Source organism: Stutzerimonas sp. NM35 (genome assembly GCF_054604355.1).
This window is the reverse complement of the sequence record NZ_CM137728.1, coordinates 2,514,283-2,570,187: the sequence shown is the minus strand read 5'-3', so window position 1 is coordinate 2,570,187 and position 55,905 is coordinate 2,514,283. Positions and strand designations below refer to the sequence as shown.

General features: G+C 61.7%; 54 protein-coding genes and 1 tRNA gene (2 of these 55 cut by a window edge). 29 read left to right on the top strand and 26 right to left on the bottom strand.

Going from position 1 to position 55,905, the window contains the following annotated elements; translation table 11 throughout:
- From ACYCFC_RS11955 to ACYCFC_RS11900, 12 genes are all read right to left on the bottom strand, one after another.
- Positions 1–829: the 5' portion of an ABC transporter ATP-binding protein gene (locus ACYCFC_RS11955; RefSeq protein WP_459651724.1), read on the bottom strand. The gene continues 722 nt to the left of window position 1, outside the view; the window shows 829 of its 1,551 coding nt (coding positions 1–829); its start codon is at positions 827–829; its stop codon lies off the left edge, out of view.
- Positions 830–1,064: 235 nt separating this feature from the next.
- Complete coding sequence (locus ACYCFC_RS11950) at positions 1,065–1,535, bottom strand: nucleoside deaminase (protein WP_181077205.1); 471 nt, start codon at positions 1,533–1,535, stop codon at positions 1,065–1,067.
- 150 nt (positions 1,536–1,685) lie between these two features.
- Complete coding sequence (locus tag ACYCFC_RS11945) at positions 1,686–2,468, bottom strand: ABC transporter permease (RefSeq protein WP_459651723.1); 783 nt, start codon at positions 2,466–2,468, stop codon at positions 1,686–1,688.
- Positions 2,455–3,258, bottom strand: a complete 804-nt coding sequence (locus tag ACYCFC_RS11940) for an ABC transporter ATP-binding protein (protein ID WP_058074230.1) — start codon at positions 3,256–3,258, stop codon at positions 2,455–2,457. The genes ACYCFC_RS11945 and ACYCFC_RS11940 overlap by 14 nt, the downstream gene beginning before the upstream one ends.
- Before the next feature lie 5 nt (positions 3,259–3,263).
- Positions 3,264–4,241: an ABC transporter substrate-binding protein gene (locus tag ACYCFC_RS11935; RefSeq protein WP_312920027.1), complete on the bottom strand. Its 978-nt coding sequence runs from the start codon at positions 4,239–4,241 to the stop codon at positions 3,264–3,266.
- Positions 4,242–4,289: 48 nt separating this feature from the next.
- Positions 4,290–5,039, bottom strand: a complete 750-nt coding sequence (locus ACYCFC_RS11930; protein ID WP_459651722.1) for an alpha/beta fold hydrolase — start codon at positions 5,037–5,039, stop codon at positions 4,290–4,292.
- Positions 5,032–5,988, bottom strand: a complete 957-nt coding sequence (locus tag ACYCFC_RS11925) for an isopenicillin N synthase family dioxygenase (protein ID WP_459651721.1) — start codon at positions 5,986–5,988, stop codon at positions 5,032–5,034. The genes ACYCFC_RS11930 and ACYCFC_RS11925 overlap by 8 nt, the downstream gene beginning before the upstream one ends.
- A 113-nt stretch (positions 5,989–6,101) precedes the next feature.
- On the bottom strand, positions 6,102–7,031 hold the full coding sequence (locus tag ACYCFC_RS11920; protein WP_058074206.1) for a LysR family transcriptional regulator: 930 nt from the start codon (positions 7,029–7,031) through the stop codon (positions 6,102–6,104).
- Between the two features lie 43 nt (positions 7,032–7,074).
- On the bottom strand, positions 7,075–7,746 hold the full coding sequence (locus ACYCFC_RS11915) for a TetR family transcriptional regulator C-terminal domain-containing protein (RefSeq protein ID WP_459651720.1): 672 nt from the start codon (positions 7,744–7,746) through the stop codon (positions 7,075–7,077).
- Between the two features lie 463 nt (positions 7,747–8,209).
- Positions 8,210–9,025, bottom strand: a complete 816-nt coding sequence (locus ACYCFC_RS11910) for an outer membrane protein OmpK (protein ID WP_313313874.1) — start codon at positions 9,023–9,025, stop codon at positions 8,210–8,212.
- A gap of 262 nt (positions 9,026–9,287) precedes the next feature.
- Positions 9,288–10,643: an 8-oxoguanine deaminase gene (locus ACYCFC_RS11905; RefSeq protein WP_459651719.1), complete on the bottom strand. Its 1,356-nt coding sequence runs from the start codon at positions 10,641–10,643 to the stop codon at positions 9,288–9,290.
- Between the two features lie 318 nt (positions 10,644–10,961).
- Positions 10,962–11,801 carry a bifunctional allantoicase/(S)-ureidoglycine aminohydrolase gene (locus ACYCFC_RS11900; RefSeq protein ID WP_459651718.1) on the bottom strand — a complete coding sequence of 280 codons (840 nt, stop codon included), beginning with the start codon at positions 11,799–11,801 and terminating at the stop codon, positions 10,962–10,964.
- A 233-nt stretch (positions 11,802–12,034) separates the two neighbouring features.
- On the opposite strand from ACYCFC_RS11900, the gene ACYCFC_RS11895 reads away from it, so the two are divergent.
- Both ACYCFC_RS11895 and ACYCFC_RS11890 read left to right on the top strand, forming a co-directional pair.
- Positions 12,035–12,976: a class I SAM-dependent methyltransferase gene (locus tag ACYCFC_RS11895; protein ID WP_181085043.1), complete on the top strand. Its 942-nt coding sequence runs from the start codon at positions 12,035–12,037 to the stop codon at positions 12,974–12,976.
- An 81-nt stretch (positions 12,977–13,057) separates the two neighbouring features.
- A complete protein-coding gene (locus ACYCFC_RS11890; protein WP_181085045.1) occupies positions 13,058–13,489 on the top strand; it encodes a VOC family protein in 432 nt (143 codons plus the stop codon).
- A 47-nt stretch (positions 13,490–13,536) separates the two neighbouring features.
- Here the strand turns inward: ACYCFC_RS11890 and ACYCFC_RS11885 are convergent, their stop codons facing one another.
- On the bottom strand, positions 13,537–14,409 hold the full coding sequence (locus ACYCFC_RS11885; RefSeq protein ID WP_219852677.1) for a DUF6279 family lipoprotein: 873 nt from the start codon (positions 14,407–14,409) through the stop codon (positions 13,537–13,539).
- Between the two features lie 221 nt (positions 14,410–14,630).
- Between ACYCFC_RS11885 and ACYCFC_RS11880 the strand changes: the two genes are divergently transcribed.
- A complete protein-coding gene (locus ACYCFC_RS11880; RefSeq protein WP_181085047.1) occupies positions 14,631–14,822 on the top strand; it encodes a hypothetical protein in 192 nt (63 codons plus the stop codon).
- 31 nt (positions 14,823–14,853) lie between these two features.
- On the opposite strand, the gene ACYCFC_RS11875 is transcribed toward ACYCFC_RS11880, so the two are convergent.
- From ACYCFC_RS11875 to ACYCFC_RS11860, 4 genes are all read right to left on the bottom strand, one after another.
- Positions 14,854–15,384, bottom strand: coding sequence for a hypothetical protein (locus tag ACYCFC_RS11875; protein WP_181085049.1), 531 nt, complete (start codon positions 15,382–15,384; stop codon positions 14,854–14,856).
- Positions 15,385–15,461: 77 nt separating this feature from the next.
- The gene (locus tag ACYCFC_RS11870) at positions 15,462–16,220 is read right to left on the bottom strand and encodes a type 2 periplasmic-binding domain-containing protein (protein WP_181085051.1); all 759 of its coding nucleotides are present in this window, start codon (positions 16,218–16,220) and stop codon (positions 15,462–15,464) included.
- A 169-nt stretch (positions 16,221–16,389) separates the two neighbouring features.
- Positions 16,390–17,112 (bottom strand): RNA pseudouridine synthase, encoded by a 723-nt coding sequence (locus tag ACYCFC_RS11865; protein WP_181085053.1) that lies wholly within the window; start codon positions 17,110–17,112, stop codon positions 16,390–16,392.
- A gap of 96 nt (positions 17,113–17,208) precedes the next feature.
- Positions 17,209–17,388: a hypothetical protein gene (locus tag ACYCFC_RS11860; protein ID WP_181085055.1), complete on the bottom strand. Its 180-nt coding sequence runs from the start codon at positions 17,386–17,388 to the stop codon at positions 17,209–17,211.
- A 220-nt stretch (positions 17,389–17,608) separates the two neighbouring features.
- On the opposite strand from ACYCFC_RS11860, the gene ACYCFC_RS11855 reads away from it, so the two are divergent.
- The 13 genes from ACYCFC_RS11855 (at position 17,609) to ACYCFC_RS11795 (ending at position 33,830) form a co-directional block, all read left to right on the top strand.
- Positions 17,609–18,757: a PQQ-dependent sugar dehydrogenase gene (locus ACYCFC_RS11855; protein WP_459651717.1), complete on the top strand. Its 1,149-nt coding sequence runs from the start codon at positions 17,609–17,611 to the stop codon at positions 18,755–18,757.
- 208 nt (positions 18,758–18,965) lie between these two features.
- Positions 18,966–19,802 carry a CvfB family protein gene (locus ACYCFC_RS11850; RefSeq protein WP_181085059.1) on the top strand — a complete coding sequence of 279 codons (837 nt, stop codon included), beginning with the start codon at positions 18,966–18,968 and terminating at the stop codon, positions 19,800–19,802.
- A gap of 474 nt (positions 19,803–20,276) precedes the next feature.
- A complete protein-coding gene (locus ACYCFC_RS11845; RefSeq protein ID WP_181085061.1) occupies positions 20,277–21,434 on the top strand; it encodes an outer membrane beta-barrel protein in 1,158 nt (385 codons plus the stop codon).
- A 43-nt stretch (positions 21,435–21,477) separates the two neighbouring features.
- Positions 21,478–22,011, top strand: a complete 534-nt coding sequence (locus tag ACYCFC_RS11840; protein ID WP_459653987.1) for a polysaccharide biosynthesis/export family protein — start codon at positions 21,478–21,480, stop codon at positions 22,009–22,011.
- A 2-nt stretch (positions 22,012–22,013) separates the two neighbouring features.
- On the top strand, positions 22,014–24,206 hold the full coding sequence (locus ACYCFC_RS11835) for a GumC family protein (protein WP_181085065.1): 2,193 nt from the start codon (positions 22,014–22,016) through the stop codon (positions 24,204–24,206).
- Between the two features lie 141 nt (positions 24,207–24,347).
- Complete coding sequence (locus ACYCFC_RS11830; protein ID WP_181085067.1) at positions 24,348–25,694, top strand: UDP-glucose dehydrogenase family protein; 1,347 nt, start codon at positions 24,348–24,350, stop codon at positions 25,692–25,694.
- Positions 25,695–25,709: 15 nt separating this feature from the next.
- Positions 25,710–27,083, top strand: a complete 1,374-nt coding sequence (locus ACYCFC_RS11825; protein WP_459651716.1) for a lipopolysaccharide biosynthesis protein — start codon at positions 25,710–25,712, stop codon at positions 27,081–27,083.
- 41 nt (positions 27,084–27,124) lie between these two features.
- A complete protein-coding gene (locus tag ACYCFC_RS11820) occupies positions 27,125–28,285 on the top strand; it encodes a glycosyltransferase (protein WP_459651715.1) in 1,161 nt (386 codons plus the stop codon).
- A gap of 50 nt (positions 28,286–28,335) precedes the next feature.
- Positions 28,336–29,460: a GDP-mannose 4,6-dehydratase gene (gene gmd / locus ACYCFC_RS11815; RefSeq protein WP_181085074.1), complete on the top strand. Its 1,125-nt coding sequence runs from the start codon at positions 28,336–28,338 to the stop codon at positions 29,458–29,460.
- A 2-nt stretch (positions 29,461–29,462) separates the two neighbouring features.
- The gene (gene fcl, locus ACYCFC_RS11810) at positions 29,463–30,431 is read left to right on the top strand and encodes a GDP-L-fucose synthase (RefSeq protein WP_181085076.1); all 969 of its coding nucleotides are present in this window, start codon (positions 29,463–29,465) and stop codon (positions 30,429–30,431) included.
- A gap of 363 nt (positions 30,432–30,794) precedes the next feature.
- Complete coding sequence (locus ACYCFC_RS11805) at positions 30,795–32,069, top strand: hypothetical protein (protein WP_459651714.1); 1,275 nt, start codon at positions 30,795–30,797, stop codon at positions 32,067–32,069.
- Positions 32,041–32,805 (top strand): glycosyltransferase, encoded by a 765-nt coding sequence (locus tag ACYCFC_RS11800; protein ID WP_459651713.1) that lies wholly within the window; start codon positions 32,041–32,043, stop codon positions 32,803–32,805. Before ACYCFC_RS11805 ends, ACYCFC_RS11800 begins: the two co-directional genes overlap by 29 nt.
- A gap of 47 nt (positions 32,806–32,852) precedes the next feature.
- Complete coding sequence (locus tag ACYCFC_RS11795; protein WP_181085080.1) at positions 32,853–33,830, top strand: phosphoribosyltransferase family protein; 978 nt, start codon at positions 32,853–32,855, stop codon at positions 33,828–33,830.
- A gap of 44 nt (positions 33,831–33,874) precedes the next feature.
- On the opposite strand, the gene ACYCFC_RS11790 is transcribed toward ACYCFC_RS11795, so the two are convergent.
- Positions 33,875–35,164 carry a glycoside hydrolase family 5 protein gene (locus ACYCFC_RS11790; RefSeq protein WP_459651712.1) on the bottom strand — a complete coding sequence of 430 codons (1,290 nt, stop codon included), beginning with the start codon at positions 35,162–35,164 and terminating at the stop codon, positions 33,875–33,877.
- A gap of 25 nt (positions 35,165–35,189) precedes the next feature.
- Between ACYCFC_RS11790 and ACYCFC_RS11785 the strand changes: the two genes are divergently transcribed.
- Complete coding sequence (locus ACYCFC_RS11785; RefSeq protein ID WP_459651711.1) at positions 35,190–35,888, top strand: WecB/TagA/CpsF family glycosyltransferase; 699 nt, start codon at positions 35,190–35,192, stop codon at positions 35,886–35,888.
- A gap of 29 nt (positions 35,889–35,917) precedes the next feature.
- Here ACYCFC_RS11785 and ACYCFC_RS11780 read toward each other — a convergent pair whose 3' ends face one another.
- Entirely contained in the window at positions 35,918–36,484 is a 567-nt protein-coding gene (locus ACYCFC_RS11780) for a DUF488 domain-containing protein (RefSeq protein ID WP_459653986.1), read from the bottom strand.
- The gene (locus ACYCFC_RS11775; protein WP_459651710.1) at positions 36,484–36,696 is read right to left on the bottom strand and encodes a hypervirulence associated TUDOR domain-containing protein; all 213 of its coding nucleotides are present in this window, start codon (positions 36,694–36,696) and stop codon (positions 36,484–36,486) included. Before ACYCFC_RS11775 ends, ACYCFC_RS11780 begins: the two co-directional genes overlap by 1 nt.
- A gap of 527 nt (positions 36,697–37,223) precedes the next feature.
- Between ACYCFC_RS11775 and ACYCFC_RS11770 the strand changes: the two genes are divergently transcribed.
- The 6 genes from ACYCFC_RS11770 (at position 37,224) to ACYCFC_RS11745 (ending at position 43,533) form a co-directional block, all read left to right on the top strand.
- A complete protein-coding gene (locus ACYCFC_RS11770) occupies positions 37,224–39,353 on the top strand; it encodes a glycoside hydrolase family 5 protein (protein WP_459651709.1) in 2,130 nt (709 codons plus the stop codon).
- 432 nt (positions 39,354–39,785) lie between these two features.
- Positions 39,786–40,526 (top strand): hypothetical protein, encoded by a 741-nt coding sequence (locus ACYCFC_RS11765; RefSeq protein ID WP_459651708.1) that lies wholly within the window; start codon positions 39,786–39,788, stop codon positions 40,524–40,526.
- Positions 40,523–40,963, top strand: a complete 441-nt coding sequence (locus tag ACYCFC_RS11760) for a phage holin family protein (RefSeq protein ID WP_459651707.1) — start codon at positions 40,523–40,525, stop codon at positions 40,961–40,963. Before ACYCFC_RS11765 ends, ACYCFC_RS11760 begins: the two co-directional genes overlap by 4 nt.
- Positions 40,960–41,724: a DUF3618 domain-containing protein gene (locus ACYCFC_RS11755; protein ID WP_459651706.1), complete on the top strand. Its 765-nt coding sequence runs from the start codon at positions 40,960–40,962 to the stop codon at positions 41,722–41,724. Before ACYCFC_RS11760 ends, ACYCFC_RS11755 begins: the two co-directional genes overlap by 4 nt.
- A 69-nt stretch (positions 41,725–41,793) precedes the next feature.
- Positions 41,794–41,869: transfer RNA gene (locus tag ACYCFC_RS11750), tRNA-Thr, on the top strand.
- Between the two features lie 188 nt (positions 41,870–42,057).
- Positions 42,058–43,533, top strand: a complete 1,476-nt coding sequence (locus tag ACYCFC_RS11745) for a sensor domain-containing diguanylate cyclase (RefSeq protein WP_459653985.1) — start codon at positions 42,058–42,060, stop codon at positions 43,531–43,533.
- A gap of 114 nt (positions 43,534–43,647) precedes the next feature.
- On the opposite strand, the gene ACYCFC_RS11740 is transcribed toward ACYCFC_RS11745, so the two are convergent.
- Both ACYCFC_RS11740 and ACYCFC_RS11735 read right to left on the bottom strand, forming a co-directional pair.
- Positions 43,648–44,922: a polysaccharide pyruvyl transferase family protein gene (locus ACYCFC_RS11740; RefSeq protein ID WP_459651705.1), complete on the bottom strand. Its 1,275-nt coding sequence runs from the start codon at positions 44,920–44,922 to the stop codon at positions 43,648–43,650.
- On the bottom strand, positions 44,919–46,196 hold the full coding sequence (locus ACYCFC_RS11735; protein WP_459651704.1) for a lipopolysaccharide biosynthesis protein: 1,278 nt from the start codon (positions 46,194–46,196) through the stop codon (positions 44,919–44,921). Before ACYCFC_RS11735 ends, ACYCFC_RS11740 begins: the two co-directional genes overlap by 4 nt.
- Before the next feature lie 200 nt (positions 46,197–46,396).
- Here ACYCFC_RS11735 and ACYCFC_RS11730 point away from each other — a divergent pair, with 200 nt between their 5' ends.
- Both ACYCFC_RS11730 and ACYCFC_RS11725 read left to right on the top strand, forming a co-directional pair.
- On the top strand, positions 46,397–47,299 hold the full coding sequence (locus ACYCFC_RS11730; RefSeq protein WP_181083601.1) for a YihY/virulence factor BrkB family protein: 903 nt from the start codon (positions 46,397–46,399) through the stop codon (positions 47,297–47,299).
- Between the two features lie 62 nt (positions 47,300–47,361).
- Complete coding sequence (locus ACYCFC_RS11725; protein ID WP_181083600.1) at positions 47,362–47,553, top strand: CsbD family protein; 192 nt, start codon at positions 47,362–47,364, stop codon at positions 47,551–47,553.
- A gap of 114 nt (positions 47,554–47,667) precedes the next feature.
- Here ACYCFC_RS11725 and fdxA read toward each other — a convergent pair whose 3' ends face one another.
- Both fdxA and mutS read right to left on the bottom strand, forming a co-directional pair.
- The gene (gene fdxA, locus ACYCFC_RS11720; RefSeq protein WP_181083598.1) at positions 47,668–47,991 is read right to left on the bottom strand and encodes a ferredoxin FdxA; all 324 of its coding nucleotides are present in this window, start codon (positions 47,989–47,991) and stop codon (positions 47,668–47,670) included.
- Between the two features lie 130 nt (positions 47,992–48,121).
- Positions 48,122–50,701, bottom strand: coding sequence for a DNA mismatch repair protein MutS (gene mutS / locus ACYCFC_RS11715; RefSeq protein WP_459651703.1), 2,580 nt, complete (start codon positions 50,699–50,701; stop codon positions 48,122–48,124).
- Positions 50,702–50,990: 289 nt separating this feature from the next.
- On the opposite strand from mutS, the gene ACYCFC_RS11710 reads away from it, so the two are divergent.
- The 4 genes from ACYCFC_RS11710 to recX all read left to right on the top strand — a co-directional run bounded on the left by ACYCFC_RS11710 (position 50,991) and on the right by recX (position 53,394).
- Entirely contained in the window at positions 50,991–51,158 is a 168-nt protein-coding gene (locus ACYCFC_RS11710; protein WP_158601297.1) for a hypothetical protein, read from the top strand.
- A gap of 135 nt (positions 51,159–51,293) precedes the next feature.
- On the top strand, positions 51,294–51,794 hold the full coding sequence (locus ACYCFC_RS11705; protein WP_313102109.1) for a CinA family protein: 501 nt from the start codon (positions 51,294–51,296) through the stop codon (positions 51,792–51,794).
- An 84-nt stretch (positions 51,795–51,878) separates the two neighbouring features.
- Positions 51,879–52,922, top strand: coding sequence for a recombinase RecA (gene recA / locus ACYCFC_RS11700; protein ID WP_181083591.1), 1,044 nt, complete (start codon positions 51,879–51,881; stop codon positions 52,920–52,922).
- A 4-nt stretch (positions 52,923–52,926) separates the two neighbouring features.
- Positions 52,927–53,394 carry a recombination regulator RecX gene (gene recX, locus ACYCFC_RS11695; protein WP_459651702.1) on the top strand — a complete coding sequence of 156 codons (468 nt, stop codon included), beginning with the start codon at positions 52,927–52,929 and terminating at the stop codon, positions 53,392–53,394.
- Positions 53,395–53,570: 176 nt separating this feature from the next.
- Here the strand turns inward: recX and ACYCFC_RS11690 are convergent, their stop codons facing one another.
- Positions 53,571–54,662, bottom strand: coding sequence for an LOG family protein (locus ACYCFC_RS11690; protein WP_459651701.1), 1,092 nt, complete (start codon positions 54,660–54,662; stop codon positions 53,571–53,573).
- A gap of 129 nt (positions 54,663–54,791) precedes the next feature.
- Positions 54,792–55,905, bottom strand: partial view of an MBL fold metallo-hydrolase RNA specificity domain-containing protein gene (locus tag ACYCFC_RS11685; RefSeq protein ID WP_459651700.1) — the 3' portion only. 296 nt of this gene lie beyond the right edge of the window; the window shows 1,114 of its 1,410 coding nt (coding positions 297–1,410); the start codon falls outside the window, past its right edge — the gene reads right to left on this strand; its stop codon occupies positions 54,792–54,794.

Sequence of the window (55,905 nt, the reverse complement as noted above, 5' to 3'; positions counted from 1 at the left end):
TGAGCGAAACGCCAAAGGGATCGGCATTTCGCCAGGACAATCCCTCCACCTGTAGAAAGGCCGCGCGGCCTTCGGCCTTGCGGTACTTCGCTTCCAGACCCTCGGCGTCGCCCACCATCAACCGCGCCAGATCCAGGTCGCTGCACTGGCTCGGCACGCAGGTACCGGAAACCTTGCCCGCGCGCAGCACCGTGGCCTTCTGGCAGAGGGCGCGCACTTCGTTCAGCTTGTGGCTGATGAACAGCACACTGCAGCCCTCGGCGGCCAGACGCCGCAGCACCACGAACAGCTCATCGGCTTCCTGCGGAGTTAGCACCGAGGTCGGCTCGTCCAGGATCAGCAGGCGGATGTCCTGCATCAGGCAGCGCACGATCTCCACGCGCTGGCGCTCGCCGATGGACAGGCTGTGCACCAGGCGCTGCGGCTCCAGTGGCATGCCGTAGCGCTGAGAAACCTCACGAATTCTCGGCTCCAGTTGCTTTGGCGTACCGGCGCCCGCGCCTAGCGCCAGGGCAATGTTCTCTGCTACCGAGAGTGTTTCGAACAGCGAGAAATGCTGGAACACCATGCCGATGCCGCGTTCGCGCGCCTGCGCCGGATCGCGCATGACCAGCGGCTGCCCTTCCCAGACGATGCGACCGGCATCGGGCTGAACCACGCCGAAAATGATCTTCATCAGCGTGCTCTTGCCGGCGCCGTTCTCGCCGAGCAGTGCGTGAATCTCGCCAGGGGCGATGGCCAGGTCGATGCCATCGTTGGCGACGGTTCCGGGGTAGCGCTTGGTAATGCCACGCAGCGAAAGCCGCGTGGGAAGGGTAGTTGTGGACATGGTCATCGCTCATCGGGACGTTGCCAGGGAGGTAGCAAAAATCTGGCCATAAGGTCAGGAATTCGCTCGCAGCGCCCGCCAGGTGAGCTTGCGGCGCGGGGGCTTGCGCTACTCGGCGCGCCGCTGTGCTGTTTAGTGGTGCATGGGCCGCCGGACGGTTAAGGCTGCGCACTCCTAAGGTGCTCGTAGTGTCGTCGCAATGATTCGTGCGCTAGTGAGGACTGCTACTTGCGAGCTACCAAATGCCTTCATGCAGTGCGGCGGCTTCCTCTTCCAGCAGCGGGCCGAGCACCTCGACCTTGCGCTGGCCGGCTTCGAAGACGATGCGGCAGGGCAGGTCGAGTGTGGGGTTCTCCGGATGGTTGCCGGTGATGGCTTTCAGGCTGCGTTCGGAGAGGCCGTAGACGACCCGCCCCAGGCCCGTCCAATAGGCGGCGCCGGCGCACATGGCGCAGGGTTCGGCGGAGGTGTACATGGTGCAGCCGGCGAGAAATTCCGGGCTGTAATGCGTCGAGGCGCGGGTCATCAGCACCCGTTCGGCGTGGCCGGTCATGTCGTGGTCGGGCATGTAGGCGTTGCCCTGTTCCAGCAGCACTTCGCCGTCCGGCCCGACGAGGATCGCGCCGAAGGGGTGGGTGCCGTTTTCCAGCGCGCGGCGGGCCACATCGAAGCTCTTGCGCAGCAGGGTGAGGTCTTGTTCGTTCATGGGCGTCTCATCGTTGGCAATGTCTAGGTGAACCGTTTTTGTAGCGCGGTCTGCAATCGCGCTTTTGCAGGGGCGAATTCATTCGCCCAAGGGTGGCCATGCGGGCGAACAAGTTCGCCCCTACAGGAGCAGCGCCGGTCCGCATTACGCTCATGACTGCTGTCCCTTGGGCAGGCTCCAGGAAAAGAACACCTTCTGCAGCAGGCCGATCAGGTGGAACAGCACCAGGCTGATCACCACCAGCATCATCAGTGCGGCGAAGGCCTGGGGCACCTGAAACATCGAGGTAGAGAAGTTGATGAAGTAGCCCAGACCCTTCTCCGCGGCGACGAACTCGGCCACCACCGCGCCGATCACCGCCAGGGTGATGGAGATGCGCAGCGCCGAGAACAGGTGTGGGATGGCGTAGGGCAGGCGGATATTGCGGTATTCGCGGGCCTTCGAAGCGCCCAGCGAGCGCGACAGCTCCACCAGCTCCTCGGGCGTTGCCAGCAGTCCGGTGACGCAGGACACCACGATCGGGAAGAAGGCGATGAGGAAAGTGATGAACACCCGCGGCAGGTCGCCGGCGCCCATCACCACGACGATGATCGGCGCCACCGCGACGATCGGCGTGGACTGCACGATCACCAGCAGCGGGTACAGCGTGCGCGACATCAGCCGGGACGACGCCAGGGCGACGGCCAGCGGAATGCCGATCAGGATCGACAGGCCGTAGCCCATCAGCGTCACCCGCAGGGTGGCGAACAGGTGTTCCGACCAGGCGGCCAGGCCGACCTTCTGCGTCGCGGCGAGGATGGCGCTGGGCGAGGGCAGCACGAAGCTGGGCAGCTTCAGCAGGCGGCAGGCCGCTTCCCATACCAGCAGCAGGACGAACAGGGCGAGCCAGGGCGCCAGGCGGTCGGCCTGGGCGCGTAGCTTAATGGTCGGCATGGCGCGAGAAGACCTTGCGGCGGATATGGTTGGCGAGCTCATTGAAGCGGGGCTCCGTCAGGGTTTGCATGGACCGCGGGCGCGGCAGGTCGACGTCGATGATTTCCTGTACGCGGCCGGGGCGTGCCGACATCACCAGGATGCGGTCGGCCAAGAGCAGCGCTTCGGGAATCGAGTGGGTGATGAACAGCACCGTCTTCGGGCGCTGGGTCCAGATGTTCAGCAGCTCCAGGCTCAGCTCGTCGCGGGTCAGGGCATCGAGGGCCGAGAACGGCTCGTCCATCAGCAGGACCTCCGGGTCGTGCAGCAGCGCCCGGGCGATCGCCGCGCGCTGCTGCATGCCGCCGGACAGCTCGTCTGGGCGCTTGCCGCCGAATTCCTTGAGTCCCACCAGCTCCAGCAGCTCCTCGGCGCGGATGATTTCCTGCGCGGTGACCCGACCGTACTTGTGGCGCATGGGGAAGGTCAGGTTGTCGCGGATGTTCAGCCAGGGCAGCAGCGTCGGCTTCTGGAATACGATGCCGATCTCGTCGCGCGGGCCGTCCACCGGGCTGCCGTAGATGCTGACCTGGCCGTGGGTCGGCCGCACCAGCCCGGCGAGGATGCGCAGCAGCGTGGACTTGCCACAGCCCGACGGGCCGAGCACGGCGATGAACTCGTGGCGGCCGATGTCGAAGCTGGCGTTGTCCAGCGCCACCACCTCGCTGCCGTCGGAGGAGGTGAAGACCTGGCTGACCCGGTCGAAGCTGATGTTGGGACGCGGTGCGGCGTTCGGGGCTGCTGCGCTCATCAGCATTACTCGCTCAGGCTGGAATCGATGGCGCTGGCCGGGTCGAGGCTGTCGAGGGCCATGCCCTGCGCCTTGGCGACCCACTCCCAGGTGGTGGCCAGGCGCTTGGCATCGAAGCCGGCACCTTCGGCTTCGCTGATTTCGTTGACCATCAGCGGCACCGAGGCGGCGAACTGCTCCTCGGCCTGCTGCTGGTCGACTTCGGCGACCATTTTCTTCAGCGCCGCGGCGGCCGCGGCCGGATCGGCGATGGCGTTGGCCTGGGCCTGCCGGTAGGCCTTGACGAATTTCTTCGCCACGTCGGGATTGCTCTGCACGAAGCGCTGCGAGGCCACCAGCGACAGGCCGTAGCCCTCGAAGCCGTACTCGGACCAGGCAATGGTCTTCAGCGTCTTGTCCGTCTCGCCAAGTGCGCGCACGAAGCCGGGCGCCACGGTCAGCCAGTTGATGGTGGCGTCGACCTTGCCGGTGGCGAGCATCGGTGCCAGCGCGCCGGGGTCGAGCTTGAGCAGCTTGACGCTGCTCGGGTCGATGCCGTTGCGCTCCAGCAACAGCGGCCAGACCACGTTGGAGGCGGAGAAGGTCGGGGTGGCGACCGTCTTGCCGACGATGTCCTTGAACGAATCGATGCCCGAGCCTTCGGTGGTGAAGAAGGCGTCCGGCTGCTTGTTGTAGATCGGCGCGACCGCCACCACCGGCACCTCGCCCTGAGCCTTGGCCTGCAGCAGCGAGGCCAGGCCGGCGGAGCCGAAGTCGGCGCTGTTGGTGGCCAGCTTGGTCACCACGTCGCTGCCGCCGCGGGCGCTGGCGATCTCCACCTCGATGCCCTCGGCGGCGAACAGCCCCTGCTCGACGCCGAGGTAGATCGCCGCCTTGTCGCCGGCTGGCAGCCAGTCGTTGAGCCAGCGCACCTTGTCGGCGGCCAAGGCGGATTGGCTGAACAGGGCCAGCAGGGCGCTGGCGATCAGGGTTTTCTTGAACATGGGAAATCTCCTTGAGGTTGGCCGGTAAGGGCCATGCAATAAACGCAGTCAGAGAACGGGGTTTGGGTGGCGGGCAAAGAAATCCAGCAGCGCGGCGAGTAGCGCTTCCGGGGCGGCCAGTTGCGGCGCGTGGCCGCAATCGATCGGCACGCGCTCGGCGCCGGGCACCAGCTGCTGCATGCGCTGCTGCACCCGCGGCAGCACCGAGCGGTCCCGCGTCGCCTCGATGTACAGGCGCGGCAAACGACCGAAGCGCCCGGCCGTCCAGTGCGTGGCGATATCGCGGCCGCCATCGGGTTGCACCGTCAGGCGGCGCGCCGCATCGACCGCGGCCCGTGCCGGTGCATCGTGGAAGAACACCGCGCAGGCAGCGTCGCTGGGTACGCGGCTGCCACTGGGCACGGCTTCGAGATAGGGGCCGATCCCGCTGACTTCAGGAAAGTCGCGGCTCATTTCGGCGCACAACTCGGCGAAGCCCATGCCGCTGGACAGCATCATCCCGGCGACATAGCTGACCCCGGCGATGCGCTCGGCATGGCGCTCGGCCACCGCGGTGGCGGTAACCCCGCCGCCGGAATGCGCCACCAGTTGAATCGGACCGGGCAGTTTTTCGATCAGCGCGCCGACGTGCTCGACGTAGCGTTCCAGCGAGACCTCGGCGAGCGGCGTGGCGTCGCTGCCATTGCCCGGCAGATCGACCGCGTGGGGACGGTGCCCGGCGTTGCGCAGGCCGTCCTGCAGCGAATCCCAGACCCAGCTGCCGGCCCAGGCGCCATGGATGAGGACGATGTCAGCCATAGGTCCTCCGGTACATCTCGCGCAGGTGCTCTTCCACGGTCACGGCGGGATAGCGTGGCGTCTCGCCCGGCCCCAGGCAGACGGGCAGGCACTCGATGGTCAGGTCCAGGTTGCCGGTGTAGAAGAAGGGCACCGAGTAGCGTTCGCGCCCGGAGCGGTTGATCACCCGGTGGCGGTTGGAGTGGTAGCGGTCGTTCGTCCAGCGGCTGATCAGGTCGCCCAGATTGACCACATAGGTGCCTTCGATGGGCGGCGCGTCGATCCACTCGCCGCTGTCGATGGCCTGCACCTGCAACCCGCCGGCATCATCCTGGAGCAGCAGTGTCAGGGCGCCGAAGTCGGTGTGCGCGCCGCAACCTTTCTCGCCGGGTGCGGACTGTGGTGGCTGGGGCGGGTAGTGCAGCAGGCGCAGGGTGGCGGCGGCATCCACGAGCAATGGATCGAAGTGATCACCGGGCAGCTCCAGCGACAGCGCCAGCGCGCCCATCAGCTGCTCGCAGACTTCATTGACGGCCCGGAAGTAGCGCTCCATGACGGGGCGGAACTCGGGTAGCTCCGCCGGCCACTGGTTCGGCCCCTGGTTGAACTTGCCGGCCAGCACGCGTGGATCGTCCTCGGCGACCTCGTTGCCGATGTAGAAGCCTTCCTTCAGATCGGGCGGACTACCGGCTTCCAGCGTCTGGCCACGCAGCGGCTCGTAGCCCCGGTTGCAACCCGACAGCGCCTTGTCCAGCGCCAGCTTCGCCGCACTGGGCAGGGCGAAGAAGCGTTCGGCTTGCTGCTGCACGGCGGCGATCAGTTCGGCGTCGATGCCATGGTTGTGGATATAGAAGAATCCGCAGCGCTGACAGGCGTCGCGAAGCTGTTGCGCAATCTTCTGGTGGGCGGCGGGATCGTCGTGGCGTAGGCCGCCGACGTCGATCAATGGCAGGCTGGGGGCGGGGCGCATCGGGGTCCTCCTATGGGGTGCGAACCCATCCTAGTGAGGCGCTTGCTGCGCTCGATAGCGCTGATTTTGTGCCGGGCCGATGCCGAAACGGCATCAGCCCAAAAGGGTGCGCCTCATGCGTCGTACAGGTGCGTTTCGGCGCTCACGCGCTGCGCCAGTTCGTCTTCCACCAGGCGAATGAAGGCATCCAGCGCAGCAGGCAACGAGCGGCCGCTGCGCACGTAGACGCCCAGCTCGGAAACCACGAATTGCGCGGCTTTCAGCGGCACCAGCTGCAGCTGTCCGGCAGCCAGCTCCTCTTCGATGCCGAGACGGGTCTGGAATGCCAGCCCCATGCCACGCATCGCCAGGCGCTTGGCCAGGTCCACCGATGCACTTTCCAGGAGCACGGTCAGCGGCTTTTTCGGGTTGAGTAAAAAAGGCTGCAGATGGCGGCGGATCGACAATTCCGGCCCCGGCAGGATCAACGGATAGCGTGCGCATTCGGCGAAGCTGACGCTCGCCTGCGCCGCCAGCGGGTGCTCCGGCGGCATGATTGCGCCCAGGAGGAAGCGCCCAACGGCGTACTGGCGCAAAGACTCGCTGCGTTCCACGGCATAACCCAGCGCGACGTCCGCATCGCCGCCGGCCACCGCGCGCGCGGCCTCTGCGGAGCCAGCCGAGCGCACCGTGACCTGCAGCATCGGATAGCGAGTCAGCAGCTGTTGCAGCACCGTCGGCAGGAAGCTGTTGTTCAGACCTTCCACCGAGACGATGGACAGCTCGCCGCGGCGCAGTCCCTTGAGTGCATCCAGTTCGCTGACCATGCGGTGCTCGTCCTGCAGAACGGTGATCACATGCAGCGAGAAGATTTCTCCCGCCGCGGTCAGCCGCAGCCCGCCGGGTAGGCGCTCGAATAAAGGTGAGCCGATCTCCTCTTCCAGCTGCAACAGCTGGCGGTTGACCGCCGAGGACGCGACGTGCAGCCGCCGCGCCGCTTCGCGGATGGAGCCGCAGCGGCGGATCATGTCGAAATACTTCAGCGCCCGGGCGTGAATATGCATGGCGATGTCCTGGCCGTGGAACAGGCTTTTGGGTGGTAGAAACTCAGCCTGCTGTAGCCGGAAGCGCCAGCCCGCAGCCCTTGAGGATGATCCGCACGAGGTTATCGGTGGCCAGGGCGAAGTCGTTCTTAGTCATGCGCTTGCCGTTGATGCGCAGGATCTGGTCGGAGAAGTCGGCGTAGTGCTGGGTGCCGGCCCAGATCAGGAAGATCAGGTGCATCGGATCGACCGGGTCCATCTTGCCGGCCGCGATCCAGGCCTCGAACACCGCCGCGCGGCCGCGGAACCAGTTGCGGTAGTCCTGGTTGAAGTGCTCGGAAAGGCATTCGCAGCCGCTGATGACTTCCATGGCGAAAATCTTCGAGGCCTGCGGTTGGCGGCGGGAGAATTCCATCTTGATGCGGATGTAGTCGGCCAGTGCGGCGGCCGGGTCGTCATCGACGGTGAGGTCGTCGAAGGCGGTGTCCCAGAGTTCGAGGATGTGCCGCATCACTTCCACATACAGCCCCAGCTTGCTGTTGAAGTAGTAGTGCAGGTTGGCCTTGGGCAGGCCTGCACGCAGCGCGATGGCGTTCATGCTGGTGCCCTTGAAGCCGTAGCGGGCGAACTCTTCGGCCGCCGCGGCGAGGATCGTTTCCTCATTCTGCTGGCGGATGCGGCCGACGGGTTTGCCCGTGGCGGTGTACAGCGGTTGGGGTGATGCGTGCTTGTTCATGGTTCCGATCCGAAGACGGTGATGTCCGATCATCAGGCGTTAGCGCCTGCCTTGTTGCTACCTACTGCAAGAAGCTGACCAGTCGCTTAGCTCTTGCTCGCCGGGTAATGCTGCGACAGGTTGGGAAGTTTTGGCGATTCACCCTGCATGCGCTGCGGCGGTGGCTGAGTCATTCGCAACGGCTCACCTGTTCACCTCGGCGAGCAGAAGCGGTCAGCGCCGACCAGGTTGTCCGAAGGCGCGGAGCGTGCAGTCGCTGCCTGAGCGCATGCCCGATCACATGCCGTCGCATTGCGATGACCACCTGGCGGCTGGTTGGCAAGCGTCTGGCAACTGGATATTGCCTTGTGTCTCAGGCTGTTCAAGGCGGCTGGTATTGGGCTACCGAGAAGAGTGCCCGTGTTGCCAGAAGATGGCGCTCCAGCGATTCAGCGCCGCCTGTGGAGTCGGGCGGCGTGGTCGATCAGAAGTGCGCTTTGACGATGGCGCTGAAGGTGTTCTGGTCGGTCGGACCTACGAAGTTTTCGCTGACGAAGCCGCCGTCTTCGATACCGTACTTGTTCGACCAGTAGTCGTATTCGATACCCACATAGAGCTTGCCGGGGGTGTAGTCCAGCGCCTTACCCAGGTCGTACTTGATCTGCGGGTTGAAGTGAAAGTTCTTCTTCAGCTCGGTGTTGCCGTTCTTCTTGTCGTTGACCACCCAGTCGATGTAGCCATCGAACAGGATGTCCGACTTGCCGACGGGAATGGTCATGGCCCAGGTCGGCGTGACCTGCCACTGGCCGGAGGGCTTGCCGGTGGTGCCGTCGGGCTTGCGGTAATAGACATTGACGTTGAAGCGGTCGAAGCCCGGGACGGTCAGATCGACGGCCGGGCCAAGCAGGTAATTCTGGTTAGGCGTGCCATCGTCCTGGCTTTCGCCGCGCTCATAGGTGAAGGCCAGCAGCACGTCCTTGATCGGCCCGAAGGACAGGTCGGCGCCGCTGATCTTGCCCAGCGACAGGCGCGGACTGAATTCGCCGTAATAGGTGTGGCCGTCGTTGCCGGACAGGCCGTTGTACCACTTGTTGTCGACGAACAGGAACATGTCCCCCCAGGTCCAGCCGCTGGCATGTTCGAAGGTAATGGTCTGCTGTATTTCGCCAGCATCGACCTTGAAGTCCTTGCCGTAGAGGTAGGTCAGGCTGTTGTTCTGCCAAAGCATGGGGGCAGCCATGGACTGGCCGGCGAACAGCAGGCCGGCGGTGAGGCCGGCCAGGGTGAGGCTTGCTTTCATCGATCTCTCCTTGAGGGTATATCCGTTGGCTTAAGTTGGCCGAACGGTCAGGCATTGATGCCTAAGCAAGCGGTGGGCCAGCTTTTAAGGAGGGTTGAGTGAAGATATAAGCCTATGAATTCATTGGTATTTTATGGAGGGATTGGCGTGTATCGAGCGAATGCGAGCCGTACGCAAACTGACCGATCGATCAGGCTGCCTCAACCTGGCGCACCGCTAAGGTGTGCTGCACGCCAGTGTGGCAGCCGCATCGGTCCGATGCTCAGCCGGCGATCAACTGCGCAGCCGCCTGACGATGATCGGCGATCAGGCCGGCGACATCCAGGCCTTCGATCTGCCCGTCGACCACCTGCCAGCGACCGCCGACCATTACCCGGTCGGCCCGGTCGGCGCCGCAGAGCAGCAGCGCCGACAGCGGGTCGTGGCTGCCGGAGAAGCGCAATTCGTCCAGCTTGAACAGCGCCAGATCGGCCTGCTTGCCGACCGCCAGCGTGCCGAGGTCATCACGGCCCAGCAAGCGCGCCGAACCCTGAGTGGCCCAGCCCAGCGCGAGTTCCGGAGTGATTTTTTCGGCGCCGTAGCGCAGGCGCTGCAGGTACAGCGCCTGACGTGCTTCGAGAATCATGTTGGAGGCGTCGTTGGAAGCCGAGCCGTCGACGCCCAGGCCGATGGGCGCGCCAGCGGCTTCCAGTTCCAGGGTCGGGCAGATACCCGAGGCCAGGCGCATATTGGAGCTCGGGCAGTGGCAGATCCCCGTACCGGCCTGGCCGAGGCGGGCGATTTCATCGGGGTTGAAATGGATGCCGTGAGCGAGCCAGGTGCGGTCGGACAGCCAGCCGACGCTGTCCAGATAATCCACGGTGCGCAGGCCGAAGCGTTGGAGGCAGAAATCCTCCTCGTCGAGGGTTTCCGCCAGATGGGTATGTAGGCGCACGTCCAGGCGCTCGGCCATGGCGGCGCTGGCGCGCATGATCTCCGGCGTCACCGAGAAGGGCGAGCAGGGTGCCAGGGCGATCTGGATCTGCGCGCCGGCGCCGCGCTCGTGGTAGCGACCGATCAGCCGCTCGCTGTCGGCCAGGATCACTTCGGCTTCCTGCACCGTCTGCTGCGGCGGCAACCCGCCATCGGCCTCGCCAAGGCTCATGGAGCCGCGGGTAAGCATAGCGCGCATGCCCAGTTCGCGTACGGCCTGGACCTGCACGTCGATGGCTTCTTCCAGCCCTTGCGGGAACAGGTAATGATGATCAGCGGCGGTGGTGCAGCCAGACAGCAGCAGCTCGGCCAGCGCGACCTTGCTCGCCAGTTCGAGCTTTTCCGGCGTCAGCCGTGCCCAGACCGGATACAGCGTCTTCAACCAGGGAAACAGTGGCTGGTTGACCACCGGGCCCCAGGCGCGGGTAAGGGTCTGGTAGAAATGATGATGGGTGTTGATCAGCCCCGGCAGCACCACGTGCTCGCGGGCGTCGAAGGTGCTGTCGACGGGCGAGGCGGGCGCCTGACCGGCAGCGAGCAGCTCGGTAATCACGCCGTTTTCGATAACCAGACCGCCGGAAGCGTCCTGATCATTGGCAGTGAAGGTGGCGAGGGGAGTTTTAATCCAAGTGCGGGTAGCAGCCATTGCCGGCTCCTCCTGAAGGACCCGTTGAAAACTGGCTGCGTTGCCTTCGCTGCGTTGAAAACAGGCTCAAAATGCTCATTTACAACTTGTAAACTGCGCTTTTTCGCCTGTTTTCGCCTTGCGCTGGCTGCCTCGCCTACGTTTTCAGAAGTGCCCTGAAAATGATGGGTTCAGAAAAGCCAGCTCAGTTATGCCCTGTCTGCTGATCCAGGGGCGTTCTCGCGGGGGGCAACATACGATTTCGGCGCGGCGCTGTCACCCCTGAAGAAGGCGTATGTGGTTTCAGCCGCCTCGGAGTGGGGCGGCTGAAGCGGTTCGTTACGAGCGGTGGTTGTACTTGCCCAGATCCATATGACGATTCACATCCTTGTACAGCAAGTAACGGAACTTGCCAGGGCCACCGGAATAGCAGGCCTGCGGGCAGAAAGCGCGCAGCCACATGTAGTCGCCGGCTTCCACTTCAACCCAATCCTGGTTCAGGCGATACACCGCCTTGCCTTCCAACACATATAGGCCGTGTTCCATCACGTGGGTTTCGGCGAAGGGAATCACGCCGCCCGGCTCGAAGGTCACGATGTTGACATGCATGTCGTGGCGCATGTCGCTCATGTCGACGAAGCGGGTGGTGACCCAGGCGCCGTTGGTGCCCGGCATCGGAATCGGCTCGATGTCCTGCTCGTTGGTGACGAAGGCTTCCGGATGCGCCAGCCCTTCGACGGCCTGGTAGTACTTGCGGATCCAGTGGAAGCGGGCGACCTGGCCGCTGTTATTGCGCACCTTCCACTCCGAAGCTGGAGGGATGAAGGCATAGCTGCCGGGGCGCAGTTCATGGGTGCTGCCGTTGAGGGTCAAGGTGAACTCGCCTTCAACGACGAACAGCACCGCCTCGGCATTCCTGTCCTGCTCGGGCTTGTCGCTGCCGCCGCCGTCAGCCAGTTCCACGATGTACTGGGAGAAGGTCTCGGAGAAGCCGGACAGCGGACGGGAAAGTACCCACATGCGCATCTTGTCCCAGAACGGCAGATGGCTGGTGACGATGTCACGCATCACGCCTTTGGGAATGACGGCATAGGCCTCGGTGAACATTGCGCGGTCGGTCAGCAGTTCGGTCTGCGCCGGATGCCCGCCCGTGGGGGCATAGTACTTGGTGTTTGCCATATAACTCCCGTCATCGGTTGTTGTTGCCGATCGTCAGTGCGCCAGAGCGTGAGATCGGCTGACTGGCGGGGTTTGCGAGCGGCTGGTAGAGGAGCTGCCTGTGCATTGTATACATGATTGTAGGTTGTATCTAGAGATTGTATCCAATTTGCAGGCGGCGATTGCCTGACAAACATACACACCTCTCGAATCGCGTTTAGAATCACGCGCTTTCCACCTCGCGATGACTTTTCATGCAGCCGGACGCCCTCGCTACACTGCAGCAACACCTGATCACTGCCCTGGCGCAGCCACCTGTCGAGACGCGCCGGCTGTTCCATGGCCGTGGCCGTTGCTGGCCGGGGCTTGAGCATGTGACGGTGGACTGGCTGCAGGGGGTGCTGCTGGTGTCGCTGTTCCGTGCGCCGGCGGATACCGAACTGGATGCGTTGCGGGAGATTCTGCTGGCGCTCGGCCAGAGCGTCGAGTGGCTGGCGAGCGGGGCACACAGCCTGCTGCTGCAGCATCGCTATCTTCCGGACAGTCGCATGGAGCAGCTGCTGGGCGAGCCTGTCGAAGAATGGCTGATCAGCGAAAACGGCCTGCGTTACAAGCTCGATCTGGGCATCAAGCAGAACAACGGACTGTTCCTCGACATGCGTTATGGCCGGCGTTGGGTGCAGGAACAGGCGCGGGGTTTGCGCGTGCTCAACCTGTTCGCCTACACCTGCGGCTTTTCCGTGGCGGCGATTGCCGGCGGCGCCGAGCATGTGGTCAATCTCGACATGGCGCGCGCGGCGCTCAGTCGCGGGCGAGATAATCACCGGCTCAACGAGCATGACCTGGGCAAGGTCAGCTTTCTCGGCCACGAGCTGTTCAAATCCTGGGGCAAGATCCGCAAGAGTGGGCCCTACGATCTGGTGATCGTCGATCCGCCGTCGTTCCAGAAGGGCAGCTTCGCCCTGGACCGTGATTACCAGAAGATCCTGCGCCGCCTGCCCGAGCTGCTGACGCCAACCGGCAGGGTGCTGGCCTGCATCAACGACCCGGATACCGGGCCGGATTTCCTGATCGAGGGTATCGCCGCCGAGGCGCCCGGCCTGGTGTTCGTGCAGCGCTTGGAAAACCCGCCGGAATTTCCCGATATCAGTTCCGACAGTGGGCTGAAGGCGCTGGTGTTCGAGCGAGTGTGCTGAGGGGGTGAGGAAACCTGAACAGGCCGTTGCGGGTCGGAATCTGCATGCGCCGCATTTGGCTGCCTGTCAGAAGGAGTTCCCATGTCCCTGTATAGCAAGAACACCGCCGCCAACCTGATCCCCTGCCTGTGTTACCGCGACCTTCCCGCTGCGCTGGAGTGGCTGTGCGGAGTGTTCGATTTCGAGCGGCGGCGTGTGGTAGAGGATGAACAGGCTGGCATCCTTCATGCTCAGCTGGGCTTTGGCAGCAGCCTGTTGATGCTGGGGCCGGTGAGCGATACCCAGGAGGATCGCCTGTTCAGTCAGCCGGACGAAGTGGGCGGGGTTTCGACGCAGGGCATCTACGTCATCGTGACCAGCGCCGACGCCCTTTACACCAAGGCCAAGGCCGCCGGAGCGCAGATCGTCCGTGAGCTGAAGGATGAGGATTATGGTGGCCGCGGTTTCAGTTGCCGTGACCCGGAAGGGCATCTGTGGAGCTTTGGTACTTATGATCCCTGGGCCGAGTCGTAGCAGGCTGTTGAAAAACTACCTGCTAGAGTCGCCGGCGGCAGGCCTGCTCAGGCATCAGGCAGGCAGTCCAGTGAGCCCAGATCCTGGCGCAGGCGCTGCAAGCGTTTGTCGAGATGGCGCCGTTGCTCCGTATCGGACAGCGCATAGAGGTCACTGATCAGGCTGATGGTTGCGCTTTCGTTGCGGGCCAGGGTTGCGCGATAGGCGTCCGTCCCCATTGACTCGCGTTCCTGCAGCAGGCGGGCGATGCGTTGCTCGAAGCCCGCTTCATGGCGCTCGGCCAGAGTCTCCAGCAGGGCGGCTTGCCAGCGCTGCCGGTTTTCCAGCCAGAGACGGTTCTGCTCATCCAGGGTATGCGCCCAGGCCAGAATGCGCTGGTGCTGTGCGGCATCGAGCTTGCCGGTCCACTGTTCGATACGCTTGCCCATGCGCTCTGCACGCTCGCGGATCTGTTGCGGAAGTGGCGCGGCCAGGTATTTCTCCTGATGTTCTTGATGGTTCTCGGCGAGGGCCTTGGCGAGCTGGTTCACCTGACGATCATCCAGCTCGCGCAGCAATTGCACGGTCGTTGGTGTGATTTCCACGGCCACGGATTGAATGGCTTGCCTTATGTCCTGATAGTGGCTGCGGATGGCGCGTTCATCGAGTTCGCCCTGGCGTATCTGTCGCTGCATGCGCTGAAGGGCGTCGAGGTCGTCCGGCAGCTGCGTACGGCAGTGCCAGGCGATGTGTTCGCGCAACTGTTCGCGCAGGCGGCTCTGCTGGTTGCGGTTCATGTCCAGGTAGTCATCCAGCGACCAGGAAACCAGCAGGTCCAGGTTGCGATAGGCAAGGTTGATGCGGCTGCAGCCGACCAGCGTCACCACCATCGCCAGCAGCAACAGTAGTGCCTTGGAGCCAGGTGTCGGGCGAATCCGCATCGCGGTTCCTCGTCTTGTTGAAATGCTGCGCTCCTGAATAGAGCCGCAAGGCGCTCCGGCAGTTCGGTCACAAGAGTCTTGTGAAGCACGGTCTGCGCAGCTTTTTTAACAGCCTGTAAACAGTAACGGCTCGTTTGTGCGAGAAGAACGTTGCTTGGCGTGGTCACTAAGTCATGGGCCGCGATGGAGCGGATCGCCATTTCAATCGAGGGGCAGTCGTTATGCAGACCAGTATCAGACACCTGAGTGGAGACGAAATACCCCAAAGCTGGCGCCCGACCTGGGTCACCTGCTGGGTGGTGGAGATGGATGGCACGACCATCGCCGGTCCCTACGCCACGCGGGAGGAAGCGCAGGCCGTGGTGGATGGCGAGCAGGAGCCGAAGATTTCCCAGACCCCGGCGCCTCGTTAGCGGGTTTGAAAACACTTGCCGCACTTGGGGGTTACTGACAATGGCTGGGGCAGGGTACGACCCACTCAGCCTGGGGCGGCGGCTCGATGAGCTGTGAGACCAGCTCCAGGGCCTTTTCGAAAGAAGGGTAGCCGCTCTGCGCAACATCCAGCCCGGCATAGGCGCGGCGATAGGATTCGGCCTTTTCAGGCTGCTGTTCATCGACCAGATAGGGTTGCTGGTAGATCTTGTAGAGCAGCGCCACCGCATGCGGATGGCCCTTGTCGCCGGCCCGCTCCAGCAATCGCAGCACCTCTGCCTGTTGTGGCCCCTGGCGAATCAGCAACAGCGCCTGGTAGAACTCGGTTTCGCCACGCTTGTCGAGACGGGCGCTGCGATCGAGCAATGCGTGGGCGAGTTCGTAGCCGTCTTCATCGGCCTGGGAGATGAGGATCTTGGCCTGCAACAGGTCATTCTGGTACAGCAGCCGCTCGGCGCGGCAGGCGCTGCCCGGTTGATCGCATGAATGCGAGGCACAGCCACCCAGGACCATAAGCAGTCCGATCACCAGTGCGTTTTTCATCAAATGTCTTTTCTCTTGTCGTTGCGGGTGCGTCCTGGGCCTCTGGCCTGCGTGTTGGCTTTCCGTTCAGACATGTCTCATGGCGCAATCATGGACTGAAGCCCGTAGCGGCTCAGAATGATCTGCCAGTGCGGATTGCCCGGCAGGGTAGCGAGAAAGCCATCGAGATAGCCGGTTACCGCCTCACCCAGGTTATTCGTGATCAACAGGTGTCGGGTGAATTGATACAGGGGCTTTTCAGAAATGTACAGATCGCCGAGTTTTTCGCTCTGACGGTAGTAGAGCAGCGTGGAGTGCGCGACAAGTAGAATATGGATGCGCCCTGAAAGCAGTTTCTGCAGATTTTGAAGATCGGTCTGTACATCCTGGCGACGGATCGCGCCGCTGGCGATTTCCTTCTCGATCCCTTCATAGTGATAGCCGAGTACGCCGCCGAGGATGAGTCCGTTGAGTGACTGCGGGCGTTCATATTCGAACGCCGTATCGGGCAGCGAGACGAAGCTCTGCTGATCGACCAGGAGGGCTTGCGTCCATTGGCCGTTGGCTGTCAGTTCGGCGCTGAAGAAGCGTGGTGTGGCCCAGAGCAGAAGGCCGGGCGAGCCGCGAGCAAGGTGCATATCCAGGCGTTTGCGCGGCAGTTCAACCAGCTTGAAGCGGAAGCGCCCGGCATTGGCCGGATCACTGTTGAGCAGCTCGACGAAATCCTGGGAAAGCCCCTGCGAGGCTTCGAGCTTGAATGGTGGTGAAAGATGATAAGTCCATACTTCGACAGACTGCTGGGCGAAACAGGTCAGTGGCAGCAGGCTGAATACGAGCACCAGAAGGAGTCTCGGCATGGCGCACCTTTCTCGGGATGGCGAGGTGGTCGGAATCCGGTCCGGTCACTCCCGGTCGCATGGCGACAGCCCAAGCATAGTTTGGCCTTGGGCTTGGCGCGAGTTACGGGCTTGAGTAAGCGAAGCGAGCCGTAGGGCCGCATTCATTCGCCAGCATGAAGCCGGTGACTCAGAAGCGCTCGTGTTCACCCAGGAAGCGCCATTCGCCCAGCGCCAGCTTGGCCATCGACAGGCGACCGATGCGGATACGTTTGCCGCTCAGCATGCGCAGGCCGATGGATTCGCAGAGCTGTCGCAGATCGCCGGCCTGCGGTGCCTTGAGGACGATGCGCAGGCGGGTTTCGTTCTGCCAGCTGGCCTTGGCCCTGGGCAGGACCCTGCCGCGATGGCCGATGCCCTTGGCCAGCAGTTCAAGCCCGCCAGCCTCGGCTTCGCCCGCCACTTCCACGATGAATTCCTGTTCGAGCCGGTCGCGCGGGTCGCTCAGCTTGCGAATGACCTCGCGTTGCTGGCTGAACACCACCAGGCCGCTGATCTCCGGCTCCAGCGGCACCAGTGCGGTCTGGCGGGCGAGGTGGCGTGCGCGCGGCGTCAGGCGTGCATCGTCGCCGCTCCAATGGGTAGCCTGGGCGAGTTGCGCCTGGATGCTCGACGGGTCTGCGGCGACCGGCTGGCCGGCAGGCTTGTGCAGCAGCAGCGTGACCGGCGGCACTTCGGCAGGGGTGGCGCCGGGCAGCAATTCGATACGCTGCTGCACGACCTTGAAGTAGGGCATTTCGATGATCTGCCCATCGACGCTGACCCAGCCGCCCTCGATATACAACTCGGCCTCACGCCGGGAACAGCCGAGCTGCTCGGCGAGGCGTTTGGACAGGCGTGTCGGCTCGGTCATGGAAAGCTCGGATGGCGCAGGAGGGGAAACCTGGCGAGCCACTGCGGTACGGCAATGACAGCGGAAGCTCGCTGTTTCGGTAGGGTGGCGCAGGTATTACTTCTTGCTGATGGTGATCTGGCGTGACGGGCCTTGAGTCTGGCCGCTGACGCCATTGGGGATCTTCTGGACTTCGCCGCCGGCCTTGAGAAAGGCGGCCATTTGAGCGGCCAGGGACTGGCTGGTTTCGCTGGCAGGTTCTGGCTTGCGTTTGGCGGAGGTGGTCTTGGTGGCCATCGTCATTAGGTTCCTTTAGTCAGTCGAACCGGGCATTGTACAGATTTTTCAGATTTTTGTTTGACTTTCCGATGTGGGGGTTGCAGGCATGGCCTGTTTCTACAAAGCTCGTGGGACGGACCATGCCTTCGGCCAACGGCAAGACGAAACATTTGCTGAAGCGTTTTGCCGGGGCCATGGTCTTCTTTGCAGGCTCGTACATTCGCTTTGGAGGTTTCCCATGCCACACCCTGCCATCCGCGCTCTGTCCTGTGGTTTTGCGCTTGCCTGTTCGTCCCTGGTACTGGCCGAGGTCGAATATCACGGCAGCGAACTGGGTCGGATCAGCGTGGAGGAGGTCGCTCATGGCCTGAAATACCCCTGGGCCGTGGCTTTCCTGCCCGATGACGGCGCCATGCTGGTGACCGAGCGCCCCGGCAGTTTGCGACTGGTCGATGCCGAGGGCCGGCTCTCCGATCCCCTCGACGGTGTGCCGCAGGTGTATGCCCAGGGCCAGGGTGGATTGCTCGACGTGCAGCTTTCGCCAGATTTCCACAAGGACCGCCTGGTCTATCTCAGTTATGCGCAGCAGGGCGATGACGGCAAGGCCGGGACGGCAGTGGGGCGTGGCCGGCTGGCGGACGACCGGCGCTCGCTGGAAGGTTTCACGGTGATTTTCGAGCAGCGCCCGAAACTCTCCAGCGGCCTGCATTTCGGCTCGCGACTGGTATTCGACGGCGAGGGCCGGCTGTTTGTCGCGCTGGGTGAAAACAACCAGCGGCCCACCGCGCAGGACCTGGACAAGCACCAGGGCAAACTGGTGCGGATCGAACCCGACGGCCAGGTGCCGCAGGACAACCCTTTCGTGAACACCGAGGGCGCGCTCCCGGAAATCTGGTCCTACGGCCACCGCAATCAGCAGGGCGCGGCGCTCAACCCCTGGAGCGGCGAGGTCTGGACCCACGAACATGGCCCGCGCGGTGGTGACGAAATCAATATTCCCCAGCCGGGACGCAACTACGGCTGGCCGCTGGCGACCCATGGCATCGACTACAGCGGGAGTCCCATTTCCGAGGCGCTGGGCGAATCCGCTCCCGACACCGAGCCGCCGCATCATGTCTGGCGCCAGTCGCCGGCCATCAGCGGCATGGCCTTCTATGACGCCGAGCGTTTCGCGCCGTGGCAGCAGAACCTGTTCGTCGGCGCCTTGCTGGACCGCTCGCTGATTCGCCTGCAACTCGATGGCGACCGTGTCGTTCATGACGAGCGTCTGCTCAAGGACTTGAACGAGCGCATCCGCGATGTACGGCTCGGGCCGGATGGTTATCTGTATCTGCTGACGGATTCATCGAAGGGCAGGTTGCTGCGGGTTGGCCTGGCAGACCGCTGAAAAAAAACGTAGGCGAGGCAGGCAAGACAAGGCAAAAACAGGCGAGGACGCGGAGTTTAGTGGTCTAAATGAGCAGTCCGAGCCTGTTTTTAACGCAGTATTGCCAACGCAGGTAGTTTTTCAGCGGTCTGGCAGACCGTTGAACCTGGCAGCCGATGCAGTGCCGGCCTGCTAGAATCGCCGGCCTCGACTCACAGGATTTTTCACCATGGCCGCAATCGGGCGCTACAACAGCCTGCAAATCGTCAAGCACACCGGGTTCGGCCTTTATCTGGACGGCGGTCCGGATGGCGAGATCCTGTTGCCCAATCGCTACATCCCGAAGGATACGCCCACCGAGGTCGATGACTGGCTCAACGTTTTCATCTACCTCGACAGCGACGACAAGCTCATCGCCACCACCGAAAAGCCAAAAGTCCAGGTGGGCGAATTCGCCAGCCTCAAGGTGGTGCAGATCAACCGGGTCGGGTTGTTCCTCGACTGGGGCCTGCCCAAGGACCTGTTGCTGCCGCATTCCGAGGAAAAGCGACCGCTGAACGAGGGTGATTACTGTGTCGTCTACGTCTACCTCGACAAGCACACCCGGCGTATCACCGCCACGGCGCGTCTGGATCGCTACCTCGACAAGACGCCGCCGCGTTATCGCGCCGGCGAGGCGGTGGACTTGCTGGTGGTGGAGCGGACCGATCTGGGCCACAAGGCGATCATCAACGGCCAGCACTGGGGCCTGATCCACAAGAACGAGGCGTTCAAGTTCCTGCGTGGCGGCATGCGTGAAAAGGGCTACATCCGGGAAGTGCGCGCCGATGGCAAGATCAGCCTGAGCCTGCAACCGCTGGGCAGCGAAGCCGGCGATGCCCTGCAGGCGCTGATTCTGCAGAAACTGCAGGAAAACCAGGGCAGCCTGGCTGTTGGCGACAAGACCCCCGCCGATGAAATCGCGCAGCAGTTCGGTGTCAGCAAGGGCAACTTCAAGAAGGCCATCGGCGGGCTCTACAAGCAGGGCCGCATCCTGATTCACCCGGACCGCATCGAGCGCGTCTGATCCCGGACGGCGGTGGGCAGTCGGCCCGGCGCCCCTCGCTGGCCAAGGCCGAACAAGTTCGGCCCTACGAGTCGGCAGTCGAAACGGGACACCTGGCCGTAGGGCCGAATTCATTCGGCCTTGACGGACGGCAGGGCCGTTTATCGGTTACGCCAGCGGAACGTCGGCTTACGCTTCGGAACGTCGGATTACGCCTTCGGCTAATCCGACCTACATCCGAACGGGTGACATCGAAGTCATGTAGGTCGGGTCACGCTTTACCGACCCGACGTGCGGCTTTATTCCAAAGCCTAATCCTCTCCACGAAACTGCTTCTGACTGCCGCTGCTTCCCTCCCCGGATCATCCCTCTGATCGATTGTGCAACTGTCGCGGATATTTGCGGTCTGTTGCGTGTCTATGACTCCTCACAAGCCAAGCGTCGCGGTTGGGGTCGAGGCATGAACAACAATTCATCTCCGAGAAGGGATTCGTTATGAGGAACATCACGCTTGCGGGTGCATCGCTATTCTGCCTCGCGACCACTCAAGGCTGGGCGGCGAGCGATCCGAGGGATATTCGCATTGGTGGTTTCGAGTTCACGCCCACGCTGATCGTGCGCGAGAGCTACGACGACAACTATCGGGGTTTGTCGGATAACGAACAGGCTTCCTGGGTCACGGGCATCAACCCGACCTTCCTGCTCGCAACGGGCAACCGCAACAGCGAATACGAGCTGGAGTATTCCTTCAACAGCGACATCTTTCATTCCGATTCTGAAGCCAGCAACACCGACCACCATCTGAGCCTCAGAAGCGCCATGGAATTTACCTCCAGGCATCGTCTGAACTGGGGCCTGGCCTATCACCGTGTGGAAGAGACCGCCGATACCGAGGTCGATACCGAGAACGACAAATACAGCAGCGCCGTCGCCCGTGCCTCGTATGTCTACGGCGCACGCACCGCTCGTAACCAGCTGGAATTCGGTACCCGCTATGAAGAGCGGCGCTACCACAACAGTGGCAACCTGAATGCTTCGGAAGAGCGTGACAGCCTGATGTTCAACTCCATCTGGTTCCACCGCCTCGGCGCTACTACCCGCTCGCTGCTGGAAGTCCGCCACACCGATCATGACTACAAGCAATCCACCGCATTACGCGACAGCACCAACCTGGCGCTGCTCGGCGGCGCCACCTGGGAAGCGGGTGCCAAGACGTCCGGCACAGTCAAGCTGGGTGTCGAGCGCAAGGATTTCGACAGCGACCAGCGTGAAGACTTCACCAGCCCCATGTGGGAAATCGGCGTCACCTGGGAACCGCGCAGCTACTCCGCCTTCAAGCTCAACAGCCGCCGCGCCTTCGACGAGGGCGACGATGGCGCCAGCACCATCAACGACTGGACCACCGTGGCGACCTGGGAGCACGAGTGGACCTCACGCATCTCCAGCGAGCTGCTGTATCGCTTCTCCGACCGCGAATACAAGGGGCTCGACCGGGACGACGAACGAACCTCCTACGGCGCCGGCGTGACCTGGTCGCCGGACCGCTGGATCGACGTGACCCTGTCGTATCTCAGAACGGAAAACGATTCCAGCATGAGCTGGGAGACCTACGACAGAAACGTCTACCTGCTGAGTTTCGACATGAGCCTTTGAGGCCGGTCAGGAGGTTGCATCAGTGTCCAAGGAGAAACAGAGCATGACCATCCAGAACCTTTTCAAATACCTGTCGCTATTGGTGCTGCTGACATTCAGCGCCGTGGCCAGCGCTGCGCAATACCAACTGGGCTCGGGCGACGTGATCCGCGTCAGCGTCCACGGTGAGCCGGATCTCTCGTTCGACGAGATACGCCTGACCGACGCCGGCACCTTCACCTTTCCCTTCATTGGCGAGGTGGACGCCAACGGCAAGACGCCCGGCCAGGTACGCAACCTGCTGATCGAAACGCTCAAGGACGGTTATCTGATCGATCCACGGGTTTCGGTATCGGTGGTCAATTACCGCGAGTTCTACATCTCCGGCGAGGTCAAGTCGCCCGGTGGCTATCCCTATCAGCCGGGCCTCACGCTGGACCGGGCCATCGCCCTGGCGGGCGGCCTGACCGAGCGCGCCTCGACCAAGCGCATGAGCATCGTGCGCGGCTCCGAAAACGGACGCAACGCGGAAAAAGCCACGATGGACACCCTGGTTCGCCCCGGCGATACGATCAACATCGATGAAGGATTCTTCTGATCATGAACAGCCCCGTTCGCCCGGACCGACCCTGGCAGCGCCCAGTCGGCACTGTCGATAGCGACTTCATCGACCTGAAAAAAATCTGGCATGCAATCTGGTCGCGCAAGTGGGGCATTGCCCTGCTGATCGGCATCGTCGCCGTGCTGACGATCCTGCTGGTGATGCGCATGACGCCCATCTACAAGGCGGTCGCCTCGGTGCTGATCGAGACCAAGGGTGCGCCTGTGGTGTCGTTCCAGCCGGTGATCGAATCGCCGGAACTCAGCGAATATCTTCAGACCCAGCTCAGCCTGATGCAGAGCCGGGGCGTCGCCGAGCGCGTGGTGCGCGACCTGAGCCTGACCGAACACCCCGAGTTCGATTTGCGCCAGCAGCCCGGCCCGCTGATCGATTTCGGTGCGCTGGCCGCCATGCTGACCGGCGAAGAGCGCGAGCCGGTCACCGAAGCCCAGGTCATGGACTACGCCACCCAGCGCTTCATGGAGCGCACCTCGGTCTGGGTCGAGGGCAAGAGCCAGCTGGTCTATCTGTCGGTCTCCATGGCCGATAACCTCACCGCCGCGCAGGCTGCCAACCAGTTGGCACAGGCCTATATCGAGGCCCAGCTGGAGGCCAAGGTCGACATGTCGATGACGGCAGCCGGCTGGATGAACGACCGCCTGGTGTCCCTGCGCGAAAAACTGCAGGCCTCCGAGGATCAGCTGCAGGCCTATCTGGACGCCGAAGGGTTGGTGGATCTGGATGGCATCGGCACCATCAGTGCCAACGAGCTGTCGCTCACGGGTGATCGCATGATCGACGCCCGTCGTCAGCGCGCCGAAGCCGAGAGCCAGTATCGTCAGGTCGAGTCCATGCGCAGCCAGGGCTGGGAGCGTCTGTCCAGCGTGCCGGCAGTGCTCGGCCATCCGCTGATCCAGCAGTTCAAGGCTGATCAGGCGCATGCCCGCTCGCGTGTCGAAGATCTTTCGCGTCGTTACGGTGACCGCCATCCGGCCATGGGTTCGGCGCGCTCCGATCTGAATGCGGCGACCGCCAGTCTGCGCCAGCAGGTCGAGCAGGTGGTGGCGAGCATCGAACGCAACTACCAATTGGCAGTGGCCAACGAGAATTCGCTGCGTGCCTCCTTCGACGAGAACAAGGACCGCATCCAGAACATCTCGCGCAAGGAATTCAAGGTGCGTGACCTGCAACGTCAGGTCGAAAGCGACCGCGCCCTGTACGAAACCTTCATGACCCGTCTGCAGGAAACCACGGCGACCTCGGACCTGAGTTCCACCAATGCCCGCGTGGTCGATGCGGCCATCCCGCCGACCGAACCCAGCGCACCGAACACCAAGCTGATTCTGGTTGTGGCGCTGTTCCTGGCGCTGGTACTGGGCATCGCCCAGGCGATCATCCGCGAGATCCTCGACAATACCTTCAAGAGCTCCGAGGAGGTGGAGAGCAAGCTCAATCTGCCGGTGATGGGTATCGTGCCGCAGGTGCCGCGCAAGTTGCGCAAGGACGTCAGCCATCTGTTCGAGCGCAGCGGCGACAAGCGTTTCTGCGAGGCTGTGCGAACCATCCGCACCAACCTGCTGCTCAGCGAAGCCAGTCAGCCACGCCAGGTGCTGGTGGTCACGTCCACCGCGCCGGGCGAGGGCAAGAGTTCGGTTTCGGCCAACCTGGCATTCGCCATGGGCCAGCTGCATCGTGTGCTGCTGATCGATGCCGACCTGCGCCGCGCAACCCTGGAAAAGGCCTTCGACCTGAAGCCCGGTACGCCGGGACTGGTGAACCTGATCGGCGGCAATGCCAGGCTCGAAGACTGCATTCACAGCGTAGGCAACGTCGACATGATCGCCGCCGGTCCGGTGCCCTCCAACCCGCTGGAACTGCTGTCCTCACCGCGTTTCGGCAAGCTGCTGGAAGTGCTCAAGGGCCGTTACGAGCGGATCATCATCGACTCGCCGCCGAGCCAGGCGGTCAGCGATGCGGCCGTTCTGTCGACCCTGGCTGATGCGGTGATCTACGTGGTCAAGTCCGACAGCACCCTGATCCCCCACGTGCAGAAGGGCGTGAGCCAGTTGCAGAACAGCAGCGCACCGGTCGCAGGCGTGGTGCTCAACCATGTCGATGTCGAGAAGGCCAGGAAGAACGGCCAGTTCCGTGGCTATTACGACCACTACGGCTACAGCGAGCAGACGGTGTAAGCCGGCTCGCCCGTATGCAGGCCGGCCAGACGAGTCTGGTCGGCCCTTGAATCTGCCCAGCAAGACGATTGCGCCAACGGCCCCTTTTTCAGGGGTCGAGCAGAGGCACGCCTGCATGAATGACTTATCGAGGAATCTGCTATGAACATTACCGTTGTTGGAAGCGGCTACGTGGGCCTGGTAACCGGCGCCTGCATTGCCGAAATGGGCAACCGGGTCCATTGCGTGGATGTCGACAAGAGCAAGATCGACAACCTCAAGCAGGGCATCCTGCCCATCTACGAGCCGGGTCTCGAAGAGATCGTGCGTGACAATCACGCTTCCGGGCGACTGGTTTTCACCACGTCGCTGGCCGAGGCGGTCGAACAGTCCGAGGTGTTCTTCATCGCGGTCGGTACGCCGCCCGGCGAGGATGGCTCGGCGGATCTGCGCTATGTGCTGGAAGTCGCCCGGCAGATTGGCGACCACCTCAGCGCCCCGGCCATCATCGTCAACAAGTCCACCGTGCCGGTAGGCACCGCCGATCTGGTACGCGCTGCGATCAGCGAGCGGCTTGAAGCGCGTGGCGTCGAGATCGAGTTCTCGGTGGTGTCGAACCCCGAGTTCCTCAAGGAAGGCGCGGCGGTCAACGACTTCATGCACCCGGACCGGATCGTCATCGGCGCCGACAACGAGCATGCGCGGCAGGTGATGAGTGCGCTCTACGCGCCCTTTATCCGCAACCGTCCGCGCACCCTGTTCATGGGCATCCGCGATGCGGAAATGACCAAGTACGCCGCCAACGCGATGCTGGCGACGAAGATCTCCTTCATGAACGAAGTCGCCGGCCTGTGCGAGCGGCTCGATGTGGATATCGAGAACGTTCGCCTGGGCATCGGCTCGGACGAGCGCATCGGTTACCACTTCATCTACGCCGGCTGTGGTTATGGCGGCTCCTGCTTCCCCAAGGACGTCAAGGCGCTGATCAACATCGCCCACCAGAGCGACTTCGAACCCAAGCTGCTGCAGGCGGTGGAAGCGCGCAACGATCAGCAGAAACACGCGCTGTTCAACAAGCTTTCCAGTCACTTCCAGGGCGATCTCGCCGGGCGCACCTTCGCCGTCTGGGGCCTGGCGTTCAAGCCGGGCACCGATGACATGCGCGAGGCGCCGAGCGTGGTGCTGATCAACAGCCTGATCAATGCCGGCGCCAAGGTTCGTGCCTTCGACCCGGTGGCGCGCGAGACGGCCCGCCGCGAGTTTCCCGAGGCCTGGTTTGCCGATGGCCGGCTGCAGATCGCCGAAGGCCAGTACGAGGCGGCCATCGACGCCGATGCGCTGTGCCTGGTGACCGAGTGGAAGCCTTTCCGTCGCCCGGATTTCCGTGCCCTGAAGCGCCTGCTCAACACCCCGCTGATCATCGACGGTCGCAACCAGTACGACCGTGAACAGCTCAAGCGTGAAGGCTTCAGCTATTACGGCATCGGTCGTCAGCCAGTGCTGGCCTGAGCGGGAGATGGCTGAGTGAGCACCATCGAGCAGAGCAGCGGCTCTCCCATGTTCCGTGAGCGGCTGGCTGTGCTGCTGCATGGCTGCCGCAACAGCCGACTGTTGCGCAACATTCTCACCGTGGTCAGCGGCACCGCCGGCGCGCAGGCACTGACGCTGGCGTTCATGCCGGTGATCACGCGCATCTACGGGCCGGAAGCCTACGGCGTGCTGGGCACCTTTCTCAGCGTGACCCTGATGCTGATTCCGGTGGCCGCGCTGACCTATCCCATCGCCATCGTGCTGCCCCGGCGTGATGGCGATGCGCGTGGGCTGGTGCGCCTGTCGCTGCTGATCGCCCTGGCGATGGCGGCGCTGGTGGGGCTTCTGCTTTATCTGTTCGGCGCGGCGCTGACGACCCGGTTGCAGATGCAGATCATCCAGCCGTACCTGATGCTGGTGCCGCTGGTGATGTTCAGCGGCGCGGCGCTGGAAATCTGCCAGCAGTGGCTGTTCCGCACGCAACGTTTCCGCATCACCGCGAGCGTCGCGGTGGGCCACTCGCTGCTGTTCAACTCCATTCGCACGCTGGCGGGACTGGTGCAGCCCTCGGCGCTGGTACTGGTGTGCAGCACGGCGCTGCAGCACGCACTGCACGCGACGATGCTCGGCCTGGCGATGCTGCGGGCAAAGCCGCATACCGATAACCACAACGATGACGATCAGAACGGCAGAAGCGAGGAACAGCAGCCCGGTCTGCTCGGACTGGCACGTCGGCATCGCGACTTTCCCCTGTTCCGTGCGCCGGTGATGCTGATCAATGCGGTATCCCAGCACCTGCCGACGCTGATCCTGGCGGTGTATTTCGGCCCGGCGGCGGCCGGTTTCTTCGCCCTGTGCCGGCAGGCGATGAGCATGCCCACCAACCTCATCGGCAAGTCGGTGGCCGATGTCTATTACCCGCGTATCAGCCGGGCGATCCACGACGGTGAACCTGTGGCCGCAATGCTGATCAAAGCGACTGCGGCGCTGGCACTGGTCGGTCTGGTGCCCTTCAGTCTGGTAGTGGCTTTCGGCCCCTGGCTGTTCGCGCTGGTGTTCGGAGAGCAGTGGCAGGTGGCCGGTGAATTCGCTCGCTGGCTGGCATTGGCCGAGTACCTGGTGTTCGTCTCGCGGCCCTGCGTGGTGGCGGTGCCGGCGCTGTCGCTGCAGGGGCGGTTCCTGATTTTCGAGATTTTCAGCACCAGCCTGCGTGTGCTGGCGCTGTTCGGCGGAGCGGTACTGGTCGGCGATGCGCTGGTCACGGTGCAGGCGTTCTCCGCCGCCGGGGTGCTGATCTACCTGAGCCTGGTGGTGATCGTCGTTTTGCAGGCCAGGCGCTGGTATGTGCGGCAGAGGGCAACGGTATGAGCAGGCAAGGACATTCTTCATTGAACGATATGGATTTTCCCATGACAGCAAAGCGGCCCACCATCGTCGTCATCGGCTACAACCGACCGAAGAGCCTGCAGCGCCTGCTGACCTCGCTGAGCAAGGCGTATTACCCGGTCGGGGAGATCAGCCTGGTGATCAGCCTGGACAATTCCGGCACCCTGGAACCGTTGCATCTGGCCGAGGCCTATGACTGGCCACATGGCGAGAAACGGGTGATCCACCGCGAGAAGCGCCTGGGGTTGCGCAACCATGTGCTGGCCTGTGGCGACCTCACCGAGGAATACGGCGACGTGCTGGTGCTCGAAGACGACCTGTTCGTCTCGCCGTATTTCTATGAGTACACGGCCCAGGCGCTGGAATACTATGCCGATGACCCGCGTGTGGCCGGCATCAGCCTCTATAGCCAGCAGTTCAACCAGACTGCCAACCTGCCGTTCACGCCCATCGACGATGGCGATTCGGATGTCTATTTCATGCAGCTGGCCGCGTCCTGGGGCCAGGCCTGGTCGCGTCGGCACTGGCAGGGCTTTCGCGAGTGGCTGGTGGGCAATGGCACGGATATCAGCCGCATCGAGGGTATTCCCGGTGATATTCGCAGCTGGCCGGAATCCTCCTGGCTGAAGCTGTACAACGCCTGGATCATCAGCAGCGACCGTTATTTCGTCTACCCCTATCGCTCGCTGACCACCAACTTCGGCGATCCCGGCCAGCATTTCTATATCGCTTCATCGCGTTTTCAGGTGGCCATCCAGCAGCAGCGGATCGACTACCAGTTCGCCCACTTCGATGATTGCCTGGCGCGCTACGACGCCTTCTGCGAACTCTCGCCGCAGACCCTGAAAAAGCTCAATCCGAAGCTCGCCGGCCATGACTTCCGGGTCAACCTGTTCGGCTGCAAGGACTGCCGCAGCGGTTTGCAACTGACGCGCACCGACAAGCCCGGCCTGCACAGTTTCAGTCTCTCGATGAAGCCCATGGAACTGAGCGTGCTGCATGACGTGGCAGGGCAGGGCATCGCCCTGATCGACAGCGCGGAAGTGGACAGCGCCGCCTTGCGCGCGCCGCGAACGCAGTACGACATCTTCCGCTTCTTCTACAAGTTTCCCTCCCTGCCGGTGATATGCGTCGGCTTTTTCGAGCGTGTGCAGATGCTGCTCAAAAGCGCCCGATCGAGCTGACTCACTGGATTGACTCAACCCCTCCCTCAATCATGGAAAAGGTGAACACTATGGAACGTAAAAAAGCGTTGATCACGGGCATCACAGGTCAGGACGGCTCCTATCTGGCGGAGCTTCTGCTGGAAAAGGGTTACGAAGTGCACGGCATCAAGCGCCGCGCCTCGCTGTTCAACACCCAGCGGGTAGACCACATCTACCAAGACCATCATGTCGAGGATCAGAACTTCGTTCTGCATTACGGCGATCTGACGGATTCCTCCAATCTGACGCGCATCATTCAGGAAGTGCAGCCCGACGAGGTCTACAACCTGGGTGCGCAGTCGCACGTGGCGGTGAGCTTCGAATCGCCTGAGTACACCGCCGACGTCGACGGCATGGGCGCCCTGCGCATTCTCGAAGCCATTCGCCTGCTGGGGCTGGAAAAGAAGACGCGCTTCTACCAGGCCTCCACCTCCGAGTTGTACGGTCTGGTGCAGGAGATTCCGCAGAAGGAAACCACTCCCTTCTACCCGCGCTCACCCTATGCGGTGGCCAAGCTCTACGCCTACTGGATCACCGTCAACTACCGCGAAGCCTATGGCATGTATGCCTGCAACGGCATCCTCTTCAACCACGAGTCGCCGCGCCGGGGCGAGACCTTCGTTACCCGCAAGATCACCCGTGGCCTGGCCAACATCGCCCAGGGTCTGGAGAAGTGCCTGCACATGGGCAACCTGGACGCGCTGCGCGACTGGGGCCACGCCAAGGACTACGTGCGCATGCAGTGGATGATGCTGCAGCAGGAGCAGGCCGAGGATTTCGTCATCGCCACCGGTGTGCAGTATTCGGTGCGCGAATTCATCCGCTGGTCAGCCGCCGAGCTGGGCGTGCAACTGCGCTTCGAGGGCAGCGGTGTGGATGAGCGTGGCATCGTCGAAAGTGTCGAAGGCGACATGGCGCCAGCGCTGCGAGTAGGTGACGTGGTGGTGCGGGTCGATCCGCGCTATTTCCGTCCGGCGGAAGTCGAAACCCTGCTGGGTGATCCGAGCCGGGCCAAGCAGAAGCTCGGTTGGACGCCGGAAATCAGCGTACAGGAGATGTGCGCCGAGATGGTTCGCGAGGACCTGAAAGTCGCCAAGCGCCACGCCCTGCTCAAGGAGCACGGCTTCGAGATACCGGTAACACTGGAGAACTGACAATGAATCGTGACGCACGAGTTTTCGTCGCGGGGCATCGGGGGATGGTCGGTTCGGCCATCGTCCGGCGCCTGCGGGCGTTGGGCTACGACAATATCCTCACACGTGGCCGGGAAGACCTCGATCTGGTTGACCAGGCGGCGGTGAATGCATTCTTCGCCGAGCACCGCATCGATCAGGTCTACATGGCCTCGGCCAAGGTCGGCGGTATCCATGCCAACAACACCTACCCGGCCGAGTTCATTTACCAGAACCTCATGGTCGAGGCGAACATCACCCATGCGGCGCACTGCAACGATGTGCAGAAACTGCTGTTTCTGGGCTCGTCCTGCATCTACCCCAAGTTCGCCGAACAGCCGATGAAGGAAGAGGCGCTGGTGACCGGCGTGCTGGAGCCGACCAACGAGCCCTATGCGGTCGCCAAGATCGCCGGCATCAAGCTCTGCGAAAGCTATAACCGCCAGTACGGGCGCGATTACCGCAGCGTGATGCCGACCAATCTCTACGGCCCCAACGACAACTTCCACCCGGAAAACAGCCATGTGGTGCCGGCGCTGCTCAAGCGCTTCCATGAGGCGACTCAGCGCGGCGACGACGAGGTGGTGATCTGGGGCAGCGGCAAGCCGCAGCGCGAGTTCCTCCACGTGGACGACATGGCCGCCGCCAGCGTGCATGTGATGGAACTGGACGATGCCACCTATCAGGCGCACACCCAGCCGATGCTGTCGCATATCAACGTCGGCACCGGCGTCGATTGCAGCATCCGCGAACTGGCCGAAACCATCGCGCGGGTCACCGAGTACCAGGGACGGCTGATCTTCGACAGCAGCAAACCGGACGGCACGCCACGCAAGCTGATGGATGTGTCCCGGCTCAAAGCGCTGGGCTGGCAGGCCAGCATCAGCCTGGAAGACGGCCTGCGCGATGCCTATCGCTGGTTCGTCGAAAACCAGCACCAGATAAGGCAGTGAAAGACGGCTTTCGCTCATCGGCTGCCTGGCTCCGTTTGTCGGGTCGGTGAGGCGTGACCCGACCTACATGACTTGTGCGAGGTTTGCAGAGTTGTAGGTCGGATTAGCCGAAGGCGTAATCCGACGCCGCGAGGCGCCGGCACCCGCACAGCGACGGACAGGCGCGGCTTTCGTCATTGGCTGCCTGGCTTCTGTTCGTCGGGGCGGTGAAGCCTGACCCAGCTACAAACAGGGTGGACCTTTTCGCCGTTGACGTTGTCCATCCATGGCACATGGTTCCTTGCCGGGGGTGATCGCCGTTTACGGTGTCATGCCGGTTCGATTTTTGTGTTCGCCACGTCATCTGGATATTGGGGATAGCGCTTGTTAAGGAAAGTTCTGGCGTACAAGAATCTGTTGATCGTCCTGCTGTTGCTGAATTCCGGGTGCTTCTTCCTCACGGATGACAAGCGTGCCGGGATTCCCTACTTCAGGGAGATTTTCCTGCTGCTGGTAGTGGCCTCCACGGTGTGCCTGTTCGTCGCCTGGAAATGGGTCTACCAATCCAGGACCAGCCTGTGGATCATTTTCATGGGCACCATGCTGCCCCTGATGTCCGCCGTGCTGGCCAATCTGAATTTCGGCCAGCCGTTGATCTACGGTCTGTTCGAGGAGCGCCGCTTCCTGGAATACCTGGTGTTCTTCCCGGTGCTTTTTCTGCTGCTCATGGCGCAGCCCACCCAGGAAGAACTCGGTCGCTATTTCCTCTATATCGCCCTGTTCTGTGCGACATTCGGCTTCTGTTACTACCTGGGTATCATTCCGCGGAACACGGTGGCGTCGTTCACCGTGGACGATTGGACGCAGTACGAAGACTTGCTGCGCCCCGACCGTTATCGCATCGGATCGGCCTTCGTATCCCTGGCAGCCTTCATGGTCATGTACGACATGCGTGACAGGGTGACCCTGCGCGGTCTGCTGATTCTGCTGTATTTCGTGGCCTATCTCTGGCTGGTCATGCAGACCCGGCAGACCATGCTGATCTGGGCCTTCGCCGGTCTGTGGATTTTCCGCAAGCGCATCGACTCGCTGATGAAGATGTCCGTGCTGGGCATCGTCGTCCTGGGGATTTCCTGGTTCCTGGTACCCGAGTTCTATATCCAGCAGTACGAACGCTTCCATGCGCTGCTGTTCGAGGCCGCCTCGGGGCCGGGTGTTCGTGAGCGGACCATCTCAACCATCGTCGAGGCAATTGGCGCCAACAACTATTTCGGCATGGGCGCATTGTCGCTGCAATGGAATGGCGGCTTCTCGCGCATCTACAACGCGCATTTCTATCTCTCGGATGTCGGCATCTTCGGTGTGTATTACCGCTATGGCTTCCTGATGCCGCTGGTGGTGCTGATCTTCTATGGCGGCTTTATCTGGATCATGCGTCAGTGCAAGGAAAAGGGCAGCCTGCTGGCAGCCCTGCAACTGTCATTCGTGTTCGGCATGATGAATTTCATGCTGTCCAATGCCCTGAGCTTTTCCGGCGATCTATATGGAATGGCGGCGGCGTTCTTCCTGTATTACGCCAAGGTGCAGACGGCACATTCTTTCTATGCAGAAACTCCGGGGCAGATGAATTATGGTCAATTTCAGTATCGTCACCATTAACTGGAATAATCTGGATGGTCTCAAGGACACTTATCGGAGCCTGGCCCGCCAGACGTTCCGCAACTTCCGCTGGATCGTCATCGATGGCAACTCCACGGATGGCAGCGTTGAATGGCTGCGCCAGCTGGACGACAGCCAGGCAGAAATAACCATAGAGGCCGACAAGGGTATTTATGACGCCATGGATAAAGGCCGCCGGCGTGCCGTTGAAACCGAGGGATATACCCTGTTCCTCAATAGCGGCGATGCCCTGGCCAGTCCCGATGTGCTGGCCAGGATAGATGCCGAGTTGTCACAGGCGGCAATTGCGCCCCGGTTCATCTATGGCGATTTCTATCGCAAGGAAGCCAGTGGCAGTCTGAAACTGACCAGCGCGCATCCCATCGAGCGCGCACCGCTGGGGTTGCCGGCCAGTCACCAGACCATGTATTTCGAGAATGAGCGGCTGCGCCAGTTCAGGTTTCGGCTCGACTATAAACTGTCCGCCGATTATTGCCTGTTGCTTGAGTTCCTGCAGGGGCTCGACCTGCAGCGCGACGTCATGCAGCTGTCGTTTCCCTTGTGCATCTTCGATACCACCGGTGTATCGCACAAGCGGCGTTTCGAAGCGATTCGTGAAGACATGGATATTCGCAAGCGCTTTCTGAAATTTTCCAGCGTCAATGCCTTTGGCTTGTATGTACTGCACTACCTGCATACGCATACCAAGCAACTGCGCTCGGCACTGGGGCGTTAACGGATTTTCCAGGGACCACAAAAGAACAGGGCGCAGGAGAGTGTTCGATGAATTACCGCAGTCTTAGTCATCTATCGCAACTGAGCAATGAGTGTGCCGGCAAGGTTCCCAATGATGTCGATCTGGTCATAGGCATCCCCCGCAGCGGAATGCTGGTCGCCAGTATCGTCGCGCTGAAACAGAACCTGCCATTGACCGATCTTTACTCGTTCCTGCGCAATGATGATCTGAAGAAGGGCAGTACGCGGACCTACAAGCATGCCGACCTGGTCAAGCCCAGGGATGCGAAGAAAGTGCTGCTGGTGGACGACAGCATTTCCACGGCCAAGTCGATGCAGGCCGCCGTGGAGCAGGTGCGGGCCGTCTATCAGGGCGAGGTGGTGACCCTGGCGGCGTTCGCCGAAAAGCACAATCGCCATCTGGTGGACATGTACCTGGAGCTCGTCGAGCAGCCTCGCGTGTTCGAGTGGAACATCATGCACCACCCCTTCATGGGGCAGGCCTGTCTGGATATCGACGGCGTGCTCTGCGTCGATCCCACGACCGAACAGAACGATGACGGGCCGAACTACCGTGATTTCCTCAGTTGCACGCGTCCGCTTTTCATCCCCTCGATCAAGGTCGCCCATCTGGTGACCAGCCGGCTGGAGAAATATCGCCCGGAAACCGAGGCGTGGTTGCAGCGCAATGGCGTGCAGTACGGGACCCTGCACATGCTCGATCTGCCTTCGGCGGAGGAGCGTCGCCGGTTGAATATTCATCACAAGTTCAAGGCCGAGGTGTATGCCAGGCAACCGCAGACGCGGCTCTTCGTCGAGAGCGAGGATCGGCAGGCCGTCGAAATCATGAAGCTCAGCGGCAAGCCGGTGTACTGCATCGAAACCAATGAAATGTATGTGCCGGGCCAGGTGTACAACCTCAAGGCCAGCACATTGCGCAAGAGCCATAGCCTGAGAGCGAAGCTGATCGGCAAGGTGAAATCGAAAATGGCGAAGTGGATGCCGATGTCGCATTCCAAAAGCTGAAGCATGGCAGCCCGTTGAGTGAGCGGGCTGCCATGCAGGTGGCTTCAAGGGCCGATACTGCTGCAGCCACCCTGATTGACGTACTTTTCGAGGATGGCCCATTGCGGGCGGTTCTGGCCGTCACGGGTCGGTTCGACCGATAACTTGTAGTTGCCCCAGGATGGACCTGCCGCCCAGTAAGTCATGGGTATGCAGTGTTTCTGCAAATAAGCCAGCAAGTTGTCCATGGCTTCCAGCAGGCGCGGTTCATCGGGCGGAATACCGAACTCACCGATATGGCCTTGTCTTTCATGCTTGATCAGCCAGTCGATAAAAGGCTTGACCCGTTTGACGCCGAGCATGGTGTCGAAGTCATCTTCCGGTGGCTCCCGGTATTGTCCGTTGCCGTGTTTGTCGAGGTAAAGGTGAGCGGAAAATATCAATTTGTCGGCGGGGTCTTTCAAGTCCAGCAGTGGATCGTTGTATTTTGGCCAGAGATAACTGCTGGACCAGAAGTTTCCTTCGATAAGCAGCGGGCGCTCGCGATCATGTTTGCGAACCGCATCGATTCCGGCCTGGGCCGCTGCCGGCCAGTATTTATCGGCGCCATGGGGTTCGTTCATGATGTCGTAGGCCCAAAGCCCTTCATGATTCTTCCAGCGTTTGGCAATGCGCTCCAGCAAGTCTGCATAGGCAGATATGGGGACCGCATCCGTGCCTATTATCTGTTTTCGATAACGAGCGTAGTTGTGGATGTCGAGAATGACGCGCATGTCATGGTCAGCAGCCTGTTGCATGAATTCTTCGATACGCCGAGCATAATCCTCATCCAGTTCGCCATTGAGTTCAGCCTGCAAACGTTCCCACATGATCGGGAAGCGAATGGTGCGAATGCCTCGCTCTTTCCAGATCGTCAGATAGTCCGGAGCGGGAAAGAAATAATTTGTATTGTATTTGCCGGGGATGGAATTGCCGGAAAATGCGGCGCCCCCGATGTTCATTCCGATCAGGTCGACATTTTCTGCCGCGCTTGCGGCACTACTGAGCACAAGTGCGAGTCCGAGAAGTATTCCTTTCGTCCGTTGCGAATTGCCGCGTGTCCCTATCATCTTCACTACCTCTTTTGCCATTGGAAAAGGTCGCAGCAGCGGCTGCTTCCTTTTGTCCGGCGTCGACACGCATTGTTCAGTTTTCCTGCGAATCGGCCCTGGTTCGTGAAGACCGAAGCGGGCTGCCTGCGAATCCCATCGTCCCTGAATTGAATGACCGACAGAGAAATTATTTATGAAAAACCCCCGCGCCAGAAGGATGGATCCTTTGATCGGGAAGCTGAAGCTCCTGGAGGAGGCCGACACTGGCCCGTTCATCTCCGAACTTCGGATGCGTGAATCGCCAACCATTCTTGGATTTCTCAATCAGCATGGCTACAACATCGCGCAACGCCATGCCTCGGTTCGCGACAGTTTTCTGCAGGTCAACTATCTGCTGCGCGACGGCATCGGGATCAAAATGGCCTGCTGGTTCAACGGGGTGGCACCGAAGGCCAACCTCAACGGGTCGGATTTCATTCCCCGGTTGATCGAGGAACTGGTGGCCGGTTCGCAGGGCAACTATGAACTCTTCGCCATGGGCACGCGAGAACCCTGGCTGAGCGACGGTGCGCGCAACCTGTTCGGGGACCGTCCTTTCCATGCCATCGACGGCTTCAAGCGCAGCGAGGAATATCTGAATTTTTACCGGGCGCACCATGTTCCAGGGCGTTATCCCATCATCGTGCTGGCCATGGGTATGCCGAAACAGGAGCAGGTCGCGCTCTATCTGCAAAGTGCAATGGAGACGCCGGCATTGCTGATCTGTGGCGGCGCCATCCTGGATTTCACCGCGGAGCGCTTTCCCCGTGCGCCGCTGTTCTTCCGTCGGTTCGGCCTGGAATGGGCGTTCCGCATGCTGATCGAGCCAAAACGGCTGTTCAAGCGCTATGCGGTGGGGATTCCTCTGTTCTTCTACTACCTGTCACGCAATGTCTTTTCGCGCCCGAATCGTGTCGGGGGCTGGAATGCGCTCAAGCGCGGGCCTTGAAAGCACCATCAAGGTGAGCGTCCACCGCCTCATTTTGCAGTCGCCATGACTGTTTTCAGCGGTTGCCCGGCACCCTCGATATAGCTCAGCTCACCCGCCTTCACTCTGGCCGGAGAGGTGTAGGGGTGCGCTGTCAGCCGCTGCTCATCCTGTATATGCAGAACCTCGACGCCACCCAGTTTCAGTACGTCCGAAATCATGGCGCGATGGCATCGCCACCACAGCACTTCGGCACACATCATGGCCGTGGGGCGCTCTGCCGCCAGGCTCAGCAACTGCTGCAGCCCTGCAGCGAACTCTTCGCTTTTAAGGTGTTCGGCGTAGCCGCGAAATGATTGGTTGCGCCAGGCACTGGCAGGCGCATCCGCCGGGGCACGTCTGCGGCCACCCAGCTCTCCGAGCCATCGGTAGCCAATGCCCTGTTCTTCGAGGGCGGCCTGCAGATTGTCCGACATGAATTGTGGCAGGCGCCGCGATCCGGGATGGCGTCGAACATCTGCAACCATCTCGATCCCGTAGTGCTTGAGCAGCGCAATGAAGGATGCGCCGGTGCGAGTGGAGTGCCCGACCGTCCAGATCCGCTGCGCCAATGGGATCAATTGGCTTTGCTCAGGGCGCTTTCCTTGTGCATGGCCACATGATCGGTCTTGTCGCTCCGGATCTCGTATTGTGGCTCCGTCGGACTGGCCCGCCTTGTGTGCCCTTTGTATTCGGTGTCCTGCGTATGCACCTTGATGATATGGCCAGTGACATAGCCCGCTTCGGAATTCCAGCGGACGTGGTCGCCGACCTTGAACTGATGGGGCATGGTTCCTCCGAGTGGCTGCCGTTGGCTTCTGGCAAACGATGACGCTTCAAACAAGCGAAACGCTGGTCGTCTCGATACCCTTTATAAGCCGACCTTCAAACAGCCGTTTTGTAGTATCCACTCGTCGGAAAAGCTGATTTGCAGAACCTGTTTCAAAAAAAACAAATTCAAAAAAATGACGCTCACTTTCTTCTCTGGCGAACGGTTTAAAGCGCCCAGCCGCTTTCCTGCTACATGGCATTTGGCTATGTTTTAATAGCCTTTTAATGGCGGATCGCTGAATGTGACGACTATTTGGCGATGTTAAACCGTCGACTCGGTTTCCATTCGTTTTGCAAACCTATTATAAAGGCGCCACGCAACGGATTGCCGGGTTCTCCACCAAGGTAATCCGGCCCCTTGTGCGCGGTTCGTTCGGTTGCGCGTAATGAGATTCAAACCCATCAGGCGCCTGCACGACTCTATTAACTCCCGCTACTTTTTTAAAGGCTCCGACCTTTAGAAGTATTAAGTTCCGGAGAGACTGAATGTCTATCACTGTATTCTCAAGTGCGCCCAAGGCACTTGTTCGCTCCATTGCCATGGCTGCGGTACTCGGTTCACTGGTTATCGGCGGTGAAGCGGCGGCGAGCATTAGCATAAACGCGTCTTCTGCGACCGCCTTCACTTCCCAGATCAACAAATTCACCAGCAATGACTTCCTCAACGGCGTCTGGCGTCGCGAGGCGGGCATTTCCGTGCCGTATTCGGCAGCTGCCCGTGACGCCTTCAAGCCGGGTGTGCAGATCCGGTTCGCCGACAACCAGGTGCGCAAGATCACCAAGGTCTTCGTTGTCGGCAGCAACATCAGCGTTTATGTCGATGGTCCCGTGCTCGACGGCAACAAGGTGGGTGCTCCGCGCACGATCAGCACCGTCGTCGCGGGCGAGGCTGCGCCGGGTGCATCCGCGCCGGCTCCGGCTCCGACTGAGGCCTTCACCAGCCAGATCAACAAATTCACCAGCAATGACTTCCTCAATGGGGTCTGGCGCCGGGAAGCGGGGGTTTCCGTTCCGTCTTCGCCTGCTGCCATTGCCGCCTTCAAGCCGGGTGTACAGGTCAAGTTCGCCGATAACCAGGTGCGCAAGATCAGCAAGGTCTTCGTGGTTGGCAGCAACATCAGCGTTTATTTCGAGGGCAGCCCGCTCGATGGCAACAAGGTGGGTGCTCCGCGCACCATCAGCACTCTGGCCAGCGCCGAAACGGCACCGAGTACACCGTCCCTGACCAACCCTGCGCCTGCGCCGGAAGCCAAGCCGACGCCCAGCGTGCCGGTGGAGAGCACCTACAGCGCGAGCATGAACAGCTTCACCAATGAAGACTGGGAAAACGGTATCTACCGCAAGCAGGCGGGCTTCTCGATTCCCAATACGGCTAGCAACAAGTCGGCCTTCAAGACCGGCGCCTCGGTACGCCTGGCCGATGGTCAGGTCCGCAAGGTCATCGCGGTCTATGACATCGGTGCGCACCTGACCGTGCTCCTGAGTGGCGACAAGCTGTCGGCCAGCAGCGTCGGCTATCCGAAAACCCTGACCGTGGTCTCCGGCGATGCCGGCAGCTCGCCGCAGACGCCTGCGCCGACCCCTGCGCCGACTCCAGCACCCGCGCCGACTCCGACCCCGACCCCGGCTCCCACCAACCCCGGCAACGGGATTGACCTGGTGGGCGTGAACTTCGCCTCGGGCGTGTTCGATCCGGGCACCGTCCCTGGTATCTACAACAAGGGCTATACCTATGCCGACGAGTCCTATTACAAGCGTCACAGTGAACTCGGCTTCAAGCTGATTCGTCTGGGCTTCCTCTGGGAGCGCATTCAGCCCAAGCTCGGTACCCCGCTGGATGCGGCAGAGCTGGCGCGAATCAAGACGTCGCTGGACCATGCCCACAAGTACGGCATCAAGGTCATCCTTGATATGCACAACTACTACCGATACTACGGCCAGGTAATCAACTCTCCCGGCGTACCGCGTGCAGAGTTTGCCGAAACCTGGCGCAAGATCGCAGTGGAAGTCTCCAAGCACCCGGCCCTGTACGGATACGGTCTGATGAACGAGCCGTACAACACCGGCAACAACCTCTGGCCGCAGACTGCCCAGGCAGCCGGGCAGGCGATCCGCAAGGTCGACCCGAGCAAGTGGATCATGATTGCCGGCGATCGTTACTCCAGCGCTTTCCACTGGCAGAAGTACAACACCCAGCTGATCAACGATCCCTGGATGCGCGATCCGAAGAACAACCTGGTCTACGAAGCGCACCAGTATCTTGATCACGACTACTCGGGCACCTACCGCAACCGTGCCGAAACCTTCGCCCCGATGCTGGGTGTCGAGCGGGTCAAGCCCTGGGTCGAGTGGCTGAAGAAGAACAAGCTGCGTGGTTACCTCGGTGAGCATGGCATTCCGGACTTCTCTCCGTCTGCCGTGGTCGCGACCGACAACCTGCTGGCTTACCTGAACGAGAACTGCATTCCGAGCAGCTACTGGGCCGCCGGTCCTCGCTGGGGTGAGAACATCATGGCGCTGGACGTGACAAGTGGTAAGCATCGCCCCCAGATGGCACCGTTGCAGAAGTATGCCAAAGCGAAGAAAACCTGCTCTACCATAGGTCCGTTGCAATAACGGATCGCACTGACCAGAAAAACGGGCTTCGGCCCGTTTTTTTGTGCCTGTCGAAATGCATTGCTTGGTAGAGGGCTGTTCGTCGGCTGCGGTTTCGTTTCCTGCTTTTTATTAGGGCGAAAACAGTGGCGATAGATAAAGCGAAGTTGCCGTTTCGCTCGCCGGACGGCGTTTCGCTTAAACCCAGAGAACTTGCAGCATGGCGTTCATGAATAGGCAGCAAGCCATTATCGAAGGGGGCGCGAAGGGCTCTGCAATAACAGTTACACCCCTGTTTCCTGAATAAAGCGGGGCCGTGGAAAAGGGAACTCAAAAAACCGGCCCCGGTCACCTTATATGTATGCAGCAACTACAGCCTTCGCGATTCGTCGCTGCAGGCTGAATTTCACAGGACTCTGGTCTTGCGGCCAAGCCATATAAAAGGTGAATCAAATGACGACACCCGACGAAGAAATCACTGGTTACGGTGGCCTGGGCAAAACCGGTCCCGACGTTACGTCCCCCACGGATACCAAAACGACTTCCGACTCGGTGGCGCAAGCGGCTGCCGAGGATGTGCGTGCCAAGGCCCGGCAGGCAACTGAAGAGGTCAAGGCCCAAGGCAAGAGCCAGCTCGACGGCTACCGCGAGACGGCTGCCGACGAGATCGAAAAGGTTGCGCACAGCGCTGAAGCCGCGGCCCGTGAACTGGAAGGGCAGGACACCCTGGGCCTGTCCGGTTATGTGTCCGACATGGCCCAGGGCATGGTCCGGCTGTCGGACAACCTGCGCGGCAAAAGCGTCGATGAACTCTTCCAGGACGTGAACCGCCTGGCCCGTGACAACCCGACGCTGTTTATCGCCGGCAGCATTGCGCTGGGCTTCGGCCTGACTCGATTTGCCAAAGCGTCCGGTAGACGTGCTGAGGATGGTTCCAGGCATCATGGCCATTCGAGCGCCCTTGCCACGTCGAACCAGGCATTTGGCAGCCATCGGAGCCCCAGCCAGCATGAACTCAACGAACGACTCACTACCGGCGAGCCGGGAACCATCGGCAGCATCAGCAATGCCGGGGTTTCCTCGACTGCCCGTACCGCCCCAGGCACAACCGGAGCCGGCATGGGTACAGCGGGCAGCTCGGCACCTCAGGCCGGTCGCAATGGCAAAGGTACTGACGGAGGGCTCTACCCATGAGCGAAGCACGCAAGCCAACCACAACCACCATCACCCCGGAACCGGGCATGCGCCCGGAGAATGACAGCTCCGTAGGGGGGTTGCTGCGGCAACTGACCCATGAAGTTCCCTCCCTCATCACCAAGGAACTGGCGCTGGCGAAAGTCGAGCTGACCGAATCCATTCGCGCCACCAAGGCGGGCGCGGCCAGCGTTGCCAGTGGCGGCGCCGTTCTGCTGGGCGGCTTCATCATCCTGCTGATGTCGGCGGTATATGGCCTGAGCGAAGTCATGGCGCCCTGGCTCGCAGCGCTGATCGTCGGCGGTGTCGTGGTGGTGATCGGCCTGATCATGGTCTCGGCAGGCAAGAAGAAGTTCGAGGCCTCTTCATTCAAGCCCGAGCGCACCCTTCATTCCATGAACAAGGATAAAGAAGCCGTCAGGGGGCATACGTCATGAGCACAGGCAATCAGATAAATGTCGAAGCGCAGAAGGATCCCGCAGAGCTGGAGCGCGAGATCGATCAGAAACGAGCCGAGATCGGCGATATCGTCCACGCGCTGGAAAACAAGCTGTCGCCCGGTGAACTCATCGACACGGCACTGGGTTACGTCAAGGGCGGCGGTGGCGAGTTCTTCAGCAACCTGTGCAATACCGCCAAGGCCAACCCGGTGCCCACGGTGCTGACTTCCATCGGCCTGATCTGGCTGATGGCTGGACAGAACCGACAGCCACCAGCGTATACCAGCACCGGCCCGTCCTTGACGGATAAACTGTCCAGCAAGGCCTCTGGACTGAAGCAGCAGGGTAACGACCTGCGTGACAAGACCAGCCAGATGGGGCATGACATGTCCGCCTCGCTGGCCGATGCGCGCCACCGCGTCAGCGATACCAGCCGACAGACTGCGGACAAGCTGCGCCAGCAGAGTGAGCGCGCACGGGGCGGCTTCAATCACCTGCTCAACGAACAGCCGCTGGCGTTGGGCGCGATCGGTATCGCCCTGGGCGCGCTGCTGGCCGCATCGGTCCCGCCAACCCGTCGCGAAGATGAAATGCTCGGCCAGGCCAGCGACAGCATGACCGACAACCTTCGCCACAAAGCTGAAGAGGGCTATCGGAAAGTCACCGATATGGGCCAGGAAGTCGCCAGCGAGGTCAAGCACGAGATCGAACGCAACGACACATCGCGAACCCGGTCCGAGCCGACACCAGGGCTGTGAAACGGATGCTCGGGCTTGTCAGGCCGGGCTTGAGTCCGGCCTGACAAGCCCCGATAATCCGGCACCGGCGCCGGTGTAGCTCAGTAGGTAGAGCAGCGCACTCGTAACGCGAAGGTCGCAGGTTCGATTCCTGTCTCCGGCACCAGACCATCGAAGGCCTGCAGCGATGCAGGCCTTTTTCGTGGGCGAACGAGCGCAGGTTCGCCCTGTCTGCATTGCACATGATTCAGGCGAGTCGTGACAAAGCGGGGCGTGTGTCGAATCGGGTCAAGCGAACGTCGAAATGGCCATTGGACATCGCAGACATCGGCGCCGGGGTGATTGGGAATGGGCTTGAAGGACAAGGCGGGGCTGCTGGCTGGTTCCATTCTGTTTCTCGCGCTGGTGCCCATGTGGGTGTTCGTGCTCAACGAGATCCGTTATGAACGCGCCGCTGCGGAGGAAGGTGCCCGTAACGATGCCATGAACCTGGCGACCGCCTTCGAAGCGCATGTAAGCAGTGCGATCCGGCTGATGGATATCGTATTGCTGGATATGCGCGAGGACGTGCTGGAGCATCCCGATACCTTCGAGGAGCACGTTAGCGAAGAGCTTGAAGCCTATGGCAGCTTCGTCGCGCAACTGGCCGTGATCGATGCCGATGGCAAGCTGGTATTTTCCAACCTGGCGCCGGTGGCCGGGTCGGTGGACCTGAGTGACCGCGAGCATTTCCAGGTGCATCGTGACAATCCGGAACAGGACCGGCTGTTCATCAGCAAACCGGTGCTGGGAAGGATGTCGCGCCAGTGGACCATCCAGTTCACCCGACCGATCCGCCATGAAGGCCGCTTTGCCGGTGTGCTGGTGCTTTCCGTGGCGAGCAGCTTCTTTTCCGACTATTACCAGCAGATCAACGTGGGTGCCCATGGCACCATCGTGCTGCTGGGCACGGATCGCAGTCTTCGCGCCATTGCTTCCGGGACGCCAATACCGGGGCGCTATGGCCGATTCAAAATGCCCGAAGACAAGCCCTATTTTGACCCCGAGGGACCCCGGCACGGTTACTACACAGGCGTCAGTGCCATCGATGGCCAGTATCGCCTGGGTGCCTATCGTCGCCTCGACAAGGAGGGGGTGGTGGTGCTCGTGATGCTGTCGCCAGAAGACTATATGGCGAATTTCCATGAGCGCCGGGAGTTTCTGCTGATCTCTGCCTGCCTCATTTCCTTGCTGCTGCTGGCGGTGGCGTTCCTGGTCTTCGTGCTGAGCTGCCGGCACTTTCGTGATACCGCCCTGCTGCGCCAGGCCCATGAACAGGTGACGCAACTGGTCAATACCGATGTGCTCACCGGGGCCAGCAGCCGCCGTGCCTTTTTTGCCAGCCTCGAAGCGGAGCTGGCCAGGGCGCGCAGACATGATGGGCGCCTGAGTCTGCTGATGCTCGATATCGATCACTTCAAGCACGTCAATGACTCCTATGGTCATCCCATCGGTGATGCCGTGCTCAAGGAGTTTGTCGCCATCTGCAACCGCTTGCTGCGTGCCCATGACATTCTCGGGCGCCTCGGTGGCGAGGAGTTCGCCATTGCATTGCCGCACACGGATGCCGAAGGTGCGCGCTGTGTCGCCGAGAAGATCCGTCAGGCCGTGGCCGAGACGTCGTTTTCAACTCCGTCGGCCAATATTGTCATCACGGTCAGCATCGGCCTGACGACGCTTTCCGGGCAGGATGATCAGCAGGCGCTGATGACCAGAGCCGACAGGGCGCTTTACACCGCCAAGCACAGTGGCCGAAATCGGGTGTGCTTCGTGAGCGGGACGCCGGATTAGCCGAAAGTGCGAAGAGAAACGGCAAAAGCGCTTTGCGGTTGAAGCCGCCCGCATGCATTTTCTGGGAGCGGCGACTTCAGCGCGAAGGGTTTGATGCTATGCCATTGCAGCGATTCAATGGGCTGCAAACAGGGTGGTGTTGCCTGTGGGGCTCTGTGTGGCAGGCTCGTCTGCCGTCGTGGCCTGCTCGTAAAGTGCTGTCATGTGTTCGAGATTGGCCCGCACGCGGTTCTTCATGAGCTCCACCATGGCCTGCAGTTCGGCTTTCTGGGGTTCGCCGAAGGAGGTGAGCAGGGCGCTGGCCGTCTGGCTGATCTGCTCGATTTCGGCGAATCCGCATGACTGCTGAGGCACCCAGGTTTCGAGAAAACTCGACAGCTTGACCACGCGTCTGGGCAGCAGGGCGATCTGCGGAACCGCATAGGTCAGGGCGGTGATGGCGCCGTGCAGGCTGGTGCCGCAGTAGAGTCTGCTGGTGGCGATGCAGCGGATGATGTCCTGAATGTGCCCGCTGTTGACGCGGTAGGCGCGTTCGCCCAGCAGGCCCTGCAGCTTGTCCAGTGGCTCGTCGTCGGAGTGGCCGGGGGCCTTGCCAATGGTCAGCAGGGCGATCTTCAGGCCGGTGCTCGCGCTGAGTTCGGTCAGTTGCCGGGCGATGGCCTCGATGCGCCGCTTGGCATGGTGATCGGAGATATGGAAGACGATATGGCCCGGCTCGCTCGGTTCCGGCTGCTGGGGAAAAATATCGGAGATCAGCACAGCGCTATCCGGCACCAGATTGTGTTCGACGCCCAGCTTGTCCAGCTCGGCGGAGGTTTCACGGTCGCGCACCGAGACGTAGGTGCAGTCCTTGAGGTTGCGTTCGATCGCCGCGTGGATCAGCGGCTTCTTGCGGCTGATTTCGTTGCCGCCAACGCTGTTGTACATCACCTGGTAGCCCGGCAGCTCGCGCTCGCCCAGCACCAGCGGCAGGTCGGACGGGATCGAGGTGAAGGCGCGGCTCAGGCGGATGAACTGGCGGTGGCCGATCAGGTAGGGGCTTGCCTTGATCGGGTAGTAGATGGCCTGTGGCGCCAGGTAGCCGATGATGCTTTCCCACTGTGCGGTCAGGCATTCGCCGCCGGCCACGATGAGCATGGTCTTGTCCTGTTGACGTGTCGCCTCCAGCGCTTTTTTCAGCGCGATGGTCGGCAAGGCGCCGTAACTGGAGAGGTCTGATTGCTTGGTCGCTGCGATCAGCACGCGGAAACGGCCATCGGCTTCCAGGTAGTGCTTGAGGACGATGGCAAAGAGCAGGTCGCCGTAGTTGTGTCTGTCGTAGGCGCCGTAGGCGATCACATTCATCTTGTCGCCTGGTTTGTGCGACGACCCGTCGATCCGGTCGATCATGGTTGCGAACTCCTTTCGATTTTCTTGAACTGCAGATAGAGCAGGGCATTTTTCAGGGCCAACGCCACGGCGGTGGCGAAACAGGCGCCGTTGACGCCATAGCGCGGGATCAGGATCAGGTTCAGGGCCAGGTTGAGCACACAGGCGGCGATGTTGTTGTGCAGGTACTGGCGATGGTGTCCGGTCATGGTCATGAAGATGCCCAGCGGTCCGGCGGCCAGGACGAAGAAGTAGCCGGTGGCCAGGATCAGCAGCGCGAAGGCGCCCTGTTCACGGTATCGGTCGCCGAATACGGCGAGGATGTAGTCGTGCAACAGGCCAATGGCGAGCAGGATCAGCACGGCCAGAGCCAGCATGAAGCGCGAATACTTCCTGACGACAGCGAAGGCGCCGGCCCGGTCGTGGTGCGCCCAGCGCCGGGAAATGTCCGGTGCGATGGTGCCGTTGATGATGAACAGCAGGGTGGTGGAGAGGGCGGCGATCTTGGCGGCGATGTAATAAATGCTGACTTCGCCCGCCGAACGCAGCATGCCGAGCAGCAGGGTATCGGACAGCTCGATCACGCTGTTCATGACCGCAATCAGCATAAGCGGAGTGCCCAGCACAAGCATGTCACGCCAGCCGATGCGCGCCTGCGGGTCGGCCACCGGCAGGCTCAGTCGCGCGCGGCAGGTCGAGCCCAGTGTCGCCAGTACATAGCTGGCAGCGAAGCAGGCCACCACGGTGGTCAGCTCGCTGCCCAGCAGGGCGATCAGCAGCAGCGTCAGGGTCGGCTGGAAAACGGTTTGCCAGAACAGACCTTCGCCGGTCCTGTGTCGGGCCTTGAGGGTTTCGCTGGCAATATTGGTCAGCGACAGGCCCAGTGCGGCGACTGCGAACAGCACGGCGGCGGCTGTAACGTCAGCTTGGGTGCTGGGGGCAAAATTCACCACCAGCAGCCCGATGAGAATCGTCGGGATGTTCGCCAGCAGGGCGAGGGTCATGGCGCGGTCGAGATAGCCGCGTTGCTGCTCGTCGCGTAGCGATGAGATGTTTTTCAGGCAGGCCACATCCAGGCCCAGCCGCGAAGCCAGCGAGGCAAAGGTGGCCAGTGCGATGCAGAAGAACAGCAGACCGGCCAGGTCGGGCACCAGCAGGCGTGCCAACAGAATGTTCAGGCCGAGCGCGGCCCCCGCTCCGCTGCCTTTGGTGACGACCAGTCGGGCGTATTTGAGCAGGCCGGTTTTCATGGCGGACTGTGGGGCATCCGCAGCACAGGCTGATTTCAGTGTCATTAAGAGGGTCCCGTGTCGTCCGTGGCCGATTGAATCGGGGACTCCATCCAGAGCGTGCGTGCGGCGGAAAGTTCCGGGAGACGCATCGGCAGGATTGCCGTTATGGTTGCGCAGGCGACACGCCGGGGCGCTTGAGACGAACTCTTGTATGGGCTGATCGTCACACCTGTGTCGGTTTCGATTAACAATGGGGGTATGCAATGGCATTGCTGGATACGCGGGGCATTGGCAGTTTCGAGCTGCTGAAACGCACCTTGAAGGATTTCAGCAAGGACGACATGACCACCTATGCATCGGCGTTGGCCTACCGGGCGATCTTCTCGCTGTTTCCCTTCCTGCTGTTCCTGATTGCAATGTTGGGAGTGCTCGATCTGCAGGAGTTCTTCAACTGGCTGCGTGAACAGGTATCGCTGGTGCTGCCGCCCGATGCGCTCAACCTGGTCAACCCGGTGATCGACCAGATGCAGACTCAGAAAAGCGGCCTGTTGTCGGTCGGTATTCTCGTGGCGCTATGGTCGGCGTCAATCGGCATTCGCTCGCTGATGAATGCCATGAACAAGGCCTACGGTGTCGAGGAAGGGCGTCCGGCCTGGAAGCTGATGCTGCTCTCGGTGCTTTACACCATTGGCCTGGCGATCATTCTGCTGTTGGCGGCGGGGTTGATGATCCTCGGCCCACAGGTGATGGAGTGGCTTGCCGAGCAGGTGGGGCTCAAGGATATCGTGGTCACGCTCTGGACCTGGCTGCGCTGGCCAGTGATCGTGATCCTGATGATGCTGGTGGTGGCCGTTCTGTATTACGTCACTCCGGATGTGGAGCAGGAGTTCCGCTTTATCACTCCGGGCTCGGTGCTGTCTGTGATCGTCTGGATCGCGGCGTCGGTGGGTTTTGGCATCTACGTGGGCAACTTCGGCAACTACGATGCGACCTACGGCAGTATCGGGGCGGTCATCGTGCTGCTGCTCTATTTCTATATTTCGGCAGCGGTGTTGCTGCTTGGTGCGGAGATGAATGCGGTGATCGAACATGCCTCGGTCGAGGGCAAGGAAGAAGGTGACAAGCGCCTCGATGATGCGGGCAGTGACCGTTCCTCGGACAAGTGAAACTAACTGCCTGTCGGCTCGCTCAACATGGAGTAACCCATGCAGAACGAGAGGAAATCAATATGAGCAGCACTACCGACAAGATGAAAGGCAACCTCAACGAAGCCGCCGGCAAGGCCAAGCAGGGCCTGGGCGAGGCGACCGACAACGAGCGCATGAAAAACGAAGGCCAGCGTCAGGAAATCAAAGGGGACGCGCAACAGGTGAAGGGCAACGTGAAAGATGCCGTGAAGAAGGGCGTCGATAAGGCCTGACCGACCTGTAAAAACAAAAATGCCCGCCTTGTGAGAGGCGGGCATTTTTCGTTCAGCTGTGCATCGTTGCTGAACAGGACCGTTGAAAAACGCAGGTAGTTTTTCAGCGGTCTGTTAGCGCTCCAGATACTGCAATTTATCCTTCACACCATCCCATTCTTCGGCGTCCGGCAGCGAGTCCTTCTTCTCGGTAATGTTCGGCCAGACTTCGGCCAGGTCGGCGTTCAGCTCGATGTACTCCTGCTGGTCGTCCGGCACCTCGTCCTCGGAGAAGATCGCCTGGGCGGGGCATTCCGGCTCGCACAGCGCGCAGTCGATGCACTCGTCCGGGTGGATGACCAGGAAGTTCGGGCCTTCGTAGAAACAGTCCACCGGACAGACTTCTACGCAATCGGTGTATTTGCACTTGATGCAGTTGTCGGTGACGACGAAGGTCATTTCTATTATCTCCTCAGGCGTTTCGGGTGGCGTGGCAGTGACGCCCCCGGTTCGGCAGGCTTGGGCGGCACCAGGCAAATGCCGCTCATATCCAAAAATGCGCGCGATTCTAGCAGCTTTTTGCGGCCCGTCAGATTTGCGTTTTCAGCTGGTATAGCAGTTCCAGAGCCTGACGCGGCGTCAAGTCATCGGGTTGGACCTTGCCCAGCGCCTCGATGACCGGGTGCGGCAGGCTGGCAAACAGGTCGTTCTGCAGGGGCGGCGCGGGTTGGCCGGGTTCCATTTTCGGCATTTCATGGGGCAGGCTGGTGGTTTCCAGGCGCGACAGATGGTCGCGGGCACGCTGGATCACCTCGCCTGGCACGCCGGCCAGTTGCGCCACCGCCAAGCCGTAGCTCTGGCTGGCCGGGCCGGGCAGCACATGGTGCAGGAAGACGATGCGCTCGTTGTGCTCGGTGGCCGACAGGTGCACGTTGGCCACCACCGGCTCGCTTTCCGGCAGCACGGTCAGTTCGAAGTAGTGCGTGGCGAACAGGGTGAAGGCGCGCAGCTTGGCCAGGTGCTCGGCGGCGGCCCAGGCCAGCGACAGGCCGTCGAAGGTGCTGGTGCCACGCCCCACCTCGTCCATCAGCACCAGGCTGCGGTCGCTGGCGTTGTGCAGGATATTGGCGGTTTCGCTCATCTCCACCATGAAGGTCGAGCGGCCACCAGCCAGGTCGTCGCTCGAACCGATGCGGGTGAAGATGCGGTCCACCAGCGACAGCTCACAGGCCGCCGCCGGGACGAAACTGCCGATCTGCGCCAGCAGCACGATCAGCGCGGTCTGGCGCATATAGGTGGATTTACCGCCCATGTTCGGCCCGGTGATCACCAGCATGCGTGTCTCGTCGTCGAGGCTCAGGTCGTTGGCGACGAAGGGCGTGGTCAGCACCTGCTCGACCACCGGATGGCGGCCCTGCTCGATGCGCAGGCAGGGCTGCTCGACGAAGCGCGGACGGTTCAGGTCGAGGGTCAGCGCGCGTTCGGCGAGGTTGCTCAGTACGTCCAGCTCGGCCAGCGCGGCGGCGGATTCCTGCAGCGGCGCCAGATGGCCGATCAGCAATTCCAGCAATTCTTCGTAGAGCTGCTTTTCACGGGCCAGGGCGCGGCTCTTGGCCGACAGCGCCTTGTCCTCGAACTCCTTGAGTTCGGGGGTGATGAAGCGCTCGGCGCCCTTGAGCGTCTGCCGGCGGATGTAGTCGGCCGGCGCGGATTCGGCCTGTTTGCTCGGCAGCTCGATGAAGTAGCCGTGCACACGGTTGTAGCCGACCTTGAGGTTGGCCAGGCCCGTACGCGCCTTCTCGCGGGTTTCCAGGTCCATCAGATACTGGCCGGCGTTTTCGGAGAGCGACTGCAGTTCGTCCAGCTCGGCGTCGTAGCCGGTCTTGAGCACGCCGCCGTCACGGATCACCGCCGGCGGGTTGTCGATGATCGCCTTGGCCAGCAGGTCGGCCAGTTCGGGGTAGGTGCGGATGCTCGCGGCCAGCTCGATCAGGTGCGGCGCGATCAACTCCTGCATGCCCGCCTGTAGCTGCGGCAGGGCGGCCAGAGCGTCGCGCAGGCGCGCCAGGTCGCGCGGGCGGGCGTTGCGCAGGCCGATGCGGGCGAGGATGCGTTCCAGGTCGCCGATGTCTTTCAGCTGCGGCTGGATCTGCTCGAAGCGGTAGTGTTCCAGCAGGCAGGTGATCGAGTCCTGGCGCGCTTCCAATACCTGGCGGTCGCGTAGCGGCCGGTTCAGCCAGCGGCTCAGCAGGCGCGAGCCCATGGCGGTCTGGCAACGGTCGACCACCGATTGCAGGGTGTTGTCGCGACCGCCACCGAGGTTGATGTCCAGCTCCAGATTGCGCCGGGTGGCGCCGTCCAGCACCACGCTGTCGTCAAGGCGTTCATGGCGCAGGCTGCGCAGATGGTGCAGGGCGGTGCGCTGGGTTTCCTTGGCGTAGGTCAGCAGGCAGCCGGCGGCGCCGATGGCCAAGGTCAGTTTCTCGCAACCGAAGCCTTTCAGATCCTGGGTCGCGAACTGCTGGCAGAGGCCCTTGAAGGCGCTGTCGCGGTCGAAATCCCAGGGCGCGCGCCGACGAACGCCACGGCGTTTTTCCAACGGCAGGCCGGCGGGCCAGTCATCGGGAATCATCAGTTCGGCGGGGTTCAGGCGCTCGACTTCGGCCAGCAGGGTTTCCCAACCGCCGAATTCCTGCACCGTGAAACGACCGCTGGTGATGTCCAGCACCGAGAGTCCGAAGAGTCTTTCATCGCCGACCACGGCGGCCAGCAAATTGTCGCGATGCTCGTCGAGCAGTGCTTCGTCGCTCACCGTGCCGGGGGTGATGATGCGCACCACCTGACGCTCCACCGGGCCCTTGCTGGTAGCCGGATCGCCGATCTGCTCGCAGATCACCACCGATTCGCCGAGCTTCACCAGTCGGCTTAGATAGCCTTCGGCGGAATGAAAGGGAATCCCGGCCATGGGAATAGCATTGCCACCCGACTGGCCGCGCGCGGTGAGGGTGATGTCCAGCAACTTGGCAGCCTTCTTGGCGTCCTCGTAGAACAACTCGTAGAAGTCGCCCATGCGGTAGAACATCAGCTGATCCGGATGCTCGCGCTTGAGCTTCCAGTATTGCTGCATCATCGGGGTGTGTTTGGACAGGTCTTGAACGTCTTTGGTCATCGGTTTTCTGGGCTGAGACGGTGGGGCAGGCCGGGCTGGATCGAGACCGTACGGGGCATGGAAGGCAATGTGCTTCAGCCTCCGGTCGATCATCCGCCCTGGGCAGCCGGTGGGGCTGCCGGCTGCCTGATGGTGGGCGAAGGTTAACACGGGCTATCGCCAGCCAGCAGCCGAAGCCGTCTCCTTGGGGCAAAAGTGGCGACCATGAATCGGACTGACGGGCGCCACCTTTTCCCCCTGCGTCGTTCGAATGCCAGGAGGCCACTGGCGGCCTCGTCGGAGGTGAACCATGCAAGACGAACGCGACCCGAACGATCCGAAATCCCAGGAGCCCTTGCCCGGCGATCCGGACGGCGCCAGCATCGACGATGCTCCCATGTCGGAGCCGGATAATGGCGAGCTGACCGACGAGGACGTCGATATGTTCGAAGACGACCCGGACATCCCGCGGGTATGACGGACTTCCGAACCGGTGAACGGCCCCGCTTCGGCGGGGCTCGTTTTTTCTCGAAGCTCGTAGTTGTTCGCACGGCTGTGCGTCTTTTCCTACTGGGGTAGGCTGTGCCTCTTTCAATGCCGTCGAGGAACTGCGATGAACCCGATCGAAGCACTGGCCGCCGACCTGGGCCGTGCGCTGCAGCTTGCTGGTGCGCACGTCACCACCGCCGAATCCTGTACTGGTGGCGGTATCGCCGAAGCCATCACGCGCATCGCCGGTAGCTCGGCCTGGTTCGAGGCGGGCTTCGTCACCTATTCCAATGAGCAGAAGACACGCCAGCTGGGCGTGCCTGCGCCGTTGTTCGAGCAGGTCGGTGCGGTGAGTCGGGAAGTGGTCGAGGCCATGGCACGTGGCGCGCAACGAGGCAGCGGCGCGCGCTTTGCCGTCGCGGTCAGCGGCGTGGCCGGGCCGGGCGGCGGCTCGCCGGAGAAGCCGGTGGGCACCGTGTGGCTGGCCTGGGCGGCGGGCGATCAGCTGTTTGCCCGGCGCTTCCAGTTCGCCGGCGACCGTCAGGCAGTGCGTGAGCAGAGCGTGGAGGCGGCGCTCGTCGGTTTGATCAGCCTGGTCAATGGAGAAAATCCCCTTCAGGGCTAGGCGATCAAATTTGCCTATGCTCTAATACTGTCTACTTATACAGTTGTTGCGGCCTCTGGCCCTCTTGATCAAGTGAGGATTGTAATGGACGAGAACAAGAAGCGTGCCTTGGCCGCTGCCCTGGGCCAGATCGAAAAGCAGTTCGGCAAAGGCGCGGTCATGCGCATGGGCGATCATGATCGCCAGGCGATCCCTTCCATTTCCACCGGCTCCCTGGGGCTGGATATCGCTCTCGGCATAGGCGGTCTGCCGAAAGGCCGGATCGTCGAGATCTACGGCCCGGAATCCTCGGGCAAGACCACGCTGACTCTGTCGGTGATCGCCGAAGCGCAGAAGATGGGCGCGACCTGCGCATTCGTCGATGCCGAACACGCGCTGGACCCCGATTACGCCGGCAAACTGGGCGTCAATGTCGATGACCTGCTGGTGTCGCAGCCCGACACGGGCGAGCAGGCGCTGGAAATCACCGACATGCTGGTGCGCTCCAATGCAGTGGACGTGATCATCGTCGACTCCGTGGCGGCGCTGGTGCCCAAGGCGGAAATCGAAGGCGAGATGGGCGATACCCACGTCGGCCTGCAGGCCCGCCTGATGTCCCAGGCGCTGCGCAAGATCACCGGCAACATCAAGAACGCCAACTGCCTGGTGATCTTCATCAACCAGATCCGCATGAAGATCGGTGTGATGTTCGGCAGCCCGGAAACCACCACCGGCGGTAACGCGCTGAAGTTCTACGCTTCGGTCCGCCTGGACATCCGCCGTACCGGCGCGGTGAAGGAAGGCGACGAAGTGGTGGGCAGCGAAACCCGCGTCAAGGTGGTCAAGAACAAAGTGGCCCCGCCGTTCCGCCAGGCCGAGTTCCAGATCCTCTACGGCAAGGGTATCTACCGCAACGGCGAAGTCATCGATCTCGGCGTGCAGCAGGGCCTTGTCGAGAAATCCGGTGCCTGGTACGCCTACAAGGGCAGCAAGATCGGTCAGGGCAAGGCCAATGCGGCCAAATATCTGGAAGAAAATCCCGAGATCGGTCGCGAAATCGAACAGCAGATCCGCGACAAGCTGCTGGTGACTTCGGCCAATACCAAGGCCAACCCGGTGGCCGAAGATCTGGCTGACGCCGACATCTGAGCCCATGGCTGTCGTGCTGGATAACCCCACCGCCGTGCGTCGGGCTGCAATGGATTTGCTGGCTCGACGCGAGCACGGGCGTCTTGAACTGTCACGCAAGCTGCGCCAGCGCGGCGCACCGGCTGAGTTGATCGAGTCGGCTCTGGATCGACTTGCCGAGGAAGGGTTGCTCAGCGAAGCGCGCTATCTGGAAAGCTTCATCCGCATGCGCGCCAATGCCGGCTATGGCCCCTTGCGCATTCGTGAAGAGTTGTCCCAGCGTGGTCTGCCTCGTGAGGATATCGAGCAGGCCTTGCGAGACAGTGGTTTCGACTGGGGTGAGCAATTGCGTGCCGTCTGGCAGCGCAAGTTCGCTGGCGAGCTGCCGGGCGATCCCAGGGAAAAAGCGAGACAGGGCCGATTCCTCAGCTATCGTGGCTATTCCCTGGACATGATTGGTCGGTTGTTGCGTGGCGGTTCGGCAGAGTCCTGATGTGGCGGGCATCGAAAATATCTACAGAACCGCAAGCTTCCTCTCGTTATCGTTGTTCCGGCAGGCGTAGCACTGCCCAACCCGGTAGCAGCAGGCCATGCCTGCGAAGAGACCCTCCTCGGGTGCAGAATTTTTCGCGGGCATGGCCCGCTCCTACACGAAAGGAATTCTTCTCTTCAGTCCTGCGCCCCCAGCGGGGCCGCCCAATTGCGTTTTTCGTTGATGAAATCGGTCAGTTCGCGCAAGCGACCGTGGTCGCGGCCATTGAATGCAAAGCTCAGGCGCGGCAGCCGTTGCAGTTCGGGCTCATCCAGTTCCATTTCGCAGCAGGCCTGTTGCTCGAAGCGGCCTTGCAGGTACAGGTCGGCGAACTCCCGGTTCATGAAGTCGAGTGCGGCATCGGTCAGCACATGGTTCATGCGCATGACGAAGCGGTCTTTCACCCAGCGGCTTGAGTGGAAGTTGCTGTAGAAGGTGTCGATCTCTCTGGCAGCATCCTCAGCATTGTCGACCAGGCGTACCAGGTGCATGTCGCTGGGCAGAATGTAGCGATTGTCCTGCAGCTGGTGGCGCATGAAGCTCAGGGCGTCCTTCCAGAACGTACCGCCGGGTTCGTCCAGCAGCACGATAGGCACCAACGGACTCTTGCCGGTCTGGATCAGGGTCAATACTTCCAATGCTTCGTCCAGCGTGCCGAAGCCGCCGGGGCAAAGCACCAGCGCATCGGCTTCCTTGATGAAGAAGAGCTTGCGCACGAAGAAGAAGTGAAATGACAGCAGGTGGTCGGTGCCGCCCACGGTCGGGTTGGCATGCTGCTCGAAAGGTAGGGTGATGTTCAGTCCCAGGCTGTTGTCCGTGCCGGCGCCTTCATGCGCGGCGGCCATGATGCCGCCGCCAGCGCCGGTGATGACCATCAGATCGTGTCGCGCCAGGTTTGCGCCCAGCTCCCGTGCCAGCGCGTACAGCGGATGTTCGACGGGGGTGCGCGCCGAGCCGAAGACGGTCACCTTGCGCCGCCGCTTGAAGCGGTCGAGCACGCCAAAGGCGTGTTCCATTTCGCGCATGGTCTGCAGCAGGATCTTGGCATCCCAGCGGTTGCGGTCCGCTTGCGCCATGCGGATCACGGTGACCAGCATCTCCCGGTAGAGGGGCAGGTTCTGACTGGTGGCCGGTATGACCAGCTCGACCAGCTCGTCAATCTTTTTCGACAGGTCAGCGCCGCTGGTCTTGAAGTGGCGTGAAAGATAATCGTCCGTTTCAAACGGCATGCAGGGGCTCCCTTGACGTATACCTGCGCCGCCGGCTTGGCCGCGCGTCTGCTGATGAGTGAAGGAGCGCTGCGGCCAGAATGGCGTGCGCTCCAGCGGTGAGGTGCAGCGAGGTGCTCTGCGCTCCCATCAGAGCGCAATACGGTCACCGGGTTCGGGAATATTGGCCTGCCAGTCCAGTCGCTCGTCCAGCGCCTTCTGCAGTACCTGCATTTTCTCCAGTTCGCCGTGTATCAGATGCAATTCGGGGCGGGATTTGAAATGGCTGACCCAGTCGATCAACTGGGATTGCCCGGCATGCGCGGAGAAGCCGCCGAGCGTATGGACCTGGGCATTCACCGCGATGCGCTGATGCAGCAGCTTGACGGTCTGCGCGCCGTCGACAATGGTCCTGCCCAGAGTGCCACGCGCCTGGAAGCCCGGAATGACCAGGTGGCACTCCTTGCGCCAGAGGTTGTGCTTGAAGTGATGCAGGATGCGCCCGCCGTTACACATGCCGCTACCGGCGATGATGATGACGCCGCTCTTGAAGCGGTTGATGGTCATCGACTCTTCCGCGCTGGGCGTGCTCTTGAGGATTGGCAGCCACTTTTCGATACGTTGCCTGCCATTGCCGTTCGGATCGCCCGGCTGGACACCCGCGATGTCCAGTTGCTCCTGGAACAGTGAATAGATGGCGTTCGCGCCGATGGCCATGGGGCTGTCGAGGAATACCGCCTGTTGCGGCAGGCGACCCTGCTGATAGAGCAGGCCGAGGTAGTAGATCAGATCCTGCGTGCGACCGACGGCGAAGGAGGGCATCAGCACATTGCCGCCATCCCGGTGAGCCTGCTGCAGGATGTCGGCCAGTTCTTCGATGGTCGTCTGATGGTCGCGGTGATCACGGTCGCCGTAGGTGGACTCCATCAGTACCACGTCGGCTTCGCTCAATGTCGCGGGTTCGTGCATCAGAGGCGAGCAGGCGTTACCCAGGTCGCCGGAAAACACCAGGCGGCGTGTGCGTCCGAAGTCCGTAACATCCGCCTGGACGATGGCCGAGCCGAGAATGTGACCGGCATCGTGGAAGGTCACGGTGACGCCTGGTGCCGCCTCGAAAGGTTCGCCGTAGGATTGCGCCTGGCGCTGTGTGAGCATGCGCTCGGTATCGATTCGGGTGTAGAGCGGCTTGATCGGCGGCTTGCCCAGGCGTGCCCGCCACTTGTTTTCCCACTCGGCGTCCTTTTCCTGGATATGCGCCGAATCG

Bases quoted from the DNA above. Each gene is read 5' to 3' on its own strand.
- ACYCFC_RS11950 (WP_181077205.1), bottom strand. From the start codon at position 1,535: ATGAACGAACAAGACCTCACCCTGCTGCGCAAGAGCTTCGATGTGGCC.
- ACYCFC_RS11945 (WP_459651723.1), bottom strand. From the start codon at position 2,468: ATGCCGACCATTAAGCTACGCGCCCAGGCCGACCGCCTGGCGCCCTGG.
- ACYCFC_RS11940 (WP_058074230.1), bottom strand. From the start codon at position 3,258: ATGAGCGCAGCAGCCCCGAACGCCGCACCGCGTCCCAACATCAGCTTC.
- ACYCFC_RS11935 (WP_312920027.1), bottom strand. From the start codon at position 4,241: ATGTTCAAGAAAACCCTGATCGCCAGCGCCCTGCTGGCCCTGTTCAGC.
- ACYCFC_RS11930 (WP_459651722.1), bottom strand. From the start codon at position 5,039: ATGGCTGACATCGTCCTCATCCATGGCGCCTGGGCCGGCAGCTGGGTC.
- ACYCFC_RS11925 (WP_459651721.1), bottom strand. From the start codon at position 5,988: ATGCGCCCCGCCCCCAGCCTGCCATTGATCGACGTCGGCGGCCTACGC.
- ACYCFC_RS11920 (WP_058074206.1), bottom strand. From the start codon at position 7,031: ATGCATATTCACGCCCGGGCGCTGAAGTATTTCGACATGATCCGCCGC.
- ACYCFC_RS11915 (WP_459651720.1), bottom strand. From the start codon at position 7,746: ATGAACAAGCACGCATCACCCCAACCGCTGTACACCGCCACGGGCAAA.
- ACYCFC_RS11910 (WP_313313874.1), bottom strand. From the start codon at position 9,025: ATGAAAGCAAGCCTCACCCTGGCCGGCCTCACCGCCGGCCTGCTGTTC.
- ACYCFC_RS11905 (WP_459651719.1), bottom strand. From the start codon at position 10,643: ATGGCTGCTACCCGCACTTGGATTAAAACTCCCCTCGCCACCTTCACT.
- ACYCFC_RS11900 (WP_459651718.1), bottom strand. From the start codon at position 11,801: ATGGCAAACACCAAGTACTATGCCCCCACGGGCGGGCATCCGGCGCAG.
- ACYCFC_RS11895 (WP_181085043.1), top strand. From the start codon at position 12,035: ATGCAGCCGGACGCCCTCGCTACACTGCAGCAACACCTGATCACTGCC.
- ACYCFC_RS11890 (WP_181085045.1), top strand. From the start codon at position 13,058: ATGTCCCTGTATAGCAAGAACACCGCCGCCAACCTGATCCCCTGCCTG.
- ACYCFC_RS11885 (WP_219852677.1), bottom strand. From the start codon at position 14,409: ATGCGGATTCGCCCGACACCTGGCTCCAAGGCACTACTGTTGCTGCTG.
- ACYCFC_RS11880 (WP_181085047.1), top strand. From the start codon at position 14,631: ATGCAGACCAGTATCAGACACCTGAGTGGAGACGAAATACCCCAAAGC.
- ACYCFC_RS11875 (WP_181085049.1), bottom strand. From the start codon at position 15,384: ATGAAAAACGCACTGGTGATCGGACTGCTTATGGTCCTGGGTGGCTGT.
- ACYCFC_RS11870 (WP_181085051.1), bottom strand. From the start codon at position 16,220: ATGCCGAGACTCCTTCTGGTGCTCGTATTCAGCCTGCTGCCACTGACC.
- ACYCFC_RS11865 (WP_181085053.1), bottom strand. From the start codon at position 17,112: ATGACCGAGCCGACACGCCTGTCCAAACGCCTCGCCGAGCAGCTCGGC.
- ACYCFC_RS11860 (WP_181085055.1), bottom strand. From the start codon at position 17,388: ATGGCCACCAAGACCACCTCCGCCAAACGCAAGCCAGAACCTGCCAGC.
- ACYCFC_RS11855 (WP_459651717.1), top strand. From the start codon at position 17,609: ATGCCACACCCTGCCATCCGCGCTCTGTCCTGTGGTTTTGCGCTTGCC.
- ACYCFC_RS11850 (WP_181085059.1), top strand. From the start codon at position 18,966: ATGGCCGCAATCGGGCGCTACAACAGCCTGCAAATCGTCAAGCACACC.
- ACYCFC_RS11845 (WP_181085061.1), top strand. From the start codon at position 20,277: ATGAGGAACATCACGCTTGCGGGTGCATCGCTATTCTGCCTCGCGACC.
- ACYCFC_RS11840 (WP_459653987.1), top strand. From the start codon at position 21,478: ATGACCATCCAGAACCTTTTCAAATACCTGTCGCTATTGGTGCTGCTG.
- ACYCFC_RS11835 (WP_181085065.1), top strand. From the start codon at position 22,014: ATGAACAGCCCCGTTCGCCCGGACCGACCCTGGCAGCGCCCAGTCGGC.
- ACYCFC_RS11830 (WP_181085067.1), top strand. From the start codon at position 24,348: ATGAACATTACCGTTGTTGGAAGCGGCTACGTGGGCCTGGTAACCGGC.
- ACYCFC_RS11820 (WP_459651715.1), top strand. From the start codon at position 27,125: ATGACAGCAAAGCGGCCCACCATCGTCGTCATCGGCTACAACCGACCG.
- gmd (WP_181085074.1), top strand. From the start codon at position 28,336: ATGGAACGTAAAAAAGCGTTGATCACGGGCATCACAGGTCAGGACGGC.
- fcl (WP_181085076.1), top strand. From the start codon at position 29,463: ATGAATCGTGACGCACGAGTTTTCGTCGCGGGGCATCGGGGGATGGTC.
- ACYCFC_RS11800 (WP_459651713.1), top strand. From the start codon at position 32,041: ATGGTCAATTTCAGTATCGTCACCATTAACTGGAATAATCTGGATGGT.
- ACYCFC_RS11795 (WP_181085080.1), top strand. From the start codon at position 32,853: ATGAATTACCGCAGTCTTAGTCATCTATCGCAACTGAGCAATGAGTGT.
- ACYCFC_RS11785 (WP_459651711.1), top strand. From the start codon at position 35,190: ATGCGTGAATCGCCAACCATTCTTGGATTTCTCAATCAGCATGGCTAC.
- ACYCFC_RS11775 (WP_459651710.1), bottom strand. From the start codon at position 36,696: ATGCCCCATCAGTTCAAGGTCGGCGACCACGTCCGCTGGAATTCCGAA.
- ACYCFC_RS11770 (WP_459651709.1), top strand. From the start codon at position 37,224: ATGTCTATCACTGTATTCTCAAGTGCGCCCAAGGCACTTGTTCGCTCC.
- ACYCFC_RS11765 (WP_459651708.1), top strand. From the start codon at position 39,786: ATGACGACACCCGACGAAGAAATCACTGGTTACGGTGGCCTGGGCAAA.
- ACYCFC_RS11760 (WP_459651707.1), top strand. From the start codon at position 40,523: ATGAGCGAAGCACGCAAGCCAACCACAACCACCATCACCCCGGAACCG.
- ACYCFC_RS11755 (WP_459651706.1), top strand. From the start codon at position 40,960: ATGAGCACAGGCAATCAGATAAATGTCGAAGCGCAGAAGGATCCCGCA.
- ACYCFC_RS11740 (WP_459651705.1), bottom strand. From the start codon at position 44,922: ATGATCGACCGGATCGACGGGTCGTCGCACAAACCAGGCGACAAGATG.
- ACYCFC_RS11735 (WP_459651704.1), bottom strand. From the start codon at position 46,196: ATGACACTGAAATCAGCCTGTGCTGCGGATGCCCCACAGTCCGCCATG.
- ACYCFC_RS11730 (WP_181083601.1), top strand. From the start codon at position 46,397: ATGGCATTGCTGGATACGCGGGGCATTGGCAGTTTCGAGCTGCTGAAA.
- ACYCFC_RS11725 (WP_181083600.1), top strand. From the start codon at position 47,362: ATGAGCAGCACTACCGACAAGATGAAAGGCAACCTCAACGAAGCCGCC.
- fdxA (WP_181083598.1), bottom strand. From the start codon at position 47,991: ATGACCTTCGTCGTCACCGACAACTGCATCAAGTGCAAATACACCGAT.
- mutS (WP_459651703.1), bottom strand. From the start codon at position 50,701: ATGACCAAAGACGTTCAAGACCTGTCCAAACACACCCCGATGATGCAG.
- ACYCFC_RS11710 (WP_158601297.1), top strand. From the start codon at position 50,991: ATGCAAGACGAACGCGACCCGAACGATCCGAAATCCCAGGAGCCCTTG.
- ACYCFC_RS11705 (WP_313102109.1), top strand. From the start codon at position 51,294: ATGAACCCGATCGAAGCACTGGCCGCCGACCTGGGCCGTGCGCTGCAG.
- recA (WP_181083591.1), top strand. From the start codon at position 51,879: ATGGACGAGAACAAGAAGCGTGCCTTGGCCGCTGCCCTGGGCCAGATC.
- recX (WP_459651702.1), top strand. From the start codon at position 52,927: ATGGCTGTCGTGCTGGATAACCCCACCGCCGTGCGTCGGGCTGCAATG.
- ACYCFC_RS11690 (WP_459651701.1), bottom strand. From the start codon at position 54,662: ATGCCGTTTGAAACGGACGATTATCTTTCACGCCACTTCAAGACCAGC.